This window comes from Ralstonia sp. VS2407, from assembly GCF_052950655.1.
Genome location: NZ_JBRFVG010000002.1, coordinates 401,531 through 458,450, shown reverse-complemented (window position 1 = coordinate 458,450; position 56,920 = coordinate 401,531). Strand labels below are relative to the sequence as shown.

Genomic DNA, 56,920 nt, shown 5'->3' with positions numbered 1-56,920 from the left:
CTTGTAGACAAGCAGCAAACGCTGGCGGAAGTCTGCGTCGAGCAGGTTCCAGTCGCGGCTCGCATCGCGGATGGCCGGACGGATCTGCTCGACTTCACGCGTGGTGAACACCTCGGGCGGCAAGGGCGGCGGCGGGACCAGCCGTTCGCCATTGAGCAGCGCCGAGATGTGCGGATCCGGTTCGCGCACCTGATCGTCATCGAACTCGAACGACTGCTGCTCGCGCAGCGCCAGCGCCAGCATGGGCGGCACCGACAGCACCCCGAGCGCACCGAGCAGCAACATCCGCCGCCGCACCACGAACTGCTTGAACGCCGATACCCCTGACGTTGCGTTGTCCACCGATTCGCGCAACGACCCTGCCGAGCGCGCGCCCACCACCGCCGCCCCCGTGCTCAAGCGCCGCCACTGGGCACGCAGCAACGCCGCGCAGCGCTGCCGTACCGACGGCAGCAGCAGCACGGCAGCCACCACCACCATGGCAACGAAGTAGAGAACAAGAGCGAGAAAAACCATACCGACCTGCGGAGCGTGGGCGCCTACGTCAATTCATCCAGATTTATATCTGTATTTAGAAGTCTAAATTATTAATAAACGGTAATAATCGGGTGCTCGCTGCGCAGAAATATTAAGAAACGATAAAGAAAATACCGCAACCTACGTCAATCATTTGTCTTTCAGCAAGGCCAGACTTAGAATCAGCAGCCACCACCGGAATCGGCGGTTGTTTGTAATCCATACGTTCGCCGCGCATTCTATTTCAATTCTGGACCCGTGATGAGTAATAACGGCGATTTGAAACAAGAAGGGCCTCCAACGCTCTTCAATTCTGAATCCGAGACCGATGAGGCCGGGCATACGCGCATTCTGGCGAGCCTTGAAGGCCGCGTCGCGGCCAGCGGCAAGGGACCGAAAAAGTCGGGGCAGCGCTATGGCGTTGCAGCGGCGGTTGTGGTGCTCGCCGCCGGTATTGGCGCATGGATCATGCTGAATCCGAGCGGCGAATCCGCGCCCGCCCAGGTGGCAGAACAACCCGCGCCGGCGGCCGCCCAATCGCCGGCAGCCACGCAGGCAGCGGCGCCGGAAGCCGCTCACGCGGCCGCTGCGGCGCCTGTCGCTTCCGCAAGCGAGCCCGTGGCGGAAGTGCAAGCCGCCACCATCGTCAACGTTCCGCCGGGCGAGGAGCACGCAAGCGAAAAGAGCGAGAAGAGCGATAACGCGTCGGTTGCCAGCGCGCCCGCCAAGGAGGCGCATGATGAGGCGCCGGCGGCGCATTCCGTGGCGGTAAAGTCTGCCAGCCCCACGGCGGATACCGACGAAGGCAAAACGGCAACCGCCAAGCTGGTGGCCAAATCGACCAATACGCCATTTAAGGCGCTGCAGCAGCCAACAAAGCCGAAGGCGCACTCAACTGCCAAAGCCGCCAAGAACCGAAAGGGTACATTGGCGCCTGATGATCCTGACGCTGATCTGCTGGCCGCTTTGCTTGCGCCGCAGAATGCTGCCAATAAGCCCGCCAATTCACCCACTTACAAAGGGCAATAGCCGCCCGACTGCCCGGTTGGTTTTTTTACAACCGGGTAATTGAGCGGAGGCGGGTGCGATGCTCGACATTGCGCTGCCTCGTAATTGCCCGCGCTGGTTTCACGAAATCGCCCCGTGATACGCCACGCGTTGCAGCACCGGACAGCGAATGGACGCCACGACCCTTCTTCAGAACCTCTTCGCACCCACACGCCGCCTGTACACGCTGGAGGGGGACGGGGCGCTTGCAGACCTTGCGGTCGAAGCCTGGCTCGGTCGGGAGGCGCTGTCCGAGCTGTTTGAATGGCGCGTGGTGGCCGTCAGCGCCAATGCGCGCATCGCGCTCAAGCCGTTGCTGGGCGAGCGCGTCACGCTGGTCACGACGCTGGCCGACGGAACGCAGACCAAGCGCACTGGCCTTATCCGGCTTGCCGAGAAGCTCGGCGCGGATGGGAGCCTCACACGCTATCGCCTGACCGTGGTGCCCTGGTTCTGGTTGACCACGCAGCAGCGCCACAGCCAGGTGTTCCAGAACCGGCCGCTCGCGGACATTTTTGAGCAGATGCTGTCGCCGTACGAGCCGTATGCCTCGTGGCGCTATGCGGCCGGTGCCGAAGCGCGCATGGCCGACTTTGGTACACGCACGCACATCGCCCAGTTTCGCGAGACCGACTACCACTTCGTTACGCGCCTGCTGGCCGAAGCGGGGCTCGGCTTCACCACGGTGGAAGACGACCAGGCGCATGGCGGTCACACGCTGGTGATTTTTGCCGACAGCACGCAACTGCAGGAAGATGCGGAATCGGCTGCGTCGGGCGGTATCCGCTTTCACCGCGCGCATAGCCTGGAAGAGCGCGACGCGATTCAGCAACTCGCTTGCCATAGCCGCACCACCGTAAGTGGCGTGGCTGTCGCTGCGTGGGACCCGGAAGGCAAGCAGAACGCCCGAGCCCACGCGCCCGCACGCTTTGCTACCAGCGCGGGCAGCCCGGATGCATACCTGTCGATCAGCCCATCGCTCGCACCCGATTCCGCTAATGCCCAGCGCATTGCCGAACAGGTCATGGAAAGCCTGGAAGCCCGCGCGCTGCTGTTTTCAGGGCGTGGCACGGTGCGCACGCTGCGCAGCGGCACGCGGCTGCAGGTGGTGGATTGCCCGCACCTGCCGCAAGACGTGGAAGGCGCCTATCCACTATTGATGGATCTGGTCGAACACTGCGGCATCAACAACCTGACCGTCGATACGCACAACGCGCTCAGCCAGCGTTTGGGCGGGCTCGATGCCGCGCTGGAATTCGATACGCCGCCTAGCGCGCCGGAGTCCGGCCCCGGCATCTTCGGTTTCCAGGAAGCAGAAGGCCCCATCGAACGCAGCACGCCGACTGGCGAGTTGATCAAGGCAGCACGTACGCACGGCTATGCCGGAATGTTCCGCGCAAGCGACGCACGCAGGCCCTGGCGCCCGGCCGTGACAGAACCGGATTGCGGCCGCCTCTACGCCGCGCCCACCGCGCAAGGCGTGCACAGCGCCATCGTGGTCGGCCCGGACGGCCAGACGCAGGCAGGCGGAGACGGCGAACACCACGCTACCCCCGCAGGTGAAATCCGCGTGCGGTTTCCCTGGCAACAAGGCGAGCGCGCGGATGACCGCAGCACGCGCTGGGTGCGCGTTGCGCAGCGGCAGGCCGGCTCCGGCATGGGCTGGCAATGGCTGCCGCGCATCGGGCAGGAAGTGCTCGTCAAGTTCAGCGAAGACGACATCGACCAGCCGGTCGTGATCGGCTCGCTGTACAACGGCCAAGGGGAGGCTGGCATTGCGCCCACGCCGGGCGGGCAGGGCGCATCCGACCAAAGCGACAGCACAGCCCTCTACAAGCAAGGCAGCGACAGCGCCGCAAGCGCGCAAGGCAACGTGGCCGGCGGCCACAGCCCCGCGTGGCACGGCATGGGCACTGAGGCTGAAGGCCACCGCAACGCCGCCGCCCACACGGGCTTCAAGAGCGCGGAACACGGCGGCAGCGGCTACAACCACCTCGTCTTTGACGACAGCGACGGCCAGTTGCGCACGCAGCTCGCCACCACGCAGCAATTCAGCCAGCTCAACCTGGGCCATCTTGTCCATCAGCAAGACAACCGGCGCGGCAGCTTCCGTGGCCAAGGCTTTGAGCTGCGCACCGATGGCCACGCCGCCGTGCGGGGCCAAGCCGGCCTGCTGCTGACCACCTACCGCGACGCCAGCACCGGCAAAGCCGTGCCCACCGGCGACAACGCGGCCGGCATTGCGCTGATCAAGCAAGCCAAGGAATTGACGTCATCGCTCGGGCAAGGCGCGGTTACGCATCAGACTGCCGCACTCGACACCGCCAAGAACGACGACGCGCCGCTGGCCAAGCAAGCCAAAGCAGTCGCGGGTATGGTCGACGGCAAGGCGCTCGACGCCGCCAAGCAAGACGCCAGCGCCGGCAACACCACCACACAAGGCAAGGTGCCGCATCAGGGCGAGGCTATCGCCCACCTCGCGGGTCGCGCGGGCCTCGTCATGGTGGCGGGGCAAGACCTGCAGCTCGCCAACGGCGAGAGCATCGCGCTGGGCAGCGGCCAAGACACCAACCTCGCCATCGGCAAACAGGCGCGCATGCACGCCGGCCAGGCGATTGGCGTGGCCGCAGGTTTGTCGAAGGCGGGTGACAACAACATCGGCCTGCAGCTCACCGCAGGGCAAGACAACATCGACGTGCAAGCCCAGCATGACGTGCTCAAGCTGATGGCCAAGCAGGACCTGAAACTGGTGTCGGCCAATATGAACGTGGACTTTGCGGCCGCCAAGCGCATTCGCATCGCCACGGCCGGCGGGGCGTCGATCACGCTCGAAGGTGGGAATATCACCGTGGAGTGTGCGGGGGCGATTACGTATAAGGCGGCGCAGCGGGTGTTTGAGGGGCCGACAAGCAGTAGCTATCCGCTGCCACTCTTCCCACAGAGCGTTTGCGTCGAATGCATGTTGAAGGCCGCGATGAACGGTAGTCCGTTTTCCGCTCTGCAGTAATTGTCGGTATGGAATTCCTGACAGACCCCATCGCGGTTGACGAGGTTGTTGCACAAATTTGCGACAAGCACCAGCAGGATGCGAACGGCACCACGTGGCTACTGGTGGACGCTGCACTGGTTGAGTTTCATCGAATTTCCGCGCTGGCAGGCAACTGGGGCTGGCCGATTCACAACGTTTTTGCCAGATCAAGGCTGGCGTCATTCGGTGCACAGGCCCCGCACCTCATTGAACTGCCACGCGACGTGGGCGAGATCAGGTCAAAGCTGGCGAAGCTGCTGCGGCCGCATTCGGCATCGGCATCGCCGGCTTTTAGTTGGCTCCGTTCGCAACATTCGGCGGATGCCTTATGTGAGGCGCTGGCGCATCTAGGCCTTGTGCGTATTGACGGTGACATGGACGTGCATTGCCGTTTTGCTGATACGCGTGTGCTACCAGCGCTGTGGGCTGCGCTGTCTGAAGAGCAGCATGCGACACTATCCGACCGCATCGTGGCTTGGGGTTGCTGCGACCGAGCAGGGCATCCGATGGAGCTCGCTACCAAGTCTGCTGAAGTTCTGCCCGCGGTATCAGCGTTTGCCGGTACATTGGAACTCGACGCCCGCCAATTTGGTGCCGTACTCGACGCCAGTGAACCTGACACCATTTTCAGCGCGTTTTTGGAAACAACGCCCGAGTTGATCGTGGATCGGCGTCGATCGGACTTGTATCGGACGCTGACACAATCACTCGCACTTGCAACGGAGCTGCAGGTGACGCAGGCACCGGACCGCCTGCAATTTGCGGTGCTGAGCGTGTATTGCGGCGAGGATTTTCATCGCTTGCCGGCATTGGCAGAGATGTGGAATGAGGTTGCTCAAGGAGCAAGCCTCAAAGAGCTCATGAAAGCTTGGACGCCAGAGATCTGGAGTGCTCTGGAGCCCGGAGAGGTCGACGCTGCGGTGTCCGACGTTTAGGAAGGTGTTGACAATGAAGATTTGGAAAGTCTTAGGGTTGACAGCAGTGGCAGCGGCTTCGTTGTATGCGTTGACCGCTTGCGCTACGAAACCAGACCCGATGGATGACAAGGCGACAGCCAGCATTACTTCGTACAACCACACTCCCGACTATATCCATCAGTTCTACGTAAACGGGACTTGGGGAGGGAACTCGTTTGCCTATGGGGGAGGTGGAAGTTTCGTCTGTTGCTTGATATACCCCAAGACTTGGCGTCCAGGCTTAACCGCCAAGGTGAAATGGACGACCTCTAGTTCTGATCCGAACGCTGAGGGCGATGCTGCGAAGGAGCATTGGCACGAGGCTATCGTTCCGATCGAGAAGTATGTGGAAGAAGCTGACACCCTGAATGTGCATTTCCTGCCTGGAGGAAAGATCCGGCTCATTATTTCGAATAAGGGGCCGGGGCAGGGTAGCTATCCTGGGCCGTCTTACCCTGTCAAACCGGCCGATTTTCATTTCGAGCCAAGCCGACGTGCGGCTCAACTGAAAGAAGAACGTGCCCGAGCGCAAGCGGCAGGGCGGGCGCGATTGGAGGCTGAGATGCGTGCCCTCAAAGGGGGGCTGCCCGCCGCTCCGACGGACTCATCTCCGAGCACACCGGGAGGCGACAATTTGCCTCCTCCACCCGTACTTCCAAAGGGGGAGAAATGAGCGCGTTCCGCCCTGGCTGGTACGAGATTAGCTTCGATGCGAGTACGCGTGATCGGCGCTGTCGATATTTCAAGAGTCCGTCCGCATACACAGCGGAGTGTTTGCTCAAGAGTACTGGGCAGCAAATTCTGTTGTGGCATGACCCTGCGGGAGTGAACGGGCCTGGGAAAGCTGCCGCATGGCAGTCGACTTATCGTCCACTGGACAATGCGCCGAAGGACGATTGGTGGGACAACCCGCCGGGCGGCAAGAGCTACAACCCAGAGCTGCCGCCGTCAAACTCGCGCGCGGACCGCAAACCAACCTTGAGTGAATTGTGCGGTCGCGCGGGGACTGCCGATATTGTGGGCAAGCAGAGCCTCAGTTGCTCCAGAGAGATACACGTCGGACTGTTCTTCGATGGCACCAACAACAACATGGATCGTGATATGCCAGCGCGATCACACTCGAATGTTGTGGTTCTTTTCAATGCACATCGTAATGACCGAACTGACACCTTTCGCTATTACATTCCCGGTGTTGGAACAGCGTTCGATGATATTGGTGAGCCGGCAGAGACGGATTCGGGAAAAGCCTATGCCTCTGGTGGAGAGGCTCGCATTCACTGGGGCATGCTGCAAGTTCTCAATGCGGTGTGCCGTGCATCAATTGCCGGCAATGCTTCTTCAACAACATCTGATGAAGACTTAGGTTTGCTCAGTAAGGAGCAGATGAAACAGCTTGTCACCAGTAAAAGCGGGCTAGCAACTTGGTGGCGACTCAGCGACGACAAGATGATCAACATTTTTGCTGATCTTCAGAAGCAGTTGCTCGACAAGATCAAGGAAGCGCGCCCCCGGATCACCAAGGTTCACCTTTCCGTATTTGGATTCTCGCGCGGAGCAGCAGAGGCGCGTACATGCTGTGAGTGGATCCGCAAAGCCACGAAGATGAAGGTGGGATATGCGGAACTGAACATGCGCTTTCTGGGCATTTTTGACACCGTTGCGTCCGTTGGCTTGGCGGACTCTTCGCCTGTAGGCCAGGGGTTCATGGATTGGGCCGACGGCACGATGGACATTGGTAAGTTCGAGAGAGTCACGCACTTCGTTGCCGCGCACGAGATTCGCCAGTCGTTTCCCCTTTCTACCGCCCGGATTGGTGCCAAGCACTATCCGGAAAATACCAAGGAATACATTTATCCCGGCGCACATTCGGACATTGGAGGTGGATATGGGCCAGGGTCGCAGGGCAAGGCAGTCGGGGGGCGGCATGAACTGTTGTCCCAGATCGCGCTGAACGATATGTACTTCGAAGCCTGCAACGCGGGCGTGAAGCTCTTGCCCAACGAGGAGATGCAAGAAGGACTTCTCAGCGATTTTGTTGTGTCTCCTGATCTGGACGCAGCATTTACTGCATATTCCGATTGGACAAAGCTTGCAGAAAAGCAAAGCGTGACCGATGGCAAGGGGCCTCTTTGCGAGAATCGTATGCAACGCCATACGCAGTTGTATTGGCGTTGGCGTGCACATGTGTCCAATGACGCAACGTTCAAGGCGCTGTTTTCTTACACGCATTCCGACGAGCAGGACCAAGTCGACCTATGGGAATCGGAATTGGATTGGCGCAAGGATGTTGAGCGAGCCAAGGCTGCAGCAAGTCAACCCCGATATGTCTCGAGGGGGCGATATGGCGCTGCCGATGTCGTCGAACTCCCGCCGTCTCCCACGGAGCTTCAGAAGCAAATCCTTATCGAGGTCAATGCTGCTGAAGCGGTACCTGCCTCAGTGAGTGAATTTTTTGACAAGTACGTACACGATTCCCACGGTGGTTTCTGGTTGCTCGGCCCTATCACCGCCGCTCAGCGTACGGCGTTCATCGCGGACATTAAAGCCAAGAAGGCGGAGCATGATCGGCTGCTGCGTGAAGCCGATGCATCGCTCAACCCTGGCCGTGCCGACAACCTCCGCCGGATCGCACTATCGTATGAGCTCAACGGGTTTGAGCGAAGGGTGCTCGCTAAAGACGCGGAGTCGCCAGGTATTGTTCCGGTAATGCGCGATTCCGATGCTGCAGACCTGCGCGAGAACGCTGGCATAGCCACCAGTGTGGCAATGCGGGTGCTAGGGACACAATCCCGACGCGAACCCCATGGGCATGGACGATACCGGCGAGTGTTCGACCACAGTTGATATCGCCGATATTCAGCTTTCTCCAGTCCATTCGATTGGCTAAATGCTGCACACGACGAGTAGCAATTTGACGCACGAGCACCACGCGCCAGCTCAGGAGACGGCCAAGCCTTCAACGGATGGGAAGCCGCGTTCCATATTGAAGCGCTATTGGCTTGGCATCACCCTCAGCACAGCACTCGCAATCCTGCTAATCACGCTTAGCTTGATCGCGCTTCTTACGCCTAATCTCGAATATAGCGTGGTGCTGCTGATCCTGCTTGCGCTGGTAATTGGTCTGCCGTTGTGTTTGGCATTGCTATTGACGTGGCTTGCATATAGACGCAGTGCATCCACGCCGTTGCCGGCGAAGTTGCATGCAGCCATGTTCTTGCCGACTCTTGCAGCGTTGAGCGTTCTTCCAATTGGGGCAGGAATGCAGGACACAGCGCGAAGGTGGTTCAGTGAAGCGCACCCAGACATCCGCGAACTGCATGTCAACTTCAGCGGAAGACCGTTGTGGCTTGCAGTAGGCAGCGCTCAGACAGGCGCAGGTTCATGGCCGCATATGCCGTTGCTGTCGGGGCCAGAGGCAAGGTTTGCCGGCTTCATTCGTCATCCTCAGGAAGACGACGTCAATCAGGGGCGCTTTCCATATACGGGAAGCCGCCTGCGTGAGAGCGAGCATTCATACGCCTACGCCGATACGGACGAGGCAGGACAACCCGTAGCGGTACGCCCGCGCCCACTGCTGCTACGCCCGTACCCAGATCTCGGCAGACTTCCGTCGGACCTTCGCGCGAGCGATTTGCTGGTGTATCAGTACTTTCATTACTACGATCATGTGGATGTCGCGCCAGCGCTAGGTAGATTGGACGCATCGAAATTGGACGAACTACAGGGCCGATTGGGCAATGTCGTGTCCTTCTATCTGTCCGATCAATACCCGCGAGGTTTGGAGAGACTTGAGATCGATGGTCAGACTCTGGTGATTGGAACTGACAATGAGCGCGTTTTTGAAGCGCCGTGCGATCGACGTTCGAGTTTTGTCGGCAGTGCGCTGCTGGACATCCAAGCGCCGCTTGCAGTGCGCTGGCAGACGCTGGACGATCCGGCCCGTTGGCACGAGGCAAGCGTAAGCGTTCCCGCCTTTCAAGGGACGACGTCACGGGCTATGCAAGCATCTGTCCGTAACGTTCGATTGTATTTTTTGGATGGTGGCGTCGTTGCCGCGGAGCAGTTTCTGACACAGAACCTTCTCGGCGGAGACCAGAGAACGGTCTCCACGGGCGTCCCCGTAGGGGTACGGGCAGACCGGATTTGTGACAACACCAACCAGAAAAACTTTGACGCGTTTTCCGGATGACCCGGCGACGTCGTTGTGAATTCAACCCTAAAACAACCTGACTCTCTCCAATGAACCTGCAATACAAACTTGCCGTAGCCCTCTTGACCACCGCCTGGATGAGCGCAGGCATCTGCGCCCAGCACACCTCCACCGCGCCGGCAGCGGGCAATGCCCCGCAAAGTGGAATCAAGAAGGCCGTGCACGCAAAGAAGCACGGCAAGCGTGCCAAGAGCGCCCGTGCGCGCAAGAACACTGCTGTCGCGCGTGATGGCGATGCAGAAGTGCTCGCCCAAGTGCTCGGCTCGGATAGCAAGAATCCGTTGTGGGGGAAGCCGCAGCAGTAATGGCGGTTTGTAGTCGGATGAGCGGCGCGGTGCCGCCGGGGAAAGAACCTTGATCCTGATCTCACCGGTCCGCAAAGAAACGCTATGAAAACCTGGAGATGCCTACGCGCAGCGGCCATCGCTTCAACTGCGTTTTGTGTACTGACGGCGTGCACCACTAAGCCTGCACCAACGGATGACGAGGTAGCGGCTAGCATCACTTCGTACAACCACACTCCCGACTATATCCACCAGTTCTACGTGGATGGAACTTGGGCGGGCAACTCGTTCGCGTACGGCGGCGGAGGCAAATTTGTCTGTTGCGTCGCATACCCCGAAACATGGCGCCCGGGCCTCACTGCCACGGTGAAGTGGACAACGTCCAGTTCTGACCCGAATGCGACAGGCGACGCGGTGAAGCCGCATTGGCACGAAGCTGTTGTTCCAATCGAAAAGTACGTAGAAACCGGCACGCTACACGTGCATTTCCTGCCTGAAAACAAGGTTCGACTCATCGTTTCCAGTAAGGGCGCTGGTCATCCTGATTATCCGGGCCCGGCCTATCCGGTTAAGCCGGCCGACTTTCATTTCGAGCCAAGCCGACGTGCGGCTCAGCTGAAAGAAGAGCGCGCCCGAGCGCAAGCGGCGGGACGGGCCCGGCTTCAAGAGGAGATGCGCGCGTTGAAGGATGCACCGCCACCCCCTCAGGCGCCGGCGGAACCGATACCACTTTTGCCCGACGAGATCGCGCCCGGTGTCAAGCGAGACGCGACGACACCACCTGGCTACCACCATATTCAAGGGTGATTCACATACCTCAGTACACACGGCCGCCGTCGGCATCGGACAACCAATATCTCTTGCTGAACGGTCTTCTTTACCTCTCCACACGACAAGTTGCATGCGCCGCATAGCAACAGCGTTTGCGCTTTTCTTTGCGGCCCAGCACATCGCATCAGCGGCCGACTCCATTGCGATTTCGCTCGATCAAGTCACCAACGCCACAATCGAAATATGAGGCAGCCACGTCTATTACGAGTTGCGCAGTGCGACCGGCATTCACAGCGGGGCAATCGCTACCCAAACTGAAAAGCCTATCCACCTAGCGGCAGGCGACTACGATTTCAGCGGGCGACAAGGCTTCGCTTTCTGGTCGATCGACGAAGGGCAGGGCGTGTACAAGATCTACCGTGTTTTCACCTTTTCACGAAAGCGGACCGATTTTGTTGAGCGCCATTCCCGTTGTGGCGACGCGTTCCTCAACCTTCGAGTGGAGGCGCAACGAAAACGGCTGATCAGTACATTCTTCGAGAACAACATTCCCAAGTCATGCGTAACACGGTTGGATCCGGATTGAAGATGCTTCGGCATGCGTTGTCGGCGTACGTATTTTCCACGGTGTTTCCCGCCTTTGCAGACGGGCCGTTAGGATCCCCCGCAGCGAACAAACCACCGACGGCTATCTGAGTACGGCATTGCTGCTGAGGCCTGCACTACCATCGTCACAATCTGCTTCTCGCGGATCCAATCAAACAGCCCCTGCACGATGATGTTTCAAATACGCCGCACGGTTTCGTGTCTTCTCGCAACGCTGGCCGCGCTCCTGGTCATGGGGTGCCAGCCTTCTTCCACCACTAAGTCATCCAGCAAAACAGTGATGCCGCAAAGTATTGAGATCGAGATAGGCGAGTCGCCGCAGGCGCTCATTGGGCGTTATGGCAAGGCCGTGGATGTTGACAACAAGAATGAGCAGGCCTATGGCGTGACGTTCTATGCGGTGGATTGGCTTGACAGCTCGCAAGGTACGGTCGTTATCAAGAATCAAAAGAGCGAGGTGCGCCTCGACACTGCGTTGGGTGTCTCGGGTTCGTTCGACAAGGCCCACGCCGACGAGGGTATCTATGACTACAGCATTAGCCTTGGCATTCCCCCGCGAAACAACGTTGCGCACGACCAAGCACGTCTGCAGTTCTACGAAATGCTCAAGCGAATTCAGCAGGCGGGCTGGAAGCGGTGGATATACCCAGAGAATCCTCGGTTGTCCGGTGTCGAAGCCTTCCGCTATCGACTCGTAAAAGACCAAGGGGTCGATTCACTGGATCCAGGCTATTTGCCTGGCCTCGAAGACTGGATGAAACTCCCCGACATGACCTCGTGGCGCTTTTACCTCAACGGGGTCTACATGGACGTTCAGATGTCGAGGGACTCGAAGCGCATGAAAGTGGATGAACCGGGCGCGTACTTCGTCAAGATCAAGCTGGAGGGCTACGCCAATTATTGGCGCAACGCGTTCAACGAGCAGGACCGCCCACATTGGCGTGACCTCTTTCCCGGCTTGCAACGACAGATGCGTGCAGAGCGGGCCGGCGCAGAGCAAAAGCTGAAGGTTCAGGGCTATAGCATTGACACCAGCTATCGCAATCCGGACGAGACATCCGGTGATCAGCCTGTTTCGCCGCCACCCAATACCAGCGCGAAATGATGGTTCGCCGGGGATGGCTTGCAGGCCATGGACTCGCTGATACGACATGCTCATGCGTTCGCATTTCCAATTACTAAATCAGTCAGCTTTCTCACATGAACGTGCAATACAAACTCGCCGTAGCCCTCCTCACCACCGCCTGGATGAGCACAGGCATCTGTGCCCAGCACACCTCCACCGTGCCGACCTCAGGCAATGCCCCGCAAAGCGGAATCAAGAAGGCCGTGCACGCAAAGAAGCACGGCAAGCGGGGCAAGGTCACCCGCGCGCGCAAGAGTGCCCCGGTGGCTCGCGATGGCGATGCAGAAGTGCTCGCCCAGGTGCTGGGTTCGGATAACAAGAACCCGTTGTGGGGAAAGCCGCAGCAGTAACCAGGCAAATGGCCGCAGCGGATGCGCCAAGGCGCGATCAGCCCCCCGTCCGCTGCTTCTGCAACATCGCCAACTGCGTCGCCAGGTAATTGCTCGTATTCGTCATACTCGCTACCACCTTCGACAGCGCATTGAACTGCGCGTAATACAGCGCCTGCTTGGCATCGAGCTGCTTCTGCATCAGATCGATCTGCTTGCCGAGCGATGTGATGGAGCTGTTGATGGCGTCGCTGGCGTTCTGCACCATGCCGTTGTTCGACAACAAGTTGCCCGACACGGTGTGGAGTTGCGCCGCATAGCCGCGCTGCACGGTGACGGTGCCGCGGTCGCCCAACGCGCCGCCGGTCACTTGCACCGTCAGGCCATCGACGGCCGATCCGCTGGCGCCGTAGAGGTTCTGGCCCGAACCCGTGGCGGCCGCGCCGTTGATGGTGCCCTGCACATCGCGCCCGGCCGTGGCCGTGGGGCTGCCACCGAGCAGCGATGCCGCGCCATTGCCCGACACCGACACCGTCGATACCGAGCCGTATTGCTTGTCGGTGAACGTCAGCACGCCGTTGGCATCGGTGCCGATGGCGACTTCCACCTTGGCTTTCTGCAGGTCGGGCGAGGCGTTGATCTGGCTCTGGATCTGCGTGGCCAGGCTCGACGCGGTGTAGTTGCCTGCCGGGACCTTGATGTTGGTCGTGATGCCGCTGAGCGTGACGGACAGGCTGTCGTTCACGCCGCTCTGGATGGTCGTGTTGGCAGCTGCCGAGCCCTTGAGCGAGCCTTGCGTAGCCAGCTGGGTGACATTGACGGCGTAGCTGCCGGCCTGCGTGGTCGTTGAAAACGCCGAAACCTTCAGCAATGAATCCGTCGCCGTGCCGGTGCCGGCAAACAGCGCCGCCACTTGGCTAGGCGATTTCTTCAGCGCGGCCGTGAGCTTCGCGTCGTCAATCGACAGCGTGCCTTCCTTGTCCATCGTCACGCCGATACTGCCCAGCGACTGGAACGCGCCGTTACCGATGCCCTGGCCCAGCACGTCGGTCAGCTGGTTGATCATCGCCTTGGTGCTGACGTCGCCGGCCAGCGCGCCGTTGTTGGCGGCATTGGCGGTGTCGAACTTGGTCAACGCGTTGAGCTGGATGCGCAGCGCGTTGTACGCCTTGACGAAGTTCAGCACCGACTGGCTGGCCTGGCCGGCGTCGCTGCCGACCGTGACGGTGGTGCTGCCCGTCTTGGCGAGCGTGAACGAGGTGCCGTCCACCACGTCCGTCAGCGTGTTGGTGGCGCTTTGCACGGCGATGCCGTTGACGGTAGCCATGGCGTTGCGGCCCGTCGCGACCTCGGTCATGTTCTGCGTGCCGGCCGGGTCGTGGCTCAGGAGGAATTGCAGTGCCGGGTCGCCCGAGACGGCAATCTTCATCTCCGAATTGGCGCCGCCCGCTGTGGACGTCAGCACCAGCCGGTACGGCGAATTGCTGCCGTCGTTGACGATGCTGGCCGAAACGCCCAGGTTGGCGCTGTTGATGGCATCGCGGATGCCGGCGAGCGTGTTGTTCGACGGGTCGATGGTGATCGAGCCGCCGGCCTGGTTGCCGTTCTGCGTGAAGGTGGCGCCGGTGTATTTGCCGTCGGCAAAGCTGCCGCCCGAGACGCTGCCAAATGAAAAAGTAAGCGTAGTGGGCGTGCCGCTGCCGATGGGCGTCTTGCTCGACGCCTGCCCGGCGGCTGACAGCACCTGCGCCTGCGCAAGCTGCGTCACGTTGACTTGATACGTGCCCGCCGGTGCCGTGTTGGACAGCGAAGCTGTGAGGATCGAGGTGTCGTGTCCGCTGGCCTTGTTGCCGGTGAACGTGTCCGGATTGTTCAGGGCGGCCATGGCCGTCTGGAAGGTCGCCAGCGCGCTTTTGAGCGAGCCGACCGCCGACAACTGCGTCTGAAACGCCTTCTGCTGCGTCTGCCGCAGCGTCATGCCCTTGCTTTCCGCCTGGATCAGCTTCGTGACAAGGCTGTTGACGTCGATGTTCGTACCGATGCCCGGAACGGAGATCGGCGGAATGTAGTTGTTGCTCGTGGACGAGGTGGCCATAGTCGGACGCGCGCAAACGCTTTCTTCACAATCTCCACAATGTGACGGCAGCGCAGCCCCGTTCTTTAGGGCAAACCCTGCTCGGGCAGCCTTTTTGTCCGGGTTTGCTCAGGAAAGCGAAAGAATTGCCGACGCCACACGACGCAGCGGCCAGCGCCGGCGGTCTCCATCAGGGTGGAGACCGCCGCGCCACGTTAAACCGTCTCGCCTTCCTTGCTCGGATCGACCTGCTTGCCGCGCGCCAGCACCGGCACCAGCGCTGCACCGGTATGGCTGGCCGGCACGCGCGTCAGCGCCTCCGGCCCGCAAGCCGCGACGATCGTGCCGCCCTCATCGCCGCCTTCGGGGCCGAGATCGAGAATCCAGTCCGCCTCGGCAATCACGTCGAGGTCGTGCTCGATCACGATCACGCTGTGGCCGCCGTCTGCCAGGCGATGCAGCACGCGAATCAGCTTGGCCACGTCGGCCATGTGCAGACCCACGGTCGGCTCGTCCAGCACGTACAGCGTGTGCGGCGCCTTCTGGCCGCGGCGCGTCACGTCATCGCGCACCTTGGACAACTCGGTGACGAGCTTGATGCGCTGCGCCTCGCCGCCGGACAGCGTGGGCGAGGGCTGGCCCAGCGTCAGATAGCCAAGGCCCACGTCCTTCATCAACTGCAGCGGATGGGCGATGCTGTTCATCGCGCCAAAGAATTCGACCGCTTCGTCGATCTCCATGGTCAGCACATCGCCGATGTTCTTGCCGCGCCAGGTGACGGCCAGCGTTTCTGCATTGAAGCGCTGACCGTGGCAGACGTCGCAGCCGACCTTCACGTCAGGCAGGAAGCTCATGGCGATGGTGCGCACGCCCTGGCCTTCACAGGCGGGGCAGCGGCCGTCGCCGGTGTTGAACGAGAAGCGCGACGCGGTGTAGCCGCGTGCCCGCGCCTCCAGCGTGTCGGCAAAGAGCTTGCGGATGGTGTCCCACACGCCGATGTATGTGGCGGGGCAGGAGCGCGGCGTTTTGCCGATCGGCGTCTGGTCGACTTCAAGCACGCGGTCGATGGTTTCCCAGCCGGTGACGCTGTCGCAGCCGTGCCAGTCGTGTTTGACATCGAGCTTGCGCGGCATCTTCGCCTCAGGCGTCTCAGCCTGCGCGGCCTTGCGTGCACGGCGGGTTGCCGGCGAAGACAGCACCGAACGGCCGACCGCATCGAGCAGGTTCGTCATCAACACATCGCGCGCCAGCGTCGATTTGCCCGAGCCCGACACGCCCGTAATGGCCACGAGGCGCGACAGCGGCATCGTCGCGGTCACGTTGCGCAGGTTGTGCAGCTTGGCGCCGTGCACCGTCAGCCATTGCTCCGGCACGGCTTGCTTGCCGGCACGCGGCGCAACCACCTGGCGGCGCGGCTGCAGCGGATGCTCGATCGGCTGTGACAGGAAGCGGCCAGTGAGCGAATCCGGCTGCGCTGCCAGGTCTGCCACGCCGCCTTGCGCGACGAGTGTGCCGCCGCGCTTGCCCGCGCCCGGGCCGATGTCGATGATGTGGTCGGCCCGGCGGATGGTGTCTTCATCGTGCTCGACCACCACCAGCGTGTTGCCTTTGTCGCCCAGTTTGCGCAGCGCGTCGAGCAGGATCTGGTTGTCGCGCGGATGCAGGCCGATGGTCGGCTCATCCAGCACGTAGCAGACGCCCTGTAGGTTGCTGCCGAGTTGCGCCGCCAGACGGATACGCTGCGCCTCGCCGCCCGACAGGCTCGGCGCAGCGCGATCCAGGCTCAGGTAGCCCAGCCCAACCTCCTCCAGGAACGACAGGCGACTGTGAATCTCGGCCACCACGTCGCGGGCGATGTCGGCGTCGCGGCCGGTCAGGTCCAGGCCCTCGACCCAGCGGCGGGTCTGGCTGACCGTCCACTGCGCAATGTCGACGATGGGTTTGTCGGCAAAGGTCACCGCGCGCGCCGTCGGGTTCAGGCGCGTGCCGTGGCAGTCCGGGCAGGGCAGGTCGGTCATGCCTTCCGGATCGACTTCCTCCGACGGCAGCGTCTGCTCGCGGCCGCGATCGTCACCGCCGAGCACGGTGTCGTCAAACGCGGCCCGCTGTTCGCGCGTGAGTGCCAATCCGGTACCGACGCAGCTCGCGCACCAGCCGTGCTTGCTGTTGTACGAGAACATGCGCGGGTCCAACTCGGGGTAGCTGGTGCCGCAGGTGGCGCACGCGCGCTTGGTCGAAAACACCTTCACATTGCCGACGTGCGCCGTGCCGCCGTTGTGCATGGCGTGTTGCAGGCCGTCGAGCGGTGCAAGCACGTGCATGATGCCCTTGCCGTATTCCAGCGCCTGTTCCAGCAACGCACGCAGCGCGGCTTCGTTTTCCGGCGAGACAACGATGTCGCCCACCGGCAGTTCCAGCGTGTGCTCGCGGAAGCGGTCCAGGCGCGGCCATGGGTCGACGCTCAGGAATTCGCCATCGACGCGCAGATGCGTATAACCGCGCGCCTTGGCCCATTTGGCCAGGTCGGTATAAACGCCCTTGCGGTTGACGACCAGCGGCGCGAGCAGGCCGATGTGCTGGCCGCGATGATCGCGCATGAGCTGGGCAAAGATCGCCTCCGGGCTTTGCGCCGACACCGGCGTGCCGTCGTGGATGCAGTGCTGCACGCCCAGCTTCACATACAGCAGGCGCAGGAAGTGCCACACCTCGGACGTGGTCGCCACCGTGCTCTTGCGGCCGCCGCGCGACAGGCGCTGCTCGATGGCCACGGTGGGCGGAATGCCGTACACGGCATCGACTTCCGGCCGCCCCGCAGGCTGCACGATCGAACGTGCATACGCATTCAGCGATTCGAGATAGCGGCGCTGTCCTTCGTGGAAGAGGATGTCGAACGCCAGCGTCGACTTGCCCGAACCCGACACGCCCGTCACCACGTTGAACTTGCCGTGCGGAATATCGACGTTCAGGCCCTTGAGGTTGTGCTCGTGAGCGTGGACGATGCGCACGACGTTTTCGCCCTGGACTTCCGCCAGTGCAGCACGCTTGGCGCGGCGCTCAGCCAGGGCGGTTTGCAGCGGCACGCCTTCGATGGCTTCCGGCTGGCCGACGCTGGCTTCGTATTGCTTGAGCGCGGCGCCCGTGTGCGATGCGGCGCAGCCTTTGACCTGCGCAGGCGTGCCGGCGCAGACCAGCAGGCCACCGGCGTCGCCGCCTTCGGGGCCGAGATCGATGATCCAGTCCGCCGCGCGCACCACGTCGAGGTTGTGTTCGATCACGATCAGCGAATGCCCGGCGTCGAGCAGCTTGCCGAACGCGCGCATCAGCTTGGCGATGTCGTCAAAGTGCAGGCCGGTGGTCGGCTCGTCGAACATGAACAGGCGGCCCGCATTGGCGGGCACGTCCTGCTTCACGCGCTTGCGGGCGGCCGCCTGGGCAGCCTGTGCGGCTTCGGCCAGGAAGCCCGCCAGCTTCAGGCGTTGCGCCTCGCCGCCGGAGAGCGTCGGCACCGGCTGGCCAAGCTTCACGTACTCCAGGCCCACGTCGACGATCGGTTGCAGCACGCGCAGCACGTCAGCGTCATCGGCGAACACGCTGGCGGCTTCGCTCACCGTCAGCTCCAGCACATCGGCTACCGACAATGCACGGCCGGCGCGCGGCAGCTTCACTTCCAGGATTTCGGCGCGATAGCGCGTGCCGTCGCAATCCGGGCAGCGCAGGTAGATGTCGGAGAGGAACTGCATCTCGACGTGTTCGAAGCCCGAGCCGCCGCAGGTCGGGCAACGGCCGTCCCCCGAGTTGAAGCTGAACGTGCCCGCCGTGTAGCCGCGCTGCAGCGCCATCGGCGCCTTGGCGAACAGCTTGCGGATTTCATCGAACGCGCCAACGTAGCTGGCCGGGTTCGAGCGCGCCGTCTTGCCGATGGGCGATTGGTCGACGAACACCACGTCGCTGATCTGATCGGCACCGCGCAACGCGCGGAATGCGCCGGGCGATTCCGTCGCCTTACCAAAATGGCGTGCCAGCGCCGGGTGCAGCACGTCCTGGATCAACGTCGATTTGCCCGAGCCGGACACGCCGGTCACGCACACCAGGCGCTGCAGCGGAATCTCGACCGTGACATCGCGCAGGTTGTGTTCCGATGCGCCTTCGAGCACCAGGCGCGGCGTGGCGTTATCGACGGCGCGCGCTTGCCAGTCGGTTGCATCAGCCACGCGCCGCTGTCCGGACAGATAAGCGCCCGTGAGCGTATCGGCCTGGCGGATGGCCGCCGGCGTGCCGTCAAAGACGATGTTGCCGCCGCGCTCGCCGGGGCCGGGGCCCATGTCGATCAGGCGGTCTGCGGCCAGCATCACGGAAGGATCGTGCTCGACCACCACCAGCGTGTTGCCGGCGTCGCGCAGGCGCTGCATGGCTTGGACGATGCGGTCCAGATCGCGCGGGTGCAGGCCGATGCTTGGTTCGTCCAGCACGAACAGCGTGTTGACGAGCGAGGTGCCGAGCGCCGTCGTCAGGTTGATCCGCTGCACTTCGCCGCCAGACAGCGTGCGGCTCTGGCGGTCCAGCGTCAGGTAGCCGATACCGACGTCGCACAGATACGCCAGGCGCGTGCGCACCTCGTCCAGCAGCAGCTTGAGCGCGTCGTCGAGCAGCGTGGACGGCAGTGTCAGTTCGTCAAAGAAGCGGCGGATGCGCTCGATGGGCAGCAGCATCAGGTCGTGCACGGTCAGGCCGGGCAGGGCTTCGAGCTGGGCGCGGCTCCAGGCCACGCCGCGCGGCATGAAGCGGTGTTCGGGCGCGAGCACGGCATCCGCGTTTTCCTTGCTGCCGAGGCGCCATTGCATCGACTCGGTTTTCAGGCGTGCGCCGCCACAGGTTTCGCACGTCGTGTAGCTGCGGTACTTGGAGAGCAGCACGCGGATGTGCATCTTGTACGCCTTCGACTCCAGATAGTCGAAGAAGCGGCGCACGCCGTACCACTGCTTGTTCCAGCCGCCACGCTTGAAGGCCGGGTCGCCGTTGATGACCCAGTTGCGCTGGGCTTCCGTCATCTCTGCCCACGGCGTGCCGCGCGGGATGTCGGCCGCGGCGGCGTAGCGCATCAGATCGTCCTGGCACTCCTTCCAGGCCGGCGTCTGCATCGGCTTGATGGCGCCATCGCGCAGGGTCTTGCGCTCGTCCGGAATCACCAGCCCAAGATCGACGCCGATGACGCGGCCGAAACCACGGCAGGCATCGCACGCGCCGTAAGCGGAGTTGAACGAGAAGAGGGCGGGCTGCGGGTCGGCGTAGCGCAGGTCGCTTTCGGGGCAGTGCAGGCCGGTGGAAAAGCGCCAGATGGTTGGCTCCGCACCTTCATCGGCAGGGAGCACATAGACGCTGACGCGCCCACCGCCGCGCTTGAGCGACGACTCGATGGCCTCCAGCGCGCGGGCACGCTCGGTGCCCTGCAGGCGGAAGCGGTCGGCCACCACATCGAGCAGCTTGCGCTTGCCCGTGGACGACTCGACCACGCGCTCGGCCTGCACGCGCGTATAGCCGCTGACCGACAACCACTGCGTGACTTCTTCGGGGCTCGTATTGGCGGGCAGCTCGACGGGAAACGTCACCACCAGGCGCGGATCGCCCTCGCGCGTGCGCGAAAGCAGCTCGTCGTAGATGGTTTCCGGCGTGTCGTGCCGCACCGGCAGCGCGGTGTCGCGGTCGAACAGTTGTGCGGCGCGCGCAAACAGCAGCTTCAGGTGATCGTTCAGCTCAGTCATCGTGCCGACCGTCGAGCGCGAACTGCGCACCGGGTTGGTCTGGTCGATGGCGATGGCGGGCGGCACGCCTTCAACGTGCTCGACCTGCGGCCGGTCCATGCGGTCGAGGAACTGGCGCGCGTAGGCGCTGAAGGTCTCGACGTAGCGGCGCTGGCCTTCTGCGTAAAGCGTGTCGAAAACGAGGCTTGACTTGCCGGACCCTGACGGGCCGGTCACGACGGTCATCTCGCCCGTGCGCAGGTCCAGATCGAGGTTTTTGAGATTGTGCTGACGGGCTCCGCGCAGGCGAATGACACCGGAGGACATGGAGGGCGTTCCTTGGAGCTTGGAGGTAGAGGGGAATGCCGGCGCCGGTGAATCATTTGCAGCCGCGCCGGGCAATCAGAATTCGAGCCGTAAACTGTAGCGGATTATGAAGATCCGGTTCGTCTACGAAACATGTCGCGAGCGCGAGCGTAACGCAGGGCTCCTGACAGCGTTTTGTCAGGAGGTTTCAGCGGAGGCGAAAAAAAGAACGGGGTGATGCTGGTATCACCCCGGCGGGAGCGCGATCAGCCTGCCTCGCGTCCGTAAGTGGCTTGGTTGGCGGGGAGGTCAAAACCCGTGGGACCGGGCTTGCGCGGCACAAAACGGTGGTGCTCAACCACACCGCCCTTGACGATGACGACCGTCTCTTCGGGAATCTCCGCCCATGCGCCAGGCAGGTCGACAAGCGGCTCGGACAGCACAAGGAAGGCCCCGTCCCCGGCGTCTTCAATTGCGGCGCTGTCAGGATAGAGCTGGTGCAGGTGCTTGAAAGATGTGCTGTGAAAGAGGGAGCGTGATTCGCCCTCGCTGGAATAGCGCGCTGCGACGATCTGAACGCCGTCCGTTGCGCAGACCGTCATGTTCAAGGGGTATTCGACGCCGTGGCGCCGGCCGATGTCTTCGATCAGCCCGACCATCTGCTCCAGGGCGCCGCGCGGGTCGCGGTCGAGCCCGAACGAGAGCGCCAGGAAAAACATGATCTCGGAATCGGTCGAACCTTCGATCCAGCGGAACAGCTCCGGCGCCACTTCCATCATCAGGGCGCGGCGGAGCAACGGGTATTCGCGGATCAGCCCGTTGTGGGCAAAAAGCCACCGGCCGTAGCGGAACGGGTGGCAGTTGGTCTCCTGGGCCGGGGTGTCGGTGGCCGCACGCACGTGGGCGATGAACATCGAAGACCGGATGGCGCGGGCGGCTTCACGCAGGTTGGTGTCGTTCCACGCGGGGTGCAGGCAACGATAACGGAAGGGCACTTCAGAGTAGCGGCCGTACCACCCGATGCCGAAACCGTCGCCGTTGGTGGTCGTCTCGCCGCCCAGGCGGGAGCGCAGACTCTGGTCGATCAACGAGTGCCGCGGCCGGAACAGCACTGTCTCCATCTGAATGGGATTGCCTGAATACGCCAGCCAGCGACACATGATGCATTGCCTATAGAGATGCCTTGAAGAGTGAGTCTATGCAATGCGTTTGCGAATGCACAAGAAAATCCCGACCCTCATCCGGCCATGGTCTGGGCGGATTTGCGGCCCTGACGGGCAGGTCCGCCATCCATTTCCTGTGTGTCGTCTCGCACGATATGCAGCTCGCGAATCCGCATGGGCACGGCGCATCGGGTCTCTGCGAGGGTGGCGCGGACTTGCCGGGCGAGCGTCCAACGCGTGTCACAAAAGTGCTCGGTCGTGACGCAGACGTGCACGTTCAGCGCGGCAACACTGTCGTCAAAACGCATCACATTGGCTCGCGTTCCGGGGCGGCTGCGTTTTGCACTCTCTCGGCTTGGTCCGGCGGGCGGAGGGCCGGTCCGGACAGCGAGGGTGCAGAGAATTGAGTGCGCTTGGGTGCACTGGCCGCCGCGCGACAGGCTCGGTTTCCAGAAAAGACTTCACCGCCCGTCCGGGGTTTCCAGGCGGGCGGCGTTAGGGTGTGCCGCTCTCGCACAAGAGGATCGGGAGGCCGTGCTGCTCGCTGCCTCTTACTCCTCGACCTCACTGCGCACCATCAATACCGGCTTGTTGGTCTTGCGCACCACGCCCTCGGCCACGCTGCCGAGCACCAGGTGCTTGAGCCCGCGCCGGCCATGCGTGCCGAGCACGATCAGGTCGGCTCCGGTCTCGTTGGCTTCCCCGACAATCGTTGCGGAAATTTGCCCCGGCGCAATGGAGTTTTCGAGCAATTTGGTCGAATGCTTGACGCCCGCAGCGTCCAGCTTCTTTGATACCTCGGCAAGCGTGTCGCGGCCGTAGCCGGCCACCTGGTTTGCGTAGGCAATCGAGTCAGCTCCGACCATGTCGAAGGTGATGTCGCTGCTATCGGCAACGAATAGGGCTTCGACTTCCGCGCCCGTCGCCTTGCTGACCACAATAGCCTGGTGCAGCGCGAGATAGGACGCGTGGCTGCCGTCGATGGCGAGCAGGATTCGCTGGTACATGGTGGTCTCCAAGGCGTTGCGCAGTAGGGCACCGCGTGTAATCAGCGTAGACAGCGTGGCGCAGGGGCTGTTGATGCGTGTCAAAGGTCTTCCGAAGACACCTGCAGGACGGCAGCGCCGGCCACCCGCCCAGCGCGGAGGTCTTCCAAGGCGGTGTTGGCATCTTGCAGCCGGTAGGGCGTGACGTGAACCCACAAGGGGACTTCCGCGGCGACGCGCATGAGCGCGAGTCCATCGACTCGCGTCAGGTTCGCCACCGAAACCAGCTTGCGTTCCTCCCACAGCAACCGGTACGGAAACGCGGGAATGTCGCTCATGTGAATGCCGCCGCAGACCACTGAACCGCCCTTGACCACGGCCTGCAGCGCCTGCGGCACGAGCGCGCCGATGGGTGCGAAGATCAGCGCGGCGTCGAGTGGCTCCGGGGCGGCGGTGTCGCTGGCGCCCGCCCACCTGGCGCCGGTGTCCAGCGCAAGTTGCTGAGCCGCAGCGTCGCCGGCCCGGGTGAAGGCAAACACTTCGCGCTGCTCTGCCACGGCAATCTGCGTGATGAGGTGGGCCGCGGCGCCAAAGCCGTAGATGCCGATCCGGCGCGCATCGCCTGCCATGCGCAGCGTGCGGTAGCCGATCAGGCCGGCGCAGAGCAGGGGCGCCGCGTGGGCATCGTCGTACCGCGCCGGAATCGGCAGGCAGTACCGCGCGTCGCAGACCACGTATTGCGCATACCCGCCATCGCGCGTGTATCCGGTAAAGGCCGGGTGGTCGCACAGGTTTTCGCGCCCGTGCAGGCAGTACGGGCAGACACCGCATGTCCAGCCGAGCCACGGCACGCCCACGCGTTCGCCCGGGGCGGGCGTTGTCACGCCTTCGCCGCACGTCTCGACGATGCCGACGATTTCGTGCCCAGGAATGAGGGAGGGTTTCGGGGCAGTCAGTTCGCCGTCCACGATATGGAGGTCGGTACGGCAGACACCACAAGCGGACACCGCGATCCGGACCTCGCCCGGCCCAGGCTTGGGCGTGGGAACTTCCCGCCAAATCAATGGCCTCCCGGCGCCTTCCATCACCATGGCCCGCATCGATTCAGACATCGCTGTCTCCGTATGGCGTGTCTGGTCAGTATGGATCAGCCCTGAAAAACTTAGTCTCGGCAGTCGACCATCGGCTGCGCCAGATCAATCGGAAGGCGTTGCCGCGCGCAATACTGAATGGGTGCAATGCAATGGCCATCCGGTTCCACTGAATGACTTCACTGTTGTCCTTCTCGGTTGCCTTGGGCGTGGGCCTGGCGATTGGCCTTGAGCGTGAGCGTAGTCACACCGGCAGCGCAGAACTGCCGGCGGGCATGCGAACGTTTGCGATCGGGGCGCTGGCTGGCGCCATTGCGGCAAGCCTGCCCGTGCCGTTGGCCGTGCCCACGGTGTTGCTCACGGTAGCGGTGTTGGCGGCGGTGGGTTATCACCATTCGGCCAATGTCGATCCCGGCGTGACGACGGAACTCGCATTGGTGGCCACCACGCTGTTAGGCGCCTATGCCGTGAGCGAGCCCGAAATGACGGCTGGCCTGGGCACGGTACTTCTTGTCCTGCTCTATGCGAAAGCGGGTTTGCATCGGTTTGCCCGTACGGTCATCACCCAGCGTGAACTCGCCGATCTGCTGATCCTCGCCGTCGCGGCATTGCTGGTCTGGCCCGCGGTTCCCGACCGGAACATGGGGCCGCTGAACGCCTGGAACCCACATACGCTGTGGCTGGTTGTGCTGCTTGTCATGCTGACCGGCAACACGGGCCATTTTGCGGCGCGATGGTTTGGAGAGCGTATCGGCTTGCCGCTGGCAGGCCTGTTCAGCGGGTTTGCATCGAGTGTGGCAACGATCACGGCCATGGCGGCGCGCGTGCGCAAGGACCATCGCCCCATTGACGGTGCCGTTGCCGCAGCGCTGCTGTCCAACGTCGCAACGCTGGTGCAGATGCTGCTGCTCATTGCCGCCATCAACATCGACTTTTTGCGCGTGCTGGGGGCTCCGCTCGCGGTCGGCATGATTGCAACGGTGGCATGGTCCGCTCTATGGATATGGCGTGGCAGCGAGCCGCTTGAGGAGGCGCCCGAGAGTTCAGCGTCATCCATCAACTGGCGTGTCGCCATTGGTTTTGCCCTGTGGACGGCGGCCTTGCTGCTTGCCGCCGCCGCCGCACGCACATGGTTCGGCACAGCAGCCGTGGTGGCTGTCACCGTGTTTGGCGCATTTGCCGATGTGCATGCCGCGACCGCATCCATTGCAACGCAGGTGGCTGGCCACACGCTGCAGACTTCGACGGCAGGCGCGCTGGTGATGCTTGCGCTGACGGCCAACACCTTCTCGAAGGTTGTCGTGGCCATCAGCGGGGGCCGTGCTTTTGCGGGCAAAGTCACCGCTGGTCTGCTGACCATGCTTCTGTCCAGCTGGGCGGTGTTCTGGTTTGTCGCCTAGTCAATTCTGCCCAGTGCACATGCGGTGTCGGCAGGGGGGAGCCTTAGAGGATCAAATCGGACGGCGCATGCTGGCGGGACCCGCTAGCGTTGTCGCGACCGAGAATACCGGCCAGCAAGGTCCATTCGCCACCCATCGCGCGGATGGTGTCGTCCAGGCTGAGCATCCCCACCAGTCGTTGCTGACGATCGACCACGGCCAGACGGTGCAGGCCGTGGCTGAGCATCGAGCGCAAGGCTTCACTGATCATGGCGTCATCGTGAATGGTCAGAAGACCGCGCGTCATGACTTCCGATACGGCGGTCTCGGTGCAGTCGCCGCGGTTGGCTATCCCGTGCACCACCATGTCCCGGTCTGTCACGATGCCGACCACCCGCGCTCCGCAGCCGGTGCGTTCCGTGACAAGGAGCGCACGAGCGCTTTCGTCCCGCATCAATCGGGCGGCCTGCTGCAGCGTCGCCGTTGACTGGACGTGGACGATGCGGCGGGAGCAAATCTCGTCGACCCTCATGCTGAACTCCGATGCGCGTACGTTTTCACTATAAGAACGGGCCGGTGTCAGAAGTTGATCCCGCACAAGGTGCCGTGAGCTTTCCATGACTGGACAAGGCGGCAGCCGATAGCGGAGGAGTCTATTGAGCGTTGGACACATGCCCTTGAGGCAGATCAAGTGGCGTCGCTGGGCAGTCCGCCGAGCCAAACGCTGATGTAAATCAAGGGGTGATCCGCTTGGTGGTCCAACATTGAATCCAGCAACCCCGTTTGGGGCGGACGACGGATTCGATGGAGGCACATCATGTACGACAGGATTCTGGTAGCGGTGGATGGCAGCCCGACGGCAGATCGCGCGTTGGACGAGGCCATCCAGCTTGCGCAAAAGCTCGGCTCTGAGCTGGTCATCGCGCACGTGATCGACAACTCGTATCTGATGTACGACGTTGGCTACATCGACGTTGGCGCCTTTACCGAAGCCTTGGTCAAACAAGGCAACCAAATCGTTGCCGACGCGCGGGCCAAGGCCGAGAAGGCAGGCGTGCACGTCCACAGCGTGGTGGTTGACGACCCTATCGGCACCTTCGACATCGGCACTGCCATTGAGCAGGCAGCCCACAACGTTGGCGCGCAAGCCCTGGTGCTGGGCACCCACGGGCGTCGCGGCTTCCAGCGCTTGTTCCTGGGCAGTGTGGCCGAGAGCGTTGTACGCCGGAGCACGCTGCCGGTGCTGCTCGTCCGCGCGGTGGAGACGCAAGCACCGCACGCCGCTACGGAACCGCTGAGCAATGCCGTCATTGCCTAGTCGGGTAGCGCATCCTCTGACACGACATCGGGATCTGACCATGAGCTACGCCAGTGTGATGGTGCATCTGGACCGCAGCGAACGCGCCATGCACCGCCTCAACCTTGCGGCCCAGTTCGCACAGGCGCACGGCGCCAAACTCGTCGGCATCTATGCGAGCTTTGCGCCAAGCCTCAGCTGGTTCTACATGATGGAAAACGCCGCACGTTATCTGGAGGAAGACCGGATCCGGCGCGACAGCGTGCGGGATGCTGTGCACGCGCGCTTTCATCAGGCGACCGAGAAGCTTGCGGTCGAAACGGAATGGCGTGCAGTGGAAGGCGACCCCGTGGCACTGGTGCTGCGTGAAGCGCGGGAGACCGATCTTCTGGTCGTCGGACAACGCAACCATGACGACCCGGATGAATTCATCGCCGGCGACTTTGTGGAAACCCTGATCCTGGAGTCGGGCCGCCCGGTGCTGGTGGTGCCGTATGCCGGCAACTTCACGGCATTGCCCAAGCGTGTGCTCCTGGCCTGGAGCGGCGGCCGCGAATCGGCTCGCGCGCTGCACGATGCCCTGCCCATGATGACGGGCGCAACGGTGCACGTGCTGCAGATCACGAGCACGCAGCCCAAGCACTGGGCTGAAGAAACCACGGTTGGGCAGGTCGCGCGTGCGCTGAACGCGCGCGGCATCCACACCACTGTGGAAGAGGCCGACTGCGCAGATTCCGACACCGCCGTGGGCGAGCTGCTGCTCTCGCGAGCGGCCGACTTCAATGCCGATCTCATCGTGATGGGTGCCTATGGGCACAGCCGCCTGCGTGAACTCGTGCTGGGCGGCGTGACACGCACCCTGCTCAAGACGATGACCGTACCGGTGCTGATGTCGCACTGAGCCTTGACCTCGATTGCACCTGAGAAGATCGCCATGAAGAACGATATTCAGCTCAAGCACGATGTCGAAGAGGAGCTGCTATGGGATCCGGCGGTGGACGCCAGCCGCTTTGCGGTGCAGGCCAAGGACGGCGTCGTCACGCTCTCTGGCGGCGTCGACAGGTTTGCCGACAAGCATGCCGCGGAGGAGGCGATCCGCCGCGTTGCGGGCGTCACCGCGCTTGTCATCCATGTGGATGTACGGATGCCGCCAGAGATGGAACGCCCGGATGACGAGATTGCGCAGGCGATCAGCAGTGCATTGCATTGGAATGCTTCGGTGCCGCCGAATGTTGTCCAGATCACTGTTGAAAACGGGGCCGTGACGCTGCGCGGTGAAGTCGACCAGGACTTCCAGCGCCGCGCGGCGCTGGACACGGTGCGCAGAGTCCACGGCGTGAAGTCCGTGGCCAATGCGCTGACATTGCGCCCCGCCTCCGGCCCGGCAGATCTGAGTGATCGCATTGCGAAGGCGCTGCAACGCCTGGCTGTGGTCGACGCCTCGCGCCTCAGTGTTTCCGTGGCGGACGGGACGGTGACTTTGTATGGGCCGCTGCGCAACCTCAACGAGTGCCGTGCGGCCCGTGAAGCTGCATGGGACGCGCCCGGCGTGCGTGCCGTTGTCGATCAGATGTGGGTTGTTTCCTAGACGCAATTGCCCGTTCCACTGCTTTCGAAAACCCTGGAGTCCGAGATGGAAAAGAAGCTGATCGTGTACTACTCGCGTACCGGTACGGCACGTCAGGTTGCCGAGCAGATGGCTGCGCAGAGCGGATGGCAGCTTGCCGAGGTAACCGACGAGCATCCGCGCGCCGGCTTCCTGGGCGATGCGCGCTGCGTCATCGAAACGGTATTCCATGCGCGCGCCAAGTATCGCTATGAAGGTCCCCCGCTTGGTGAAGTCGAGCACGTTGTCGTGATCGCGCCCATCTGGATGGGCCATCTGGCTTCGCCCATGCGGGACTTCCTGGCTGACCGATTGCCGGCGTCCACGCACTTGTCTGTGATTTGTGTCATGGCGGCGCGTGGGGCATTCCGCGCTGTGGAAGAAATCATGCGGATTACGGCCACCATTCCGGCGCCGGTGCTGGCGTTGTTCCAGCGCGACGTACTCAGCGGGTTGTCGCAGGAGGAGATCGCGGGCTTTATCGATCAGGTGAAGACCGCCGGGCGGTGGGAGCAATCGAGGCAGCGCCCAGCCTGGCTGTCGCCAACCGAAGCCTGAAACCGGACACACAGCGCGACGCTGAATCAACCGAAGGAGACTGGGCATGACCCGCTTTACCGAGGCGCAATGGAAACGGCTGACGAGCTTGCTCGACGAACAGGAAGCCCGCGTGCAACGTCAATTAGCGGCGCTGGGCGAATCCGTTGTGCCGATCCAGCGTGAAGCGCCGTTCGAAAACGCGGATCTTGCCGATGAAGAGGCGGGGGACCAAACGAACGACGTCATGCTCGCCCGTTACCGAACGGAACTGGAGCAACTGAATGCTGCACGCGAGCGCATGCAGCAGCACAGCTACGGCATCTGCGTCGATTGTGGCGAAACGATTCCGTTTTTACGCCTGCAAGCCCAGCCGACAGCCATGCGCTGTCTGTCTTGCCAAACGGCGCGTGAACGCCACTGGGCATAGCCAGGCGACTCTATCTAGCAGGAGCGAGATATGAAAAGCGATCTGGGCATCAAGCAGGACGTCAACGACGAACTGCTTTGGGAACCTGCGGTGGATGCCGCAGGGATTGGTGTGGAAGTGGAGAACGGCGTGGTGACACTGACCGGCCACGTGCGCAGCTACATGGAGAAGCTTGCAGCCGAGCATGCAGCCGAGCGCGTGGGTGGCGTGCGTGGTGTCGTGCAGAAAATCGAAGTTCGCCTGCCGGGTGCACACACCGATGCGGACGTTGCTCAAGCGGCCCGTGACGCGCTTGAATGGCAGGTCAGCCTGCCGTCCAATCGCATCGAAGTATTGGTCGAGAACGGCTGGGTAACGCTCTCGGGCGAGGTCGACTGGCCATACCAGAGCGAACAGGCGGCGCATGCGGTGGGATCGTTGCGCGGTGTAGCGGGTCTGATCAATCGGTTGCGGATCAAAGCGCGCGTGGTGCCGGCCAATGTGGCCGAGCAGATCGGTGCGGCGCTCAAGCGGCATGCCGCACGCGAGGCCGATCACATCCGCGTCTCCGTTCAGGGCGGGACGGTGACCCTCAGCGGCCACATCGGTTCCGCGGCGGAGCGGCGCGCTGCCAAGGGCGCGGCATGGTCCGCACCGGGCGTGACGGAAGTCATCGATCATCTCCAGATCGCGCCGTAGGGTCGGGAGTCATGCAAGAAAAAAAACGCTGCCCGGCAGCAAATCCGGAGCAGCGTTTTTTAGTGGATTAGTGGATTAGCGGAGAACAGGCAGACCGATCAAAGCTCAGTCAGTGCTGCCTTGTCGGTCAGCTCGATGTTCTTGCCGCTCACGACGATCCAACCCTCGCGTTGAAACCTCGACAGCGCACGGCTGACCGTCTCAAGCTGCATGCCGAGGTAGCTGCCGATTTCTTCACGGGTCATGCGCAGCGTGAAGCTCGAAGGGGAATATCCGCGATCCTGCATGCGCGTGGAAAGGTTCAGCAGGAAGGTGGCCACACGCGCTTCTGCACTCAGCCCGGCGAGCAGCAGCATGAGCCCCGACTCCCGCACGATCTCTTCGGCCATCAATTGGTGAAGACGATGTTGCAGGGGGCGGATGTCCTGGCACAGGTCTTCAATGCAATGGAAAGGCATGGAGCAGACCGTGCTGTCTTCCAGGGCAATCGCATCGCAGGTGTGTCGATCGGCGGCAATGCCATCGAGCCCAAGCGTTTCGCCCGACAGTTGGAATCCGGTGACGTGATTTGCGCCGTTGGGGTGCGATACCACGGTTTTGAACGATCCGGACCGGATGGCATACAGGGCGTGGAAGTTGTCGCCCGCACGGAAAAGTGCTTCGCCCTTGGCGATCTTGCGCCAGGTGTGCACCATCTGGTCCAGCTGTTCACGTTGCGCGGTTGGTACAGCGCTCGCAATGCAAGCCCAGTGCATCATGCAATTTGCGCACTGGCTGCTGGGAATCAGTGGCGTAGTCTGCCGGGCCTGTGTTGCGTCGCGCACGAGCCTGAGTTGGGGAAGCGCAGCGGGATGGCGGGTTTCAATGGGGGCAGGGGACTCTATGGTGCGCGGAATCATGGGGCGGCTCCGGAAGGCGTCTGTGGTCTTTGAACCACACATCCTCGGTGAGGCGGTGGGTATCCGGTCACTGCGTTCCATCAAGGTCCGGTGTCCGTATGCTCAGTATCGGAGGCGCCGCGTTTGCGCGAAATCAGGCAGCGCTGAGTTGGCCGTCGGGATGCGCCATGCCGGTGTCAGGATTCCCTGACACCGGCGGCAGGGTTTTCCGGGGGGCGCCTCCTTCACACGGCTAGTATCTCCAGCCTTTGGAATGGGCTATGTTGATTGCATCCCGACCTTTTGGTGGTGTTCGGTGCCGGAGCAAGACACTCAATCCTCGAAGGCAACGCACAGGCGGCTGCTGCAGTTGCAATCCACCTCAGCCGAACTGGTGGTGGGTGTGCTGGCCGTTTTGCTACTGGCCGCGGCGGTTGCGCGACTGGCGTTTGCCCTCCAGGCCGGAGATGCCGCCTTCGTTTTACTAGCCTCGGCAAGTATCGCGACGGTTGTCGCACTGGTGTTCTATTGGCTGCGGCTCCGAAAGCTGCGAGCCGCCGTCGCCCGGGATCTGTCGTACCTGGAAAAGAGCGAAGCCCGGCTGGCCGGCATCATCCGCTCGTCCATGGAAGCGATTATTTCCGTGGACGACGCGCAGCGCATCGTGTTGTTCAATCCAATGGCCGAGACACTGTTCGGGTGTTCAGCCCGCCAGGCCATCGGTCGCCCCCTGTCGGACTTTATTCCCGAGCGGTTTCGCGGTGCACACGAGGCCCACGTGCGGCGCTTCGGGGTGACGGGCGTATCGGAGCGTCAGATGGGTAAGCAGCGGCCGCTGTTTGCCCTGCATACCGACGGGCGGGAATTCCCGATCGAGGCGTCGATTTCACAGATCGAGGTGAACGGCGGCAAGCTGTTCACGGTGATGCTGCGCGACACCACGGAGCGCGTCCGCGCGGAAGCGGCACTGCGGCGCTCCCAGGAAGAACTGCAGCATTTGTCGGACAGCATCCTGGCAACGCGCGAGGAGGAGCGGCACCGCATCGCCCGCGAGCTGCACGACGATCTGGGGCAACGCCTGAGCGCGCTCAAAATGGACATTTCGCTGCTGGCGGCGGATCTGCAGGCCGCACGGAGCGACAAGGCGCTGATCGACCAGACCCAGGCGATGCAACATGTGATTGACGAGACGATTGTTGCCGTGCGGCAGATTTCCGCAGATCTTCGCCCGCCGTTGCTTGACGAGCTGGGGCTTGTGCCCTCCATCGAATGGATGGCCAAGAATTTTCGCCAACGCTTTGGCCTGGTCGTGACTGTCCATGCTCAAGAGCTGGCAATGAACGAGCGCGCCGCCATCTCGGTCTTTCGGATCGTGCAGGAGGCGCTCAACAATGTCGTGCGCCATGCCGATGCCACGCGCGTTGAGATCGCGTTCTCCCAACAAGAAGACGTGCTGGAGTTGTCCATTCAAGACAACGGGCATGGCTGGAGCGGGGCACCTCCGGCGGTGGGTGAGCGCAAGCCGCTGGGGTTGCTTGGCATTCGTGAGCGGGCCCGCTTGCTGGGCGGCCAGGCGACGATCACACACGCGCCCGGCGGTGGCTTTCGCTTGAGCGTAAGCTTTCCCACCGTTCACAAAGCCACCGAGGAGGCACGGACATGATTCGCGTGATGATCGCCGACGATCATGCCGTGATGCGCGATGGTGTGCGTCATATCCTGGAGCGCGCAGGGGATTTTGAAGTCGCATGCGAAGCTTCCGACGGTACGCAGGTCCTGCAACTGGTGCGTGACCATCAACCGCAGGTAATCGTGCTGGATCTTTCGATGCCGGGGCGCAGCGGGCTGGAGCTGCTCCGCCAGTTGCACGACGACCACCCCAGGGTGCGGGTGCTGGTGCTGACCATGCACGCAGAAGAGCAGTACGTGGCGCGTGCCTTTCGTGCGGGGGCGGCCGGCTACCTGACGAAGGAGAGCGCCGCGACCGAGCTGGTCACCGCGCTGCAGAAGGTGGCGACCGGCGGCACGTATGTCAGTCCGCCCATGGCGGAGAAACTCGCGCACAGCCTGGGCGAGCCCAGTGAGGAGGCGGCCCACACGCGCCTGTCAGACCGCGAGATGGAGGTCTATCGCCGGCTGGTGCAGGGTGAGCCCTTGACCGAAATCGCCACCAGCCTGTGCGTGAGTGCCAAGACAATCAGCACCTACAAGATGCGGTTGATGGACAAGCTGCAGCTCTCCAGCGAAGCCGCTCTTGTGCGCTACGCGATACGTCATCGCTTGTTCTCCGACGACGATACGCTCTAGCGCATTCCCCGCAGGACCCAACCCGGTCTTGCGACACGTCAAAGGCCGTCGCGCCCGAATCGCTATTGTTGATGCACATGCATCGGCCGGTCGAGATCACCCCGGGGCGCGCCCCTGTCTGCCGTGCATGGCCAAGGGGGCCATGTGCAAGCCATTCTCAAACTCGCCTACAAGCTGCTGGTCAATGACAAGGCCAAGCTGAGCGGCTTGCTGGTCGGCATCACGTTTGCGGTGTTTCTGATGATCGAGATGACGTCGCTGTTTGCAGGCGTGCTCAATCGGTCTTCATCTGCCGTGTACAACATCGGCGCACGCATGTGGGTCATGGATCCGGCTGTCAATACCGTGGCCAATTCGATCGGCATGCCGGATTACGTTCTTGATGCGGTACGCAGCATTCACGGCGTGAAATTTGCCGTTCCACTGTATTCAGGCGGCGCACTTGTGCGCCTGAAAAGCGGAACCTATCAGCCGGTCACTGTCGTCGGCATTGACGACACCAGCCTGTTCGGCCGCCCTCGCATGCTGAGTGGCCGTATCCAGGATCTGTACGGCGACAACGCCTTCATCGTCATCCAGGACGCCGAGTTCGGGAAACTGGAAAACCCGCATATCGGCACGGAGTTCGAAGTCAATGACCATCGAGGCGTGATCGTCGGCATTGGCGAGGTGGCGACCAGCGGATTGTTTGGCGTGCCCACCCTGTACACAACGTACCGCCGGGCTGTGCAATATCTGCCCGGTACGCGCTACACGATGTCGTACATCCTGATCGAGCCCAAGTCCGAAGCCGACGTTGCAGCGATCGAACGTGCGGTAGACCGGCTCGGTTATCGCGCCCTGACCAAGGAAGAGTTCATCGGCCGCATCTCGCACTTCTATACCTACCAGACCGGGCTTGGCACCAACATCCTGCTGATGACGGTGATCAGCTTCGTGGTGGGCTTGTCGATATCGGGACAGACGTTCTACACCTTCATCCTGGAAAACCTGGAGCGCTTTGGCGCACTCAAGGCCATCGGGGCAAAGGGGCGCGAGCTGGTCACGATGATTGTCTTCCAGGCGACGTTCGTGGCGCTGGTTGGCTACGGGCTGGGCATCGGCCTATGCGCGGCATCCATCGCACTGGTGCGCCTTCGCATTCCAGACTATGCAGCCATGATCACGTTCACCAACCTGATGCTTGCGCTGGCCATGGTGGTTGTGATTGCCGGCATCTCGGGGTACATCGGGGTACGCAAGGTACTGCGCATCGAACCCTTCGACATCTTCCGGGGTTGATGGTGGCCAACGTTGCCATTGCCGCGCAGGGGCTCGATAAATGGTTTGGCGAGGGCGAGGCGCGTACCTGCGCGCTCAAGCAGGTCAGTTTCGACGCCCAGTTCAACGAGATGCTGTTCATCGTCGGGCCTTCGGGCAGCGGCAAGACCACGCTGTTGAGCGTGATCTCCGGGATCCTGCGCCCGGATGGCGGGCGGGCCGTGGTGGACGGAGTCGACATCTGGAGCCTGGGTGCCGACGCGCTGGCCGATTTTCGCCTGGGCAGGATTGGCTTCGTGTTTCAGGACTACCACCTGTTCCCGCGGCTCACTACGGTCGAGAACGTCGCCATCCCCCTGATCCTGCGGCATGTCGCCTGGGACACTGCGCTCGAGCAGGCCATGCACTACCTCGATGTGGTCGGGCTGAAGAACCGTGCGCAGTTGCCGCCGGTCAAGCTCAGTGGCGGTGAACAGCAGCGCGTGGCCATTGCACGCGCCATCGTCACGCAGCCCGACATCCTCATCCTGGATGAACCCACCGCATCGCTCGATGGCGATACCGGACGCTCCATCATGCAGTTCGTAAAGACGGAAATCCTGAACGCGCACCGCTGCATCGTGATCGTGACGCACGACGCGCGCATCCTCGACATGGCCAGCCGCATCCTCGACATGGAGGACGGCAAGCTGAGCCGCATTGAACATGGAGAGGCGCGATGAAGATCCGCTGGTTGTTTGTGCTCTCTGTGATCGGCGCGCTGGCGGGGATTGGCGCGGCCATCTACTACGCACGGCAGAGGCCGCCGCTGCCGCCCGTCTTCCAACCAGCGGCCAATCCATACGCGACGGGCATCTACGCCAACGGCATCGTCGAAAGCGATCAGCCCAGCGGCGCCAACCTGAACCTGTATGCCGAGGTGTCGGGCACCGTTGCGCGCATTGCCGTGCAGGAAGGGCAGACGGTCAAGCGCGGCGATGTGCTGATCCAGATCGAGGATTCCGTGCAGCGCGCCCTGACCGCGCAGCAGCAGTCGCAAGCGGATGCCGTCGACGCCCAGTTGAACGCGCTGCTGGCCCAGCCGCGCAAGGAAACGCTGGAGGTCACCCGTGCACAGGTGAGCGCAGCAGATGCCGGCCTGCGCACCGTACAGGATCAGTTGGACAAGCTTGAAGCGGCCGCCCGGCTCAATCCCAAGGCAGTCAGTCGCGATGCCATGGACAACGCCGCCAACGCGGTACGGGTGGCACACAGCAATCTTGCAGTTGCCCAACGGCAGTACGAACTCACGCGCGCCGGCGCCTGGAGCTACGACATCCGCACGCTGCAAAAACAGCGCGATGCCTTGCAGAAGGGCGCGGCAGCAGCGGCAGCATTGCTCGAAAAATATGCCGTGCGTGCACCGGTGGATGGCGTTGTCATGTCCGTGAACACGGCAATGGGCAGCTATGTCTCGCCGCAGGGTACCTATGACGCCTACACACGGGCCAACGTGCCACTCGTCACGATGAGCACCGGCCAGAACAAGCTGGCTGTCCGTGTGTATGTGGACGAGATCCTGGTGCACCGTCTTCCGCCCGGTGCGGTACAGGCACGCATGTTTGTGCGCGGCACCGATGTCAGCGTGCCGCTGGAATTTGTGCGCGTGCAGCCGTACGTGTCGCCCAAGGTGCAGTTGTCTGACCAGCGCTCCGAACGCGTGGATGTGCGCGTGCTGCCATTGCTTTTCCGTTTCAAGCAGCCTGACAAGCTGGCTGTCTATCCAGGCCAACTGGTCGACGTTTACCTACAGGGGGCGTCGTGAAAGCGGCGGCGTGGGCGATAGGCGCCGCGCTTGCGGTGTCGGGCTGTGCCGTCGGACCGGATTTTCAGGCGCCGCCGGCACCGGGCGTCGATCGCTATCTTCGTGAAGGCAATCCTGCGCAGAGCACCTCCGCAGATGGCGTTGCGCAGCGCTTCACGGCGGCAACCGTGCCTGCAGACTGGTGGCGCGCCCTCGGCAGTCCGGCGCTTGATCAGGCCATGGATGCCGCCATTACGGCCAACCCGAGCCTGCAGCAGGCAGAAGCCAACCTGCGCGCCGCGCAAGACCTGTTGCGAGCTGGCGCGGGCGTGTTCTACCCGCAGGTGGCGGGATCAGCCGATGTGTCGCGCCAGGCAGCGGTGCCCGCCAGGCTCGGCCAGACCGGGGCGCCAAGTCTTTTTACGCTGTGGACGCTGGGGGCATCCATCAGCTACGCGGTGGATATCTTTGGCGGCAATCGGCGTGCGGTGGAATCACTGGCGGCGCAAGCGGAGGGACAAAGGTACGCAGTGGCCGCCGCCTACCTCACCCTGACCGGCAACCTGGTGAACGCCGTGATCGCCCATGCCGCCTATCGGGCACAGATTGAAACCACGCGCAGCCTGATTGCCGTGGTGCGCGAGCAGGTAGAGATTGCACACGCGCAGGTCGAAGCCGGCGTCATGGCACATGCAAGCGAGCTGAGCCTTGCTGCGCAATTGGCGTCGCTGGAGGCATCGCTGCCACCGCTGGAGCAGAAGCGCGACCAGGCTGCACATCTGCAGGCGGTGTTGGCCGGCCGATTTCCTTCCGAAGCAGACGCTGTAGACGTCGCGCTCAACGGGCTGCAACTGCCGGCGGACCTGCCCAGGCTGGTGCCCTCTGAACTGGTGCGCCAGCGCCCCGACGTTCTGGCCGCACAGGCACGCCTGCACCAGGCCAGCGCCGAGGTCGGTGTTGCAACGGCGGCGATGCTGCCCAGCTTGACCTTGAGCGCAGACTACGCCCGAATGAGCGGCCGCAGCGCCGATCTGTTTGGTGCAAAGGCCGGCGCCTGGAGCGTGGGGGCAAGTCTTGTCGCCCCGCTGTTTGAGGGCGGCACCCTGTATTTCCGCCGTTCTGCATCCCGGCAGGCTTTGCAAGCCGCCGATGCCGGCTACCGGCAGGTCGTGCTCTCTTCGTTTGAACAGGTGGCCGATGTGCTGCGGGCGCTGGAACACGATGCCGCGCAGCTTGACGCACAGTTGCGCGCGCAGACGGCCGCTAGTGCCGCACTCGAAGAGATCAACGCTGACTACCGTGCCGGCGTTAGCGGCTATCTGCAGGTGCTGAGTGCCGACCTGCAGTATCAGCAAGCTGTGCTCGGCACGCTGCAGGTGCGTGCACAGCGGCTGCAAGACACCGTGGCGCTGTTCCTTGCGCTGGGCGGCGGCTGGCGTGGCGCCGGCATTGAACCGCCGGTGGCGGGCACGCACGACAGCCGCCCAGGCAACGATGGCCGTTGAGTTGCGTCAAGACCGGACGCACGTCCTGCGCTCTAATGGTTTGCACATCCATCCGGTTTGCTCGCAATTTCCCATGCACATCACGTCCGTGCCGTTTCCGCACTCGCCCGCCGACGATCTCTCGATGTGGTCAGCGCTTGCCTCGCAAGACGTGCTGGTGCGCCTCCAGACCCAGACGCACGGCCTGACGGAGGAGGCTGCCGCACAGCGCCTGCGTGAAAACGGCCTCAACCGCGTGGCCAACGGGCATCAAGAGGCCGTTCTGATTGAGTTGGCGCGCCGCTCGGTCAATCCGCTGAATCTGCTGCTCATCTCGCTGGCGGGCGTCTCGGCGGTGTTGGGCGATGTGCGGGCGGCGGTGCTGATTGCCGTCATGGTGGTGCTGAGCGTGGTGCTGGGCTTTCTGCAGGAGCATCGCTCGAACCGGGCGGCGGAGGCACTGCGGCGCATGGTGCATACCACGGCAACGGTACGTCGTATCGGTTCCGATGGCGCCGAAGCGAGCCAGGAAATCCCGATCGATCAACTGGTGCCGGGCGATATCGTCCAGCTTTCGGCCGGTGACATGGTCCCGGCCGACTTGCGGCTGCTCAGTGCGAAGGATGTGTTCGTCAACCAGTCGGCACTGACTGGCGAAGCCATGCCACGGGAAAAGCATGCGGAGCCTTCCGACAGCCATCCTGCGGCAGATTTCGACCGGCCCAACCTGTGCTTCATGGGCAGCGCCGTGGTGAGCGGCTACGCCACGGCCGTTGTCTTGACCACCGGGCACCGCACCGCCTTTGGCCATGTGGCCAACCTGATTGCCGCGCAACGCGTGCAGACCAGCTTTGATCGCGGCATTACCCGATTCACGTGGCTGATGCTGACGTTGATCCTGGTGATGGCGCCCACGGTGTTTCTCATCAACGGGCTGACCAAGGGCAACTGGTTCGAGGCGCTGTTGTTTGCGGTGGCCGTGGCCGTGGGCCTCACGCCCGAGATGCTGCCGATGATCGTGACGGTCAATCTGGCCAAGGGCGCCATCGCCATGTCGCGCAAGAAAGTCATCGTCAAGCGGCTCAACGCCATCCAGAACTTTGGTGCGATGGATGTGCTGTGCACCGACAAGACGGGCACGCTCACGCAAGACCGCATCATCCTCAAGCATCACCTGGATTTGCGCGGTGAAGAATCCGACCAGGTGCTGGAGTACGCGTTTCTTAACAGCTTCTATCAGTCGGGCCTGAAGAACCTGCTGGACGTGGCTGTGCTCAAGCATGTGGAGCTGGAACAGCGCCTGGATGTGCATGCGCGGTTCCAGAAGATCGATGAGCTGCCGTTTGACTTCGAGCGCCGGCGCATGTCGGTGGTGCTGGCGCAGGACGACGGCACGCATGTGCTGATCTGCAAGGGTGCAGTGGAAGAAGTGCTGGCCGTCAGTGCGCGTTACGTGAGCGGCGACGAGGCTGGCCCGCTGGAGGCAAGCCACCTCCAAGATACGCGGCAACTGGCGGAGAACCTCAACGCCGACGGCTTCCGTGTCGTGGCGGTTGCGTACAAGGAGATGCCGCCCGAGCAAAGCCAGTACGCCGTGGCGGACGAGTCTGGATTGACGTTGCTGGGGTATATCGCCTTTCTCGACCCGCCACGTGATACGGCCGCACCCGCCATTGGCGCATTGAAGGCCCGCGGCGTGGCGGTCAAGATCCTGACGGGGGACAACGCCATTGTTGCGCGCAAGATCTGTCGCGAGGTCGGGATCGCCGTGGAGCCCGTGGTGCTCGGGACCGAGTTGGCCGCCATGTCACCCGAGCAGATGGCCGAGGTGGCAGAGCGCGCATCCGTGTTCGCCAAGGTGTCGCCGGCGCAAAAGGCGGCCATTGTCGAGGCACTGCACCGCAGGGGCCACGTTGTGGGCTTCATGGGTGACGGTATTAACGACGGGCCGGCGCTCAAGGCCGCGGATGTCGGCATCTCCGTGGATAGCGCTGTCGATATTGCCAAGGAGTCCGCCGACATCATCCTGCTGGAGAAAAGCCTGGCCGTGCTGGGCGAGGGCGTGACGGAAGGGCGCAAGGTGTTCGGCAACATCGTCAAGTACATCAAGATGGGCGCCAGCTCGAACTTCGGAAACATGTTCAGCGTGCTGGGCGCCAGCCTGTTTCTGCCCTTTCTGCCAATGGCGCCGGTGCAGGTGCTGCTCAACAACCTGCTCTACGATTTTTCGCAAACCGCCATCCCGACCGACAACGTAGACGACGACTATCTCGTCAAACCACGACGATGGGAGATCGGCAGCATCTTGAAGTTCATGCTGTACATGGGGCCTGTCAGTTCGCTGTTTGATTTCGCGACCTATGCGCTGCTGCTCGGCGTCTTTCACGCGTGGGCCGATCCGGCGCTGTTCCAGTCCGGGTGGTTTGTTGAATCGCTGCTCACGCAGACGCTCATCATCCATATCATCCGCACGGCCAAGGTGCCGTTCGTGCAAAGCCGGGCGAGCACCGCCCTGGTGCTGACCAGCATTGCCATTGCCTGCGTGGGTATCGCCATGCCGTTGACACCGGTCGGGGCGCTGTTCGGCTTTACGCCGCTGCCGGCAGCCTACTGGCCCTGCCTGGCAGCGATCGTTCTCGTCTACGGCTTGTGTGCCTACGTGATGAAAGCCTGGTACGTGCGCAGATACGGTCTGGATTGAGCCGGTCGTGTCAGCCGGCCTGGCGCTCGGTTTGCGGGGCCACGCCCAGCGCAGCACGCACTTCGGCGTCTTCCACCTGAGGAAAATCGGCGTAATACAAGCCGACCGCGCGGAAGCCTTGCGGCGCGTAGAGGCAGACGACCTCGTCGGCCAGCGGTCGGATTTCCTCCAGGCTGTCCGGTGCCGCCACGGGGACGGCGCAGATGAGGCGTTGCGGATGGCGCTGGCGTATGGCGTGGAGTGCTGCCTTCATGGAGGCCCCGGTTGCCAGCCCATCGTCGACCACGATCACGACGCGTCCTTCTACGTCATACGGACCGCGGTTCGGGGTATAGAGCGCACGGCGCCGACGGATGACGTCCATCTGTTCGGCGCTTTCCTGTTCGAGGTATGTGGTGTCCGCGCCAATGCGGCTGGCATAGGGTGCGAAGTAAGTCCAGCCGCCTTCTTCCACTGAGCCGACAGCCAGTTCAGGGTTGAACGGTGCGCCGAGCTTGCGAACCAGCACCACATCAAGCTGACCGCCGAGTGCGTGCGCGATGAGTGCGCCCATTGGAACCGCACCCCGTGGGATGGCCAATACCAGCGGGTGCATGTCCCTGTACTTCTCCAGTGCCTGCGCGAGCATACGCGCTGCATCCAATCGATCTTTGAATCGCATGGGGCTACCTCGCGTGTCGGTGAGGTTGGGAGGTTGCACTCAGGTGGCGGACAAACCACGCCCGCGCCAGCTCGGCCACCTGTTCGAGCGCGCCTTCCTCTTCAAAAAGGTGCGTTGCGTGGGGTACCGTCTCCAGAGCTTTTTCACAGTGCATTTGGCTCAGGGCCTGCCGGTTCAGATCGAGAACGTCCAAATCGGCTGCACCAACGATCAGCAAGGTCGGACAGGCGAGATTGCTTAGCGCACGTTGGCCAGCAAGATCGGGGCGACCGCCGCGGCTGACGACCGCTTCGATCGGGCAGGCGTCGTCCTGTTCGGCCGCCGCCAGGATCGCGGCTGCGGCGCCTGTACTGGCGCCGAAGTAGCCGAGGCGCAACCTGCGTTCGCGCGCGATGCTGCCTACCGCGTGTGTGGCTGTATGCAGACGCCGTGCCAGAAGGTCGATATCGAACCGGCACGACGCATGCGACGCTTCCTCCGCACTCAACAGATCAAAGAGCAGCGTGCCCAGGCCGGCGGCATGGAGCTGATGCGCAACGTATTGGTTGCGCGGACTGTGCCTTGAGCTTCCGCTGCCATGCGCAAAGATCACCAGGCCGGTTGCATTGGCGGGGCAGTCCAGCGTGCCTTCCAGCACTGCGTCGTCCGCCACGATATCCATGCTGAGAGAAAGCGGCTCGGGATTCATGGGAGATGTCTTCCTGAAGTGGGGTGACCGCCGGATTACACGCTCAGCGGCGGCTGGACGCTACCGGTCATCTCGCGCTCACGCTCGTTATGAACAAGCCGGGCGATGAGGCTCCATTCGGTGGCCATTGCGCCGAGCACATCGTCCAAAGACAGCACGCCCACCAGCGCACCGTCGGACGTCACTCCAACACGCCGCACGCCGTATGAGAGCATCTCCTGCAACGCGTCGCTCAGGCTTGCCTCGAGCGGTACGTTGGAGATGCCCCGACTCATCACATCGGCCACACAGGTCTGCGATGGGCTCACCCCAATCGCAACCGCATCAAGCACGATGTCGCGATCCGTGACAACGCCGATCGCGCGGGGCCCGGACGGGGTGTTCTCCGTCACGACCAGTGCACCGACATGCTTCTGGCGCATCTGCTGTGCCGCCTCCTGAAGCGTGCAGGAAAGCGGAATGTGTACTGCATTGTGTGAATAGACGTCCTGAACTCGCATGATGGGCTCCTTGGCGTGTTGATCAGGCGGCTTTTTCGGCTCTTGCCGTCGTGGAACGTGCCAATCCGTTCTTCTTCGCTTCGGAGTCTGGCGGAGCCATGAGGTTGAAGCTGTCAAAGAAGGCCTTCAGCGAATCGGAGGACGCGGCAAACAACTGTGAGGAAGAGGTTTGGCCTTCGGGTTGCTGCATCTGCTGGGTCCACTCCGTCAACCGACGAAAATAGGCTGCCTGCAGCTTGTCCGTGAACTCGGCCCAGGTCTTCAGTGCGTTGGCGCCGTGGCTTGATTGCATCTTCATGAAGATGCCTTGTGCAGTGGCCAGCGATGTCCAGTCATGCGTGCCGCTCAGTTCATGTTCGAGCTCACGCACATCCTCCAGCGCAGCCTCGGCCAGCTTGAGGCGGAAATGGGCCAGGTCGATCTGCGCCTCGAGCATGAAGCTGGCGGTGCGGCTCATCTCGCGCATGACGGCGCATGCCACGTTGCATGCCATATCAGCAGGTTGTTGCATTGTGATCTCCGGTGGGGTCTTGGCGGGCAGGTGAGGGGGCCGCCGAATCAGGTGTCCATATGCAGCGTAGGCACTTTGCAGTTGTGTGCGTTGATGTGGCGCAAATTGGCGGCCGCGCGCGGAACACCATCGCTACGGTGCTTGATCTCAGGGCGCTTGGGTGCCTGAGCACGCCCAAACGGAATCACCGTTCTGTGCCTCTGATGTAGGGCACCACGTTGGATATCTCGCCGGGGATCACATGCGCTCGCTCTTCCACGTTGAGCGGCTGCTGTGTGGCGATCTGGGCATCCAGCACGTGCAGGTCCGCCTCCGATGCGTCGGCCCCGCTGCGCATGCGATTGCGGATACGCATGCGCAGCGTGTCGACGTCGGCCATGCAGTCCGCGATGGCCAGGGCCACGCCCAATCGGCGGGCCAGTGAGAAGAAACGTCGGCGCTGGCGCTCGGCCAGGAACGTGGCATCCGCAATCATCGGAACACCGGCGCCTACCCCCAGCTTGCAGACAGCGGCAAGGCGCCGATAGGTACGTTCGACTGCGCGCGGCAGGTAGCGGTCGACGGCGGCGGGATGCCCGACGCGCTGGCGTTCGACGTCGGAGCGCACGCGAATCATCCCTTCTGCTTCGGCAAGCTGTTCTGCGCGGGTGGATTTTCCGCTGCCAGAAAGGCCATGCATGAGAAGAATGCAGGCATCGTTTCGGCAGAGCAGCTCACTAGACAGGTTGAGCATGCGGCGTGCCTCGCCGCGCGGCCTGGCAGCCAGATCTGGGGTTCCCTCCAACTGATGGGCGCGCTCCAGCAGCACACGGGCACGCACGAGCGCGCGCATCGATGCGTAGAAGGGCAGGACTGCCAGCCCGCCATAGTCGCCGCATCGCTCGAGATAACGGTTGATCAGGCGATACGCCATCGCATGCAGGCCCGCTGCGAGCAAGTCCATGAACAGAAACGCCGTGTCGTACATGGTGTCGATCCGCCGAAGCGACGCAGAGAATTCCAGGCAGTCGAACGGCGTCGGCTGGCCATGGATCAGTACGATGTTGCCCAGGTGAAGGTCGCCATGGCATTCGCGGATATGGCGGCTGCGCCGGCGTGACGCGAATGTCGCTTCCAGGCGACTTGCATGCTGACGAAGCAGCGTTACCGTGGCCGCTGCAATCTGGGGTTCCGTGGTGAGGGCAATCACCCCCGCTGCGCAGTCCTCAAGCGTGCGCTGAATGCTTGCGGGTGTGCCATCGTCTGAGCCTGAGCCGCAGACAGGCGCGGTTGCGTGGAAGTCTGCGATCAGGTCGGCCAGTGCGTCGATCTCCCTCGCGCGTAGGCGCCCATCACGCGCCAATGCACTGAGCAAGTCCTGCTGGGCAAAGCGGCGCATGCAGACCGCGTACTCACAGGGCGTGCCTTGCCCACTGACGTGGAGCCCGCCCGTGGCCGGATCGTGCGATATCGGCACCACGCCGAGGTATAGCGCAGGAGCGAGGCGGCGGTTCAGGCGCCATTCCTCCTCGCAATCGAATTGCCGCGCACGGAGCGTCGAAAAATCGACGAAGTCCAGCTTGATCGGCTTGCGCACCTTGTATGCAAATTCTCCGGCCAGGAAGACCCACGACAGATGGGTTTCGATCATCTGCAGATCCGCAGCGGGGTGTGGATACGATGCTGCTTCGAGCATCCGCGTCACCAACGCTTCTGGTGGCTGCGAGCATGGAATGGTGGTGGCTTGTTCGGCCATACGCGGTTTTCGCCTCCGGATAGAGAAGGTCAATATCGCGCGGTGGCTGCCATGCGCCCTGACGTAGATCAACGTCCGCACGGGTCGGTTGCCTAGCATGGAGTCATCGTCTTCTTGGGGTTCCCCAATGAAAGCACTCGTCTACGAAGGGCCCGGCAAGATCACCCTTGCCGACAAGCCGAAACCGGTACTGCAGGCACCGGGGGACGCAGTGGTGCGCGTCACGTTAACCACCATCTGCGGCACCGATCTGCACAGCATCAAGGGCGCACGCTGGGCCACGAAGGCGTGGGGGTGGAGTCGGTCGGCGCTGCCTTCCGCAACGCCGCGAAGACTCAGGCGCTCAAGGTGATCATCGCCGCCTAGGCGGCCAAACATGTTCGATGGATTTTCAGTTTGATGAGGTGAATGCCATGAGCCAGACGATGCTCCTGTCTTATGACCCTGTGCAACATCTACTGCCGCAGTCAACGTCCCACGCGGCGCCAGCGGCAACCATTGCACTGGCGCCGCCGGTACTGGATGGCGGCAACACGTTGAGTGCTGCGCTGAGCAAGCGGAAAAGCGTGCGGGCGTTCGAGCCCACGCCGCTGTCACTGCAGCAACTGAGCGAATTGCTATGGGCGGCAAACGGCATCAACCGGCCGGAAATCGGGGGGCGAACGGCGCCCTCAGCGCATGGCCTCAACGAGATCGACATCTACGTCGCCCTGCCAGAGGGCGTCTACGAATACGAGCCTGCGGCCCACCGCCTGCGCCTCAAGCATGCCGTGGACGCGCGCAACCTGACCGGGTACCAGGATTTTGTGGGCAAGGCGCCGCTGGATCTGGTGTACGTGGTGAACCATGCGCGTGCAGACCAGATGCCGGAAGCCGTACGCGAAACATTTTCCGGTGTAGCGGCGGGAGCGATCTCGCAAAACGTGTCGCTTTACTGTGCCTCGGCCGGGCTGGGCTGTGTGGTGCGCGGCTGGCTCAATCAGCGTTTTCTGGCAGAAGCGCTATCGCTCAATGAAGACGAAGTGCCGGTGCTGGCACAGACGGTCGGCCGCCCAGCCGCTGAGCAGTGAGGTATGACATGAGCCAAGCAGTTCGTTCTTTGCCGCGCTGCATTCTCGCCGCGTTGGCTTTGGCCGCCAGCGCACACGCAGGTGCAGTCGGGCCGGATGCGGCGGCGGCTCCGGAAGTCCGGGTTCAGAACGAGATCGCCTATGTGTCGGGTGGCGTTGGCAGCGACGCGCGCGACACCATGCACGCAATGGCAAGCCGTTTCAACGTGCGGCTGAACGTGGTGTCGGCCAGAACCGGCGAGGCGTTGTCGGATGTGGATGTCTCGGTGGCGGACGATCGCGGAACGCTTCGATTGCGCGTGCGCACGGAGGGGCCGCTGTTGTATATGCGCTTGCCCCGCGGGCACTATCAGATAACCGCTGCGTACCGGGGCGTAATGCAGACCCTGAGCGTTCGGGCCGGTACGAAGCCGGTCGATGCCGTTGTGCGGTTGCGTATCGAACCGGAAACAGACCGGTGGCTCCTGTGCAAGCGCGATTGCCCCCGCGCTGGCGTACGTCCGACGACGCGATGAGGCCGTCATGACAATACAGCGCATTGCGCTCATCACCGGTGGTATGGGCGGGTTGGGTGAAGCCATTGCCGTTCGTCTGTACGCGCAAGGGCATCGTGTGGTGGTTACCCATTCGCTGGGCAACGCGCATGTGACCTCATGGGTGGCAGAACAGCATGCCTACAGGCGCCTGTTCCAGACGTTCGCGGTGGATGTGGCCGATTACAACGCTTGCCAACGATGCGCATCTGAGGTGCTTTCGACCGTCGGCCCGGTCGACATTCTGGTGAACAACGCCGGTATTACGCAGGACATGACTTTCAAGCGCATGACGCTCGAAGCCTGGCGGAACGTGCTGGCCACCGATCTCGACTCCGTCTTCAACATGACCAAGCCGGTGTATGAAGGCATGATCGACCGCGGTTGGGGCCGCATCATCAACATCTCGTCGGTCAATGGTTCGCGGGGTGCGTTCGGGCAGACGAACTACGCGGCGGCCAAGGCCGGCATACATGGGTTCACCAAAGCGCTGGCCCTCGAGTGTGCCGCAAAGGGTGTGACCGTCAACACGATCTCGCCCGGCTACCTCGCCACGCGAATGACCCGCGATATTCCCCGCGAGATCATGCAAGAACGGATTCTTCCGCAGATCCCGCTGGGCCGTCTTGGTCGACCAGAAGAGGTGGCGGCACTGGTGGCTTTTCTCTGCGGCGAGGACGCTGCCTACATTACCGGTGCCAACCTGGCCGTGAATGGTGGCTTGCACATGCAGTAGCGCGCGTGCACAAGCACGATGCCTCAAGAGTGTGATTCTCGTTTGCCGTTGGCTTCGACGAGCATGCGTTCCACGTGCGTGAAGGCCTCGCGGAGCGCGACGTAGGGATCCTCGTTGGACGTATTGCTCGAAACATGCGTCTGATGCGGTGTGAACACGTGGACGTGGACGTCGAACGGCTTGCCCTGGTGCTGATGCTTGGCTCCCACGGCAAGACTGACGCGGCAGCGCATCAGATCGGCACGAATGCGCTTCAAGCGGTCAGCATGGTTGATAACCGCTTCTTCGACGGCCTTGGAATGCGGAATACCCTGGAAGGAAATGTCGACTGGGACGCTCATGGTTTGGCTCCGGTTGGTCTGGATACTGATGTGGAAATTCATGTGTTCATTCTTGATCGCACGATTTCCGGCACCTTGACTCGGATCAACCCGATGGGCACGGCGTACGACATGTTGCGGTGCAGATACAGAATGCCCGAGGTGGTGTGCGCGTGCGCTCGTCACATGGTCTGCTTCAACAACGGCAGCAGCATGTCGAGCGAGTGCGCATTGAGCACGTCTGCTTGCCCCAGCCATGCGCGGCGGGCTTGCGTGACACCCAGGGGCAGGTTCGTCAGATCAGCCGGGCTGTGCGCGTCAGACGCAATGCTCACGAGCACGCCTTCCGCCTTTGCCAGGCGACATCCAACGTCGGACAGGTCCAGGCGGGAGGGCTGGGCATTGGCCTCAACGTAGCAGCCGCGCTGTGCAATGGCGGTCAGGACCCGCTTGAGGTCAACGTTGCAGGCGTTGCGCTCGCCAATCAGCCGGCCTAGCGGGTGGGCGAGGATGGTGAAGTGCGGATGATCGAGCGCACGAAGAATGCGTGACGTCTGTTGGTCGGCCGGCAGACTGAAGTGGCTATGGATTGCGCCCACGACAAGATCCAGGCGCCCCAGCACCGAATCCGGCAGGTCCAGTGACCCGTCCTCCAGAATGTCGACTTCAACCCCCTTGAGCAGCACGGGCCAACCCTCGTGTTCGGCGTTGAAGCGGTCGATGGCATCGGCTTGTGCGGCCAGGCGCTCCGCCGTGAGCCCATGGGTTATGCCAATGCGTGGCGAATGATCGGTCACTGCCAGGTATTGATAGCCCAGCTGGCGCGCCTGCGCCGCCATGGCTTCGAGGCTGGCGGTGCCATCGCTGGCCGATGTGTGGACATGAAGGTCCCCCTTGATGTCGCTCTGTTCAACGAGGGATGGTAGTGCGCCGGACTGCGCGGCCGCGATCTCTCCTTGGTCTTCGCGCAGCTCGGGGCAGATCCAAGGCAAGCCCACTGCACGGTAGACCGACGCCTCCGTCTGGCCGGCGATGCGCGCCTTTCCTCGGAAGACACCATATTCGTTGATCTTCAGACCCTGGGCCTGCGCAAGCTTGCGCAGTGCGATGTTATGCGGCTTCGATCCGGTGAAATACACCAGCGCCGCGCCGAACGCGTCGGAGCGCACCACGCGCAAGTCCACCTGCATGCCGTTTTTCAGGACGACGCTTGCACGGGTGGGCCCCGCTGAGATTCGGGTAGCGACCTCGTTGTAGTGCACGAAATGCTCAACGATCTGTGCGCGTTTTCTTCCCGTGATGAGCAGATCCAGATCCCCCACGGTGTCTCGGCCCCGCCGGTAGCTGCCGGCAACGACGAGTTGGTCGACCAGGCCGCTCGCCAGCAGGTAATGCGTCAGTGCGTCGGCGCATGGCTTGGCGATTGCCAAACCATAACGGCGATCGCGCGCCAGGCGTGCGTTGAGGGCTTCGAGCAATCGCTCTTCGCTTCGGGGGCCAAAGCCATGCAGTTCGCGAATGCGGTGCGCCGCTGCTGCCCGAGCCAGCTCGTCCAACGAGGTGATGCCCAGCTCGTGCTGCAAAGCACGGGCCCGCTTTGGGCCCAGCCCAGGCAATTGAAGCAGTTGAAGCACGTACGATGGAACCTCCGTACGCACACGTGTGAGCATGGCGCAGGTTCCCGTTTCGACGATCTCGCGCATCTTTGCCGCGAGGTCCACTCCAACACCTGGCAAGGCGGTCAAGTCGGCGCCGCGTGCCAGCATGGCGTCAACGCCTTCCGTCATGCCTTCGACCATGCGGGCAGCATTGCGGTAAGCGCGTACCCGAAACGGGTTGGCTTCCTCAACCTCCAGCAAATCAGCGATTTCGTTGAAGATCGCAGCGATGGCCTGGTTCGCGGGGTACTGATAAGAAGCGGCCAATGGCATGGGTCATCCTCTTGCGTGCAAGTCTCTCTATCGTTTCATCTGGCGATGCGGGGGCCTTGCGGCACATCAAACGGAGTGCGTGGCTTTGCAGGATCACGACACACTGTCGAACCGCCTTGCGCGAGATCAACCCGGCCAACGCGCGCGGCCGTATCGTGGGCAGAGATCAGGGGTGCCTTCATGATCAAGCTGCTCATCCTCACCAACGTGGCGGTGTTCTGTGCAGAGCTCTTTGCAGGAGACGAGCTGCAGCGTACCTTTGCTCTCTGGCCGCTCGGCATATCAGGGGCCGGCCTGCGGAGCGGATTCATGCCGTGGCAACCGCTGACATACGCCTTCCTGCACGCAAACGGGGCGCATCTGGTGCTCAACATGTTCGGGCTCTATATGTTTGGCCGCGACGTGGAGCGCACCGTGGGTACACCGCGGGCCTGGCTGCTCTACGTATCCAGCATCTTGAGTGCGGCCTTCGCGCAGATCGCCTTTACAGCTTTGAGCGTTCTGCCGGCGGGGCCGGTCATTGGCGCTTCCGGAGGCGTGTTCGGATTGCTTCTCGCGTATGCCGTCCTGTTTCCCAATCGCATGATCGTTCCGTTGATCCCGCCCATCCCGATGCCTGCGTGGGTGTTTGCAACGCTCTATGCGATCGTGGAGCTGACGCTTGGCGTGAGCGGAACCGAAGTCGATGTCGCGCACTTCGCCCATCTGGGCGGCATGGCGGGCAGCGGGGTGCTGCTTTGGCATTGGCTGCACGGCACACCCAGAGCGTCATAAGCGAGGCGGGCCGGGCGATGCGCGCTATCCACCCTTCTTCGCAGGCACGGCTGATGAACACCTGGATCTTCTTGTTGTGTTGTGCACTTCTGATGCTTGCGTGTCCGCCTGCCCACGCAGAGATGCCGGCCATGGAGCCACATGTGGTGGTGCTCGTCTATCACCGCTTTGCATCGACGGTGGATAGCACCATGACGGTTCGGATGCAGACGTTCGAAGCACATCTACAGGCGATCGCGGCGGCTGGTTATCGCATCGTGCCGCTCGCGGACATCCTGCGCTGGCACCAAGGCGAGCAAGATGCACTGCCGGGGAAGGCGGTGGCCATTACGGTGGATGACGGCCACCGGTCTGTGTACGAGACATTGTGGCCTGCGCTACGCGGCCGGCACGTTCCCGTAACGCTGTTTGTGTATCCATCTGCCATTTCAAATGCCGCCTACGCAATGACGTGGCCCCAGTTGCGAGCGCTGGCCCGCACCGGACAGTTTGACGTGCAGTCCCATACCTACTGGCATCCGAACTTCCGCGTGGAACGGATGCACCGAAGCACCGATGATTTCGTCAAGTTCGCCCGCGATCAGTTGCGCCGCGCAAAGGTGCGCATCGAGACGGAAATCGGCGTCCGCGTGCATTTGCTGGCGTGGCCTTTCGGCATCCACGATCCTGAGCTGGAGCGCATTGCACGAGAGGAAGGCTATACAGCGGCCTTCACTCTGGACGCGCAACCGCTGCGGGCGAGCCAACCCGCCATGGTACTGCCCCGATACCTGATCACCGATGGCTGTGGTGCACGATGCATGACAAACATTCTCAATGCAGCCGAGGGCAATCATGAGTAGCCGTCTGCGCCTTTGGCTTGCCGCTGCGTGGCTTTCCTGCGCGCAGCTTGCCGGCGCGGCCGAGGTCAGGGTGGTAGACGCACAGACCCACCTTCCTGTGGAAGGCGCAATCACATTTGTTCAGGGCAAGAGCGGAAATACGGATGCGGCTGGCCTGGTCGATATTCCAGCGGCGGCAGTGGATGCACGCGCGGTGGTCAGCGTTCGTGCCCCCGGCTATGCACGCGCCGAGCTGGTGCTTGGCGGCCCGCAGCCCGCAGCCACGATCGTGCTCAAGCAGATCAAGCCCCGAGCGGTCTATCTGTCGGTACAGGGCGTATCCAACAAATCCTTGCGCGATGCCGCCGTCGCCCTCCAGCGCGAGACAGCGATCAATGCGCTGGTGATCGATATCAAGGGCGACCGGGGCGATACACCGTACCCGAGCGCGGCCCGTGTGGCAGTCAGCGCCGCCCGCGAACAGAAGAACGGTGCAGCCCGCATCAACCAGTTCGCCGCCGTGATTCGGCAACTTCGTCTACGAGGCCTCTACCTGATTGCGCGCATCGTCGTCTTCAAGGACGACCCCTTGGCCCGGGCGCACCCCGAATGGGCCGTGCGGGACCGCGATGGAGCGGTCTGGCACGATCGTGAAGATCAACAATGGATCGACCCTGGCGTCGAAGCCGCCTGGGCCAGCTCGCTTGACGTGGCGGAAGAGGCTGCAAGACTCGGGTTCGACGAGATCCAGTTCGACTACCTGCGTTTTCCGGACGCCAATGGCTTGCAGTTCCATCAGGCCAACACGCAGGCACACCGGGTTGCGGCCGTGACTGGTTTTCTTGCGCAGGCGAGAGAGCGGCTGCGGCCGTACAACATTTACCTGGCAGCGGATATTTTCGGCTACGTCTGCTGGAACACCGACGACACCGCGATCGGCCAGCAGATCAACACGCTGGGCGCAGTGGTGGACTACATCTCGCCCATGCTTTATCCGTCCGGTTTCACATGGGGCTTGCCGGGTGTCAGGAAACCCACCGAGAAGCCCGGCGAGATCGTCTCGCACTCCCTGGCTGAAGCGAAGCGGCGCACAGGTTTGCCGGGGGTGAGATTCCGGCCATGGCTCCAGGCATTCCGGGACTATGCTTTTGATCGTCGTGAGTTCAATGCCGAGATGATTCGCGCCCAAGTCGACGCTGCTGACGCGGAAGGTACCAACGGGTGGATGCTATGGAACGCGCGCAATCGTTACGATCCCGCCAACTTGCCGCGATAGCCGCGGTGCTGGCTGCGCTGTTGTTGGCGTGCATGCAGAGCGGGCGCGCCGAGCCAACCATCAGCACGCCAGGGCCGCTGGGCAAGCCTGTGCCCATGCACGAGCTGGAAGCCGTGGTAGCCGCGCAGATTGCCGATGCCAATGTGGCGGGGGCGGTGGTTGCCATCGGTGATGCCAGCGGGGTGCGCGAACGCGTCGCGCTGGGTCAGCGCACCGTCGGACGCGACGCTGAGCCGATGACTGAAGACACCATCTTCGATCTGGCATCCCTTACCAAGGCAGTGGCCACTTCCACGGCGGTGTTGCAGTTGGCAGAGCGTGGACGTTTGGATCTGGATGCGCCGGCCGGCCGGTACTGGCCAGCCTTCGCGGACGGAGGAAAGTCGCGCATCACGATACGGCAGTTGCTCACGCACACGTCCGGTCTGCCTCCTGGCCTGGCAGCTCGTTCGGAACTGCGGGGCCCCGCCTCGGTGCTTCACGCGATCGGGATCATGCCGCCGATTTCTGAGCCGGGTCACCGTGTCATTTACAGCGATCTCAACTATGTCGCCTTGGGCGAGATCGTCCAGCGTGTCAGTGGGGTAGGACTTGATGCATGGTGTGCGCAGCATATCTTTCGGCCACTTGGCATGCGCGACACCGCGTTCCGTCCGCGCCGCAAGGCGATCACGCGCATCGCTCCGACCATCATTCGCAACGGACGATGGCTTCGCGGCAAAGTCCATGATCCGACCGCCGCCGCACTGGGGGGCGTCTCCGGCAACGCGGGCCTGTTCTCCACGGCGGATGACATCGCGCTGTTCGCCAGGATGCTGCTCAACGGGGGCCGCGTTGGCGATCGCCGTATCTTGCAACCGGACAGCGTTGCCCTGCTGTTGACGCCGGACGGTTCGGCTGCGGTGGAGGCGACCCGCACGCTGGGATGGGAAGTCCAGGCGCCGTTGATCCCCAATCGCTATCGCGCGCCGCGCGCCGGACTCCTCCAGCACCTGGGCTATACCGGAACCGGCTTATGGATCGACTTGATCACGCGCCGATTCGTGATTGTGCTCACAAGCCGGCTGTATCCCGACGAGCAGGGTAACGCCATGCCGTTGCGTGAAGCCGTGCTGAATCTGGTATCGAACTCTGCGCCGCTGCTCTCGGGCGAACAGATCGCGGTGCGCGCCCCGACCATGGCCGATGCCGTGCTCAGTGCCGGCCGCCGCTTGCCCATGGCGGTCGGGCCCGTGCGATCAGGTATCGATGTACTGGAGGCCAACGGCTTCGCACCGCTCGTCGGGAAGCGGGTCGGCTTGGTCACCAACCACAGTGGCTTCGATGCGCAGGGGCGCCGGACCATCGATGTACTGAATGAGGCACCCGGCGTGCGGTTGAGCGCCATCTTTGCGCCTGAGCATGGCATTGGCACCGATCTCGATGCGCGCTTCGGTGACACGATCGACGCACGCTCCAACGTGGTTGTTCATAGCCTCTATGGCAGCAGCAAGGACATACCACGCAGTGCGCTGGCCGATATCGACGTCGTGGTGTTCGACCTGCAGGACGCCGGCGTACGCTTCTTTACCTACCTTGCGACCCTGGGGGCGACGCTGGAAGCCGCAGCGAAGGCCCGCATTCCAGTGCTGGTTCTGGACCGTCCCAACCCGATAGGTGGCGATCTGGTTGGTGGGCCGGTATCCGATACGGCGGACCGGTCATTGACGAACTACGTGCCTCTGCCGCTTGTGCACGGCATGACGATCGGCGAGCTTGCCCGGCTGCTGAACGACCAGCTGCACATTGGCGCAGCGTTGCATGTGGTGGCCATGGAACAGTACGACCGCGCCATGCGCTTTGCCAACACGGGGCTGGGTTGGGTTCCGCCATCGCCAAACCTGCGGGATTTCGCCGCCTTGGAGCGATATCCGGATGTGGGGCTGATCGAGGGCGCGCGTGTCAGCGTGGGCAGAGGCACGTCGGCGCCGTTCGGCATGGTCGGGGCACCGTGGATGGACGGCGCTGCGGTAGCGCGCGAACTCAATGCGCTGAATACGGGCGCTACCTATACGCCTGTCCATTTTGTTCCGTCAGAGGGGCCATACCATGGCCGCTCGTGCTCGGGTGTAGCGATCCACCAGACGTCTGCGCTCACGCACCCCGGTCGCATCGGTTTAGCGCTGGCCCGAGTGCTGTCGCAGCGCTATCCGCAGCATTTCAAGCTGGAGACGATCCGCGTGTCCGTGGGGTCCGAGACGGTCTGGGCAATGCTGCGTGATGGCGTTTCGCTGGACGCGATCGAGCACGCCTACATCGCCCAGACCGATGCCTTCCTTTCCCAGCGTGCGACGTATCTGCTGTACTGAAGGTGGCAGCTACGCCGACAGATGGAATACGACAAGGCAATCCCAGATGCCTCTACTTCGTCTGATTGCCGCCATCCGTATGTGGGTCACGTTTGGCTTTTGCGCCTTCCGTGTACGGGTCGAACTTGCCGCTCCTCGAGCCTTCCGTGTAGGGGTCACGTTTGCCCTTTGCGCCCTCAGTGTACGGGTCAAACTTGCCGCGTCTTGATCCTTCCGTGTACGGGTCGCGCTTGGCTTGTTTGGCGCCTTCCGTATATGCGTCGCGTTTGCCCTTTGCGCCTTCCGTGTACGGATCAAACTTGCCGCTCCTCGATCCTTCTGTGTACGGGTCGGGCTTGGCCTGTTTGGCGCCATCCGTATAGGGATCCACCTTGCCGGCCCGTTGTCCGTCGCTGTTCGGTGCTGTGTCGGGCTTGCCTTGTGCGTACGCCGACGTGGAGGCTGCTGCAACGACGAGCAGAGCCATCATGAGTTTTCCGCGCATTTTTTGCTCCTGCAAACAAATCAAGTTCAACCGCTGAATCAACAATCGTTTCCATCCACTGTGTGTTTGCCCGATGGCTACTTCAAGAATAGGTAGCCGCCAAACACCCTCGTTGACAGGAATCAAGCTCTTCTCTTTCGTCGAGGCCGTGCATTGCACATTCCGATCGGCAGTCGCCAGCCATTCGGCCTGAGCGCCGTCACGCGCCTTGCGCGCTCTTGGGCCTCGTGCGCGGTTACGACGGCGTCCGGCCTTGCGTAGCCGATGCGGCTATCGCGTTGAAGGTGTTGACCAATGTTTGCCAAGAGTCCAAGGACGCGATGAGCAGTTGTGCAGGAGATGCAGCCGTGCCCGGCCGATGTTGGAACTGGTCGTTCCACTCCGTTGCTTGGCGCAGATAAGAGCGCTGTGCGTCATTGAGGAGGTCGGCCCACTGGCGAGCCGCGTTTGCGCCTTGGTTGGCTTGCAGCTTCATATAGGCGCTCTGTGCCGAGGCCAGGCCACTCCAGTCTTTGATTGCGTCCAACTGGCCCTCCAGCTGGGACAGATTCTGCAGCGCCGTTTCCGCCATCTTGACGCGAAGGCGCGCGAGCTGAAGCTGGCTATCGACGAAGAACTCGGTTGCGCGGCTGGCATCGCGCAGGGTGGCGCAGGCAAGGTTGCAGACTGCATCAGTAGGTTGTGGCATCACGATCTCCGGTTGATATGACTGCAGGGTAGGCACTTCGTCATTGCCAGAGTTGACCTGACGCAAGCCGCCAGATCGGCTTGCCGTACGCCCCTGATTGGGCGGTCATCGTGAAGCTGTTAGCTGCCTGGGCCAAAAGACCTGCGTCGGAGCGCGATGCGTCCCTCATTGCACTTGGTGAGAAGGCGGGCCGGTGCTTAGTCCAAATCCAATTCTGGATGGTCCGACAGGACATCGGCCCGAGAGCGGCAACCGCGCAAAGGGTCGTCCGGCCCAATCCAGGCTGCGCGCACGTTCGCGCAGACATCACGAAAGCGCGCGGTGGTGATGCCCATACGATTGGCCGCCGTGGCCCAGTGTGTGAAGACCTTCGAATGCACTGCCAGATACTTCTGGCGAACATCTGGCTCCCGCGGAAACATGCCATCCGCGGTGGAGAAGTCGGGGCACCTGAGGTAGAGGTTGAACCAGAAGAGCGCAGCATACGCGCGGAGAATCTCCTCCACTGACTGCGGACATTTCGGATCGAAGTTGGCGTGGGGGCACGGACAACTGGTCGCGCAGAAGAAAGTCGTATGCATGCTTGCGCGCCCCCGGTTAGCCGACGTGGTGACGTTGCAAGGCCATGTTCTCCGCTCGCAGCGGATCGGTGGTGGCTTCCACCGTAACCGTCATGTCCAACCCGACGACGCCGGGCAAGCGCAGCAGCGCGATCTTCAGATAGGCTAGCGGGCGGGCATTGCAGACGTGCCCGGCAACGCGAATACGCCCATGCTCCGCGCTGAGATGGATTGCGGTGGCCAACGTCGGGGCAAACCAGGAAGCGGCTGTTCTTGCCAGAACGGCAAGCGCCGGGTCAGGGAGCGGGAACGTACTGACATTCGGAAGAAAGGCCGTCGCCAATGCGTCTTCATTGATGTGCCGGGCGGGCGTCGCTCTCGAGCGCTGATGGTGGACGAAGGCGGGAGCGATCATGGCAAGTCCGGCGTGTCGAAGTGTCTTGTCATCACTGTAGAGGACGGTTTGGAAGCTCCCTTGATCGTGAGCAAAGCTTGATCCGCCGCCAGTGGGGTCATGAATGCTCGGGATGGCCGGGGCTTTGCTATGCGTATCCGGCGTTGAACATGGCCGGGCTTGAAGCTTCATCCGGCCGGTCAACATAGCCTTCCCGCGCGTCGGCGATCATGCAATCCGTGGTCAACAACAGGGCGGCAATGGAGACGGCGTTCTGCAATGCGGTGCGTACCACTTTGACGGGGTCGACCACACCCAG

General features: G+C 62.7%; 53 protein-coding genes and 1 pseudogene (2 of these 54 cut by a window edge). 33 read left to right on the top strand and 21 right to left on the bottom strand.

Annotated elements, in window-relative coordinates:
* Window positions 1-516: the 5' portion of a M15 family metallopeptidase gene (locus tag ACU8YE_RS05200; RefSeq protein WP_232039413.1), read on the bottom strand. Its footprint begins 342 nt before the window's first position; 516 of the gene's 858 nt are visible here — the first part of the coding sequence; the start codon lies at window positions 514-516; the stop codon falls past the left edge of the window.
* 261 nt (window positions 517-777) lie between these two features.
* On the opposite strand from ACU8YE_RS05200, the gene ACU8YE_RS05195 reads away from it, so the two are divergent.
* The 11 genes from ACU8YE_RS05195 to ACU8YE_RS05145 all read left to right on the top strand — a co-directional run bounded on the left by ACU8YE_RS05195 (window position 778) and on the right by ACU8YE_RS05145 (window position 12,894).
* A complete protein-coding gene (locus ACU8YE_RS05195; protein ID WP_316871065.1) occupies window positions 778-1,545 on the top strand; it encodes a hypothetical protein in 768 nt (255 codons plus the stop codon).
* A gap of 148 nt (window positions 1,546-1,693) precedes the next feature.
* Window positions 1,694-4,570 carry a type VI secretion system Vgr family protein gene (locus ACU8YE_RS05190; protein ID WP_446928244.1) on the top strand — a complete coding sequence of 959 codons (2,877 nt, stop codon included), beginning with the start codon at window positions 1,694-1,696 and terminating at the stop codon, window positions 4,568-4,570.
* An 8-nt stretch (window positions 4,571-4,578) separates the two neighbouring features.
* Window positions 4,579-5,526, top strand: coding sequence for a DUF4123 domain-containing protein (locus tag ACU8YE_RS05185; RefSeq protein WP_446928243.1), 948 nt, complete (start codon window positions 4,579-4,581; stop codon window positions 5,524-5,526).
* Window positions 5,527-5,539: 13 nt separating this feature from the next.
* A complete protein-coding gene (locus tag ACU8YE_RS05180; protein ID WP_316871061.1) occupies window positions 5,540-6,220 on the top strand; it encodes a DUF3304 domain-containing protein in 681 nt (226 codons plus the stop codon).
* 101 nt (window positions 6,221-6,321) lie between these two features.
* A complete protein-coding gene (locus ACU8YE_RS05175; RefSeq protein ID WP_446928242.1) occupies window positions 6,322-8,391 on the top strand; it encodes a phospholipase effector Tle1 domain-containing protein in 2,070 nt (689 codons plus the stop codon).
* 43 nt (window positions 8,392-8,434) lie between these two features.
* Entirely contained in the window at window positions 8,435-9,736 is a 1,302-nt protein-coding gene (locus ACU8YE_RS05170; RefSeq protein WP_446928241.1) for a hypothetical protein, read from the top strand.
* A 50-nt stretch (window positions 9,737-9,786) separates the two neighbouring features.
* Window positions 9,787-10,062 carry a hypothetical protein gene (locus tag ACU8YE_RS05165; RefSeq protein ID WP_446928240.1) on the top strand — a complete coding sequence of 92 codons (276 nt, stop codon included), beginning with the start codon at window positions 9,787-9,789 and terminating at the stop codon, window positions 10,060-10,062.
* Window positions 10,063-10,146: 84 nt separating this feature from the next.
* Window positions 10,147-10,848: a DUF3304 domain-containing protein gene (locus ACU8YE_RS05160; protein WP_446928239.1), complete on the top strand. Its 702-nt coding sequence runs from the start codon at window positions 10,147-10,149 to the stop codon at window positions 10,846-10,848.
* 232 nt (window positions 10,849-11,080) lie between these two features.
* Window positions 11,081-11,398: a hypothetical protein gene (locus ACU8YE_RS05155; protein ID WP_446928238.1), complete on the top strand. Its 318-nt coding sequence runs from the start codon at window positions 11,081-11,083 to the stop codon at window positions 11,396-11,398.
* 300 nt (window positions 11,399-11,698) lie between these two features.
* Window positions 11,699-12,523 (top strand): hypothetical protein, encoded by an 825-nt coding sequence (locus ACU8YE_RS05150; RefSeq protein ID WP_446928237.1) that lies wholly within the window; start codon window positions 11,699-11,701, stop codon window positions 12,521-12,523.
* Between the two features lie 95 nt (window positions 12,524-12,618).
* On the top strand, window positions 12,619-12,894 hold the full coding sequence (locus ACU8YE_RS05145) for a hypothetical protein (protein WP_446928236.1): 276 nt from the start codon (window positions 12,619-12,621) through the stop codon (window positions 12,892-12,894).
* A gap of 37 nt (window positions 12,895-12,931) precedes the next feature.
* On the opposite strand, the gene fliD is transcribed toward ACU8YE_RS05145, so the two are convergent.
* The 6 genes from fliD to ACU8YE_RS05115 form a co-directional block, all read right to left on the bottom strand.
* On the bottom strand, window positions 12,932-14,968 hold the full coding sequence (fliD, locus tag ACU8YE_RS05140) for a flagellar filament capping protein FliD (protein ID WP_446928235.1): 2,037 nt from the start codon (window positions 14,966-14,968) through the stop codon (window positions 12,932-12,934).
* Between the two features lie 194 nt (window positions 14,969-15,162).
* Entirely contained in the window at window positions 15,163-21,012 is a 5,850-nt protein-coding gene (gene uvrA / locus ACU8YE_RS05135; protein WP_446928234.1) for an excinuclease ABC subunit UvrA, read from the bottom strand.
* 245 nt (window positions 21,013-21,257) lie between these two features.
* On the bottom strand, window positions 21,258-22,151 hold the full coding sequence (locus tag ACU8YE_RS05130) for a class II glutamine amidotransferase (RefSeq protein WP_024978952.1): 894 nt from the start codon (window positions 22,149-22,151) through the stop codon (window positions 21,258-21,260).
* Window positions 22,152-22,228: 77 nt separating this feature from the next.
* The gene (locus ACU8YE_RS05125; protein ID WP_425343167.1) at window positions 22,229-22,462 is read right to left on the bottom strand and encodes a hypothetical protein; all 234 of its coding nucleotides are present in this window, start codon (window positions 22,460-22,462) and stop codon (window positions 22,229-22,231) included.
* 243 nt (window positions 22,463-22,705) lie between these two features.
* The gene (locus ACU8YE_RS05120) at window positions 22,706-23,161 is read right to left on the bottom strand and encodes a universal stress protein (protein WP_232040256.1); all 456 of its coding nucleotides are present in this window, start codon (window positions 23,159-23,161) and stop codon (window positions 22,706-22,708) included.
* 80 nt (window positions 23,162-23,241) lie between these two features.
* Complete coding sequence (locus tag ACU8YE_RS05115; RefSeq protein ID WP_446928233.1) at window positions 23,242-24,252, bottom strand: zinc-dependent alcohol dehydrogenase family protein; 1,011 nt, start codon at window positions 24,250-24,252, stop codon at window positions 23,242-23,244.
* Between the two features lie 152 nt (window positions 24,253-24,404).
* Between ACU8YE_RS05115 and ACU8YE_RS05110 the strand changes: the two genes are divergently transcribed.
* Window positions 24,405-25,631, top strand: coding sequence for an MgtC/SapB family protein (locus ACU8YE_RS05110; RefSeq protein WP_232039427.1), 1,227 nt, complete (start codon window positions 24,405-24,407; stop codon window positions 25,629-25,631).
* 43 nt (window positions 25,632-25,674) lie between these two features.
* Here the strand turns inward: ACU8YE_RS05110 and ACU8YE_RS05105 are convergent, their stop codons facing one another.
* Window positions 25,675-26,142 carry a CBS domain-containing protein gene (locus ACU8YE_RS05105; RefSeq protein WP_253534295.1) on the bottom strand — a complete coding sequence of 156 codons (468 nt, stop codon included), beginning with the start codon at window positions 26,140-26,142 and terminating at the stop codon, window positions 25,675-25,677.
* Window positions 26,143-26,427: 285 nt separating this feature from the next.
* Between ACU8YE_RS05105 and ACU8YE_RS05100 the strand changes: the two genes are divergently transcribed.
* Genes ACU8YE_RS05100 through ACU8YE_RS05075 form a run of 6 tightly spaced genes read left to right on the top strand, consistent with a single transcriptional unit; the run spans window position 26,428 to window position 30,158 of the window.
* Entirely contained in the window at window positions 26,428-26,928 is a 501-nt protein-coding gene (locus ACU8YE_RS05100) for a universal stress protein (RefSeq protein WP_232039429.1), read from the top strand.
* A 40-nt stretch (window positions 26,929-26,968) separates the two neighbouring features.
* A complete protein-coding gene (locus tag ACU8YE_RS05095; protein WP_232039430.1) occupies window positions 26,969-27,808 on the top strand; it encodes a universal stress protein in 840 nt (279 codons plus the stop codon).
* Window positions 27,809-27,841: 33 nt separating this feature from the next.
* Window positions 27,842-28,495, top strand: coding sequence for a BON domain-containing protein (locus tag ACU8YE_RS05090; protein ID WP_260801735.1), 654 nt, complete (start codon window positions 27,842-27,844; stop codon window positions 28,493-28,495).
* 45 nt (window positions 28,496-28,540) lie between these two features.
* Window positions 28,541-29,071: a flavodoxin family protein gene (locus ACU8YE_RS05085; RefSeq protein ID WP_446928232.1), complete on the top strand. Its 531-nt coding sequence runs from the start codon at window positions 28,541-28,543 to the stop codon at window positions 29,069-29,071.
* A 46-nt stretch (window positions 29,072-29,117) separates the two neighbouring features.
* On the top strand, window positions 29,118-29,480 hold the full coding sequence (locus ACU8YE_RS05080) for a TraR/DksA family transcriptional regulator (protein WP_232039432.1): 363 nt from the start codon (window positions 29,118-29,120) through the stop codon (window positions 29,478-29,480).
* Window positions 29,481-29,510: 30 nt separating this feature from the next.
* Window positions 29,511-30,158 (top strand): BON domain-containing protein, encoded by a 648-nt coding sequence (locus ACU8YE_RS05075; RefSeq protein WP_232039433.1) that lies wholly within the window; start codon window positions 29,511-29,513, stop codon window positions 30,156-30,158.
* A 98-nt stretch (window positions 30,159-30,256) separates the two neighbouring features.
* On the opposite strand, the gene ACU8YE_RS05070 is transcribed toward ACU8YE_RS05075, so the two are convergent.
* Window positions 30,257-31,057: a helix-turn-helix domain-containing protein gene (locus ACU8YE_RS05070; RefSeq protein WP_232040257.1), complete on the bottom strand. Its 801-nt coding sequence runs from the start codon at window positions 31,055-31,057 to the stop codon at window positions 30,257-30,259.
* A gap of 253 nt (window positions 31,058-31,310) precedes the next feature.
* On the opposite strand from ACU8YE_RS05070, the gene ACU8YE_RS05065 reads away from it, so the two are divergent.
* The 7 genes from ACU8YE_RS05065 to mgtA all read left to right on the top strand — a co-directional run bounded on the left by ACU8YE_RS05065 (window position 31,311) and on the right by mgtA (window position 40,571).
* Window positions 31,311-32,699: a PAS domain-containing sensor histidine kinase gene (locus tag ACU8YE_RS05065; protein WP_260801733.1), complete on the top strand. Its 1,389-nt coding sequence runs from the start codon at window positions 31,311-31,313 to the stop codon at window positions 32,697-32,699.
* Window positions 32,696-33,343 (top strand): response regulator, encoded by a 648-nt coding sequence (locus ACU8YE_RS05060; protein ID WP_260801732.1) that lies wholly within the window; start codon window positions 32,696-32,698, stop codon window positions 33,341-33,343. The genes ACU8YE_RS05065 and ACU8YE_RS05060 overlap by 4 nt, the downstream gene beginning before the upstream one ends.
* Window positions 33,344-33,487: 144 nt before the next feature.
* Window positions 33,488-34,624 (top strand): ABC transporter permease, encoded by a 1,137-nt coding sequence (locus tag ACU8YE_RS05055; protein ID WP_232039436.1) that lies wholly within the window; start codon window positions 33,488-33,490, stop codon window positions 34,622-34,624.
* The gene (locus tag ACU8YE_RS05050) at window positions 34,624-35,325 is read left to right on the top strand and encodes an ABC transporter ATP-binding protein (RefSeq protein WP_394372410.1); all 702 of its coding nucleotides are present in this window, start codon (window positions 34,624-34,626) and stop codon (window positions 35,323-35,325) included. Before ACU8YE_RS05055 ends, ACU8YE_RS05050 begins: the two co-directional genes overlap by 1 nt.
* On the top strand, window positions 35,322-36,407 hold the full coding sequence (locus tag ACU8YE_RS05045) for a biotin/lipoyl-binding protein (protein WP_440077190.1): 1,086 nt from the start codon (window positions 35,322-35,324) through the stop codon (window positions 36,405-36,407). The genes ACU8YE_RS05050 and ACU8YE_RS05045 overlap by 4 nt, the downstream gene beginning before the upstream one ends.
* On the top strand, window positions 36,404-37,891 hold the full coding sequence (locus ACU8YE_RS05040) for an efflux transporter outer membrane subunit (protein WP_446928231.1): 1,488 nt from the start codon (window positions 36,404-36,406) through the stop codon (window positions 37,889-37,891). The genes ACU8YE_RS05045 and ACU8YE_RS05040 overlap by 4 nt, the downstream gene beginning before the upstream one ends.
* Before the next feature lie 73 nt (window positions 37,892-37,964).
* Window positions 37,965-40,571, top strand: a complete 2,607-nt coding sequence (gene mgtA / locus ACU8YE_RS05035; protein ID WP_446928230.1) for a magnesium-translocating P-type ATPase — start codon at window positions 37,965-37,967, stop codon at window positions 40,569-40,571.
* Window positions 40,572-40,581: 10 nt separating this feature from the next.
* On the opposite strand, the gene ACU8YE_RS05030 is transcribed toward mgtA, so the two are convergent.
* The 5 genes from ACU8YE_RS05030 to ACU8YE_RS05010 form a co-directional block, all read right to left on the bottom strand.
* A complete protein-coding gene (locus ACU8YE_RS05030; protein ID WP_232039441.1) occupies window positions 40,582-41,232 on the bottom strand; it encodes a phosphoribosyltransferase in 651 nt (216 codons plus the stop codon).
* 4 nt (window positions 41,233-41,236) lie between these two features.
* On the bottom strand, window positions 41,237-41,920 hold the full coding sequence (locus ACU8YE_RS05025; RefSeq protein ID WP_446928229.1) for a dienelactone hydrolase family protein: 684 nt from the start codon (window positions 41,918-41,920) through the stop codon (window positions 41,237-41,239).
* Between the two features lie 35 nt (window positions 41,921-41,955).
* Entirely contained in the window at window positions 41,956-42,420 is a 465-nt protein-coding gene (locus ACU8YE_RS05020) for a CBS domain-containing protein (protein WP_446928228.1), read from the bottom strand.
* Between the two features lie 22 nt (window positions 42,421-42,442).
* On the bottom strand, window positions 42,443-42,886 hold the full coding sequence (locus ACU8YE_RS05015) for a hypothetical protein (RefSeq protein WP_446928227.1): 444 nt from the start codon (window positions 42,884-42,886) through the stop codon (window positions 42,443-42,445).
* A 229-nt stretch (window positions 42,887-43,115) separates the two neighbouring features.
* Window positions 43,116-44,606 (bottom strand): bifunctional aminoglycoside phosphotransferase/ATP-binding protein, encoded by a 1,491-nt coding sequence (locus ACU8YE_RS05010; RefSeq protein ID WP_446928226.1) that lies wholly within the window; start codon window positions 44,604-44,606, stop codon window positions 43,116-43,118.
* A 187-nt stretch (window positions 44,607-44,793) separates the two neighbouring features.
* Between ACU8YE_RS05010 and ACU8YE_RS05005 the strand changes: the two are divergent.
* From ACU8YE_RS05005 to phbB, 4 genes and pseudogenes are all read left to right on the top strand, one after another.
* Window positions 44,794-44,981, top strand: a pseudogene (locus ACU8YE_RS05005) (alcohol dehydrogenase); the annotation flags it as partial.
* 98 nt (window positions 44,982-45,079) lie between these two features.
* A complete protein-coding gene (locus ACU8YE_RS05000; protein WP_232039446.1) occupies window positions 45,080-45,736 on the top strand; it encodes a nitroreductase family protein in 657 nt (218 codons plus the stop codon).
* 8 nt (window positions 45,737-45,744) lie between these two features.
* Window positions 45,745-46,251, top strand: a complete 507-nt coding sequence (locus ACU8YE_RS04995) for a hypothetical protein (RefSeq protein WP_232039447.1) — start codon at window positions 45,745-45,747, stop codon at window positions 46,249-46,251.
* A 7-nt stretch (window positions 46,252-46,258) separates the two neighbouring features.
* Window positions 46,259-47,005 carry an acetoacetyl-CoA reductase gene (gene phbB, locus ACU8YE_RS04990; RefSeq protein ID WP_446928225.1) on the top strand — a complete coding sequence of 249 codons (747 nt, stop codon included), beginning with the start codon at window positions 46,259-46,261 and terminating at the stop codon, window positions 47,003-47,005.
* 23 nt (window positions 47,006-47,028) lie between these two features.
* Here the strand turns inward: phbB and ACU8YE_RS04985 are convergent, their stop codons facing one another.
* On the bottom strand, window positions 47,029-47,346 hold the full coding sequence (locus ACU8YE_RS04985; protein ID WP_232040258.1) for an HPF/RaiA family ribosome-associated protein: 318 nt from the start codon (window positions 47,344-47,346) through the stop codon (window positions 47,029-47,031).
* A gap of 161 nt (window positions 47,347-47,507) precedes the next feature.
* Window positions 47,508-49,256 (bottom strand): DNA polymerase/3'-5' exonuclease PolX, encoded by a 1,749-nt coding sequence (gene polX / locus ACU8YE_RS04980; RefSeq protein ID WP_446928224.1) that lies wholly within the window; start codon window positions 49,254-49,256, stop codon window positions 47,508-47,510.
* A 180-nt stretch (window positions 49,257-49,436) separates the two neighbouring features.
* On the opposite strand from polX, the gene ACU8YE_RS04975 reads away from it, so the two are divergent.
* Genes ACU8YE_RS04975 through ACU8YE_RS04960 form a run of 4 tightly spaced genes read left to right on the top strand, consistent with a single transcriptional unit; the run spans window position 49,437 to window position 54,475 of the window.
* On the top strand, window positions 49,437-50,030 hold the full coding sequence (locus ACU8YE_RS04975; protein WP_446928223.1) for a rhomboid family intramembrane serine protease: 594 nt from the start codon (window positions 49,437-49,439) through the stop codon (window positions 50,028-50,030).
* Window positions 50,031-50,083: 53 nt separating this feature from the next.
* The gene (locus ACU8YE_RS04970; protein WP_446928222.1) at window positions 50,084-50,872 is read left to right on the top strand and encodes a polysaccharide deacetylase family protein; all 789 of its coding nucleotides are present in this window, start codon (window positions 50,084-50,086) and stop codon (window positions 50,870-50,872) included.
* A complete protein-coding gene (locus tag ACU8YE_RS04965; RefSeq protein WP_446928221.1) occupies window positions 50,847-52,127 on the top strand; it encodes a putative glycoside hydrolase in 1,281 nt (426 codons plus the stop codon). Before ACU8YE_RS04970 ends, ACU8YE_RS04965 begins: the two co-directional genes overlap by 26 nt.
* Window positions 52,082-54,475 (top strand): exo-beta-N-acetylmuramidase NamZ domain-containing protein, encoded by a 2,394-nt coding sequence (locus ACU8YE_RS04960; RefSeq protein ID WP_446928220.1) that lies wholly within the window; start codon window positions 52,082-52,084, stop codon window positions 54,473-54,475. The genes ACU8YE_RS04965 and ACU8YE_RS04960 overlap by 46 nt, the downstream gene beginning before the upstream one ends.
* A gap of 52 nt (window positions 54,476-54,527) precedes the next feature.
* On the opposite strand, the gene ACU8YE_RS04955 is transcribed toward ACU8YE_RS04960, so the two are convergent.
* The 5 genes from ACU8YE_RS04955 to groL all read right to left on the bottom strand — a co-directional run.
* Entirely contained in the window at window positions 54,528-55,085 is a 558-nt protein-coding gene (locus ACU8YE_RS04955; protein ID WP_252694812.1) for a hypothetical protein, read from the bottom strand.
* A 109-nt stretch (window positions 55,086-55,194) separates the two neighbouring features.
* On the bottom strand, window positions 55,195-55,713 hold the full coding sequence (locus ACU8YE_RS04950) for a hypothetical protein (protein ID WP_446928219.1): 519 nt from the start codon (window positions 55,711-55,713) through the stop codon (window positions 55,195-55,197).
* A gap of 131 nt (window positions 55,714-55,844) precedes the next feature.
* Window positions 55,845-56,228, bottom strand: a complete 384-nt coding sequence (locus ACU8YE_RS04945; RefSeq protein WP_322018355.1) for a hypothetical protein — start codon at window positions 56,226-56,228, stop codon at window positions 55,845-55,847.
* Window positions 56,229-56,244: 16 nt separating this feature from the next.
* Complete coding sequence (locus ACU8YE_RS04940) at window positions 56,245-56,622, bottom strand: hypothetical protein (RefSeq protein ID WP_446928218.1); 378 nt, start codon at window positions 56,620-56,622, stop codon at window positions 56,245-56,247.
* 127 nt (window positions 56,623-56,749) lie between these two features.
* Window positions 56,750-56,920, bottom strand: partial view of a chaperonin GroEL gene (groL, locus tag ACU8YE_RS04935; protein ID WP_446928217.1) — the 3' portion only. 1,467 nt of this gene lie beyond the right edge of the window; the window shows 171 of its 1,638 coding nt (coding positions 1,468-1,638); the start codon falls outside the window, past its right edge; the stop codon is at window positions 56,750-56,752.

Coding starts and splice junctions, on each gene's coding strand:
- ACU8YE_RS05115 (WP_446928233.1), bottom strand. CDS start 24,252: ATGTCTGAATCGATGCGGGCCATGGTGATGGAAGGCGCCGGGAGGCCA.
- ACU8YE_RS05105 (WP_253534295.1), bottom strand. CDS start 26,142: ATGAGGGTCGACGAGATTTGCTCCCGCCGCATCGTCCACGTCCAGTCA.
- ACU8YE_RS05000 (WP_232039446.1), top strand. CDS start 45,080: ATGAGCCAGACGATGCTCCTGTCTTATGACCCTGTGCAACATCTACTG.
- ACU8YE_RS05170 (WP_446928241.1), top strand. CDS start 8,435: ATGCTGCACACGACGAGTAGCAATTTGACGCACGAGCACCACGCGCCA.
- ACU8YE_RS05085 (WP_446928232.1), top strand. CDS start 28,541: ATGGAAAAGAAGCTGATCGTGTACTACTCGCGTACCGGTACGGCACGT.
- ACU8YE_RS04985 (WP_232040258.1), bottom strand. CDS start 47,346: ATGAGCGTCCCAGTCGACATTTCCTTCCAGGGTATTCCGCATTCCAAG.
- ACU8YE_RS05180 (WP_316871061.1), top strand. CDS start 5,540: ATGAAGATTTGGAAAGTCTTAGGGTTGACAGCAGTGGCAGCGGCTTCG.
- ACU8YE_RS04975 (WP_446928223.1), top strand. CDS start 49,437: ATGATCAAGCTGCTCATCCTCACCAACGTGGCGGTGTTCTGTGCAGAG.
- ACU8YE_RS05065 (WP_260801733.1), top strand. CDS start 31,311: ATGGGCTATGTTGATTGCATCCCGACCTTTTGGTGGTGTTCGGTGCCG.
- ACU8YE_RS05080 (WP_232039432.1), top strand. CDS start 29,118: ATGACCCGCTTTACCGAGGCGCAATGGAAACGGCTGACGAGCTTGCTC.
- ACU8YE_RS05150 (WP_446928237.1), top strand. CDS start 11,699: ATGCCGCAAAGTATTGAGATCGAGATAGGCGAGTCGCCGCAGGCGCTC.
- ACU8YE_RS05185 (WP_446928243.1), top strand. CDS start 4,579: ATGGAATTCCTGACAGACCCCATCGCGGTTGACGAGGTTGTTGCACAA.
- mgtA (WP_446928230.1), top strand. CDS start 37,965: ATGCACATCACGTCCGTGCCGTTTCCGCACTCGCCCGCCGACGATCTC.
- uvrA (WP_446928234.1), bottom strand. CDS start 21,012: ATGTCCTCCGGTGTCATTCGCCTGCGCGGAGCCCGTCAGCACAATCTC.
- ACU8YE_RS05095 (WP_232039430.1), top strand. CDS start 26,969: ATGAGCTACGCCAGTGTGATGGTGCATCTGGACCGCAGCGAACGCGCC.
- ACU8YE_RS05130 (WP_024978952.1), bottom strand. CDS start 22,151: ATGTGTCGCTGGCTGGCGTATTCAGGCAATCCCATTCAGATGGAGACA.
- ACU8YE_RS04945 (WP_322018355.1), bottom strand. CDS start 56,228: ATGCATACGACTTTCTTCTGCGCGACCAGTTGTCCGTGCCCCCACGCC.
- ACU8YE_RS04970 (WP_446928222.1), top strand. CDS start 50,084: ATGAACACCTGGATCTTCTTGTTGTGTTGTGCACTTCTGATGCTTGCG.
- ACU8YE_RS05195 (WP_316871065.1), top strand. CDS start 778: ATGAGTAATAACGGCGATTTGAAACAAGAAGGGCCTCCAACGCTCTTC.
- ACU8YE_RS05020 (WP_446928228.1), bottom strand. CDS start 42,420: ATGCGAGTTCAGGACGTCTATTCACACAATGCAGTACACATTCCGCTT.
- ACU8YE_RS04940 (WP_446928218.1), bottom strand. CDS start 56,622: ATGATCGCTCCCGCCTTCGTCCACCATCAGCGCTCGAGAGCGACGCCC.
- ACU8YE_RS05010 (WP_446928226.1), bottom strand. CDS start 44,606: ATGCTCGAAGCAGCATCGTATCCACACCCCGCTGCGGATCTGCAGATG.
- polX (WP_446928224.1), bottom strand. CDS start 49,256: ATGCCATTGGCCGCTTCTTATCAGTACCCCGCGAACCAGGCCATCGCT.
- ACU8YE_RS05125 (WP_425343167.1), bottom strand. CDS start 22,462: ATGCGTTTTGACGACAGTGTTGCCGCGCTGAACGTGCACGTCTGCGTC.
- ACU8YE_RS05015 (WP_446928227.1), bottom strand. CDS start 42,886: ATGCGCGAGATGAGCCGCACCGCCAGCTTCATGCTCGAGGCGCAGATC.
- ACU8YE_RS05075 (WP_232039433.1), top strand. CDS start 29,511: ATGAAAAGCGATCTGGGCATCAAGCAGGACGTCAACGACGAACTGCTT.
- phbB (WP_446928225.1), top strand. CDS start 46,259: ATGACAATACAGCGCATTGCGCTCATCACCGGTGGTATGGGCGGGTTG.
- ACU8YE_RS04995 (WP_232039447.1), top strand. CDS start 45,745: ATGAGCCAAGCAGTTCGTTCTTTGCCGCGCTGCATTCTCGCCGCGTTG.
- ACU8YE_RS05120 (WP_232040256.1), bottom strand. CDS start 23,161: ATGTACCAGCGAATCCTGCTCGCCATCGACGGCAGCCACGCGTCCTAT.
- ACU8YE_RS05160 (WP_446928239.1), top strand. CDS start 10,147: ATGAAAACCTGGAGATGCCTACGCGCAGCGGCCATCGCTTCAACTGCG.
- fliD (WP_446928235.1), bottom strand. CDS start 14,968: ATGGCCACCTCGTCCACGAGCAACAACTACATTCCGCCGATCTCCGTT.
- ACU8YE_RS05050 (WP_394372410.1), top strand. CDS start 34,624: ATGGTGGCCAACGTTGCCATTGCCGCGCAGGGGCTCGATAAATGGTTT.
- ACU8YE_RS05090 (WP_260801735.1), top strand. CDS start 27,842: ATGAAGAACGATATTCAGCTCAAGCACGATGTCGAAGAGGAGCTGCTA.
- ACU8YE_RS05070 (WP_232040257.1), bottom strand. CDS start 31,057: ATGATTCCGCGCACCATAGAGTCCCCTGCCCCCATTGAAACCCGCCAT.
- ACU8YE_RS04960 (WP_446928220.1), top strand. CDS start 52,082: ATGGAACGCGCGCAATCGTTACGATCCCGCCAACTTGCCGCGATAGCC.
- ACU8YE_RS05165 (WP_446928240.1), top strand. CDS start 9,787: ATGAACCTGCAATACAAACTTGCCGTAGCCCTCTTGACCACCGCCTGG.
- ACU8YE_RS05025 (WP_446928229.1), bottom strand. CDS start 41,920: ATGAATCCCGAGCCGCTTTCTCTCAGCATGGATATCGTGGCGGACGAC.
- ACU8YE_RS05190 (WP_446928244.1), top strand. CDS start 1,694: ATGGACGCCACGACCCTTCTTCAGAACCTCTTCGCACCCACACGCCGC.
- ACU8YE_RS05145 (WP_446928236.1), top strand. CDS start 12,619: ATGAACGTGCAATACAAACTCGCCGTAGCCCTCCTCACCACCGCCTGG.
- ACU8YE_RS05045 (WP_440077190.1), top strand. CDS start 35,322: ATGAAGATCCGCTGGTTGTTTGTGCTCTCTGTGATCGGCGCGCTGGCG.
- ACU8YE_RS05060 (WP_260801732.1), top strand. CDS start 32,696: ATGATTCGCGTGATGATCGCCGACGATCATGCCGTGATGCGCGATGGT.
- ACU8YE_RS04965 (WP_446928221.1), top strand. CDS start 50,847: ATGCAGCCGAGGGCAATCATGAGTAGCCGTCTGCGCCTTTGGCTTGCC.
- ACU8YE_RS05030 (WP_232039441.1), bottom strand. CDS start 41,232: ATGCGATTCAAAGATCGATTGGATGCAGCGCGTATGCTCGCGCAGGCA.
- ACU8YE_RS05110 (WP_232039427.1), top strand. CDS start 24,405: ATGACTTCACTGTTGTCCTTCTCGGTTGCCTTGGGCGTGGGCCTGGCG.
- ACU8YE_RS05100 (WP_232039429.1), top strand. CDS start 26,428: ATGTACGACAGGATTCTGGTAGCGGTGGATGGCAGCCCGACGGCAGAT.